This is a genomic window from Rhizobium sp. CCGE 510 (assembly GCF_000292525.1).
Taxonomy (GTDB): Bacteria; Pseudomonadota; Alphaproteobacteria; order Rhizobiales; family Rhizobiaceae; genus Rhizobium.
In genome coordinates this window covers 279,840-335,269 of sequence record NZ_AEYF01000018.1, presented here as the reverse complement: position 1 = coordinate 335,269, position 55,430 = coordinate 279,840, and the positions used below count along the sequence as shown (strand labels likewise).

General features: G+C 61.2%; 56 protein-coding genes and 2 pseudogenes (2 of these 58 cut by a window edge). 35 read left to right on the top strand and 23 right to left on the bottom strand.

The annotated features are described in order from the left end of the window. The 4 genes from RCCGE510_RS10110 to RCCGE510_RS10095 form a co-directional block, all read right to left on the bottom strand. Nucleotides 1-361, bottom strand: partial view of an AAA family ATPase gene (locus RCCGE510_RS10110; protein WP_007629583.1) — the 5' portion only. 179 nt of this gene lie to the left of the window's left edge; only the first 361 of its 540 coding nucleotides appear in the window; it begins with the start codon at nt 359-361; its stop codon lies beyond the left edge, outside the window. Between the two features lie 28 nt (nt 362-389). Continuing rightward, nucleotides 390-1,466: a D-alanine--D-alanine ligase family protein gene (locus tag RCCGE510_RS10105; protein WP_007629582.1), complete on the bottom strand. Its 1,077-nt coding sequence runs from the start codon at nt 1,464-1,466 to the stop codon at nt 390-392. A 33-nt stretch (nt 1,467-1,499) separates the two neighbouring features. Then, complete coding sequence (locus RCCGE510_RS10100; protein WP_037078256.1) at nt 1,500-2,111, bottom strand: hypothetical protein; 612 nt, start codon at nt 2,109-2,111, stop codon at nt 1,500-1,502. A gap of 522 nt (nt 2,112-2,633) precedes the next feature. Further along, nucleotides 2,634-3,677 carry a LacI family transcriptional regulator gene (locus RCCGE510_RS10095; protein WP_007629575.1) on the bottom strand — a complete coding sequence of 348 codons (1,044 nt, stop codon included), beginning with the start codon at nt 3,675-3,677 and terminating at the stop codon, nt 2,634-2,636. A gap of 454 nt (nt 3,678-4,131) precedes the next feature. Between RCCGE510_RS10095 and RCCGE510_RS10090 the strand changes: the two genes are divergently transcribed. The 12 genes from RCCGE510_RS10090 (at nt 4,132) to RCCGE510_RS10035 (ending at nt 18,872) form a co-directional block, all read left to right on the top strand. Further along, on the top strand, nt 4,132-5,367 hold the full coding sequence (locus RCCGE510_RS10090; RefSeq protein ID WP_007629573.1) for an ABC transporter substrate-binding protein: 1,236 nt from the start codon (nt 4,132-4,134) through the stop codon (nt 5,365-5,367). A 168-nt stretch (nt 5,368-5,535) separates the two neighbouring features. Beyond that, nucleotides 5,536-6,441: a sugar ABC transporter permease gene (locus RCCGE510_RS10085; protein WP_007629571.1), complete on the top strand. Its 906-nt coding sequence runs from the start codon at nt 5,536-5,538 to the stop codon at nt 6,439-6,441. Next, on the top strand, nt 6,434-7,378 hold the full coding sequence (locus tag RCCGE510_RS10080; protein ID WP_007629568.1) for a carbohydrate ABC transporter permease: 945 nt from the start codon (nt 6,434-6,436) through the stop codon (nt 7,376-7,378). The genes RCCGE510_RS10085 and RCCGE510_RS10080 overlap by 8 nt, the downstream gene beginning before the upstream one ends. 4 nt (nt 7,379-7,382) lie before the next feature. Then, entirely contained in the window at nt 7,383-8,489 is a 1,107-nt protein-coding gene (locus tag RCCGE510_RS10075; protein ID WP_007629566.1) for an ABC transporter ATP-binding protein, read from the top strand. Nucleotides 8,490-8,766: 277 nt separating this feature from the next. Next, nucleotides 8,767-11,226, top strand: coding sequence for a glycoside hydrolase family 2 protein (locus RCCGE510_RS10070; RefSeq protein ID WP_007629565.1), 2,460 nt, complete (start codon nt 8,767-8,769; stop codon nt 11,224-11,226). 38 nt (nt 11,227-11,264) lie between these two features. Beyond that, entirely contained in the window at nt 11,265-12,026 is a 762-nt protein-coding gene (locus RCCGE510_RS10065) for a sugar phosphate isomerase/epimerase (protein ID WP_007629564.1), read from the top strand. An 8-nt stretch (nt 12,027-12,034) separates the two neighbouring features. After that, nucleotides 12,035-13,168 carry a Gfo/Idh/MocA family oxidoreductase gene (locus RCCGE510_RS10060; RefSeq protein ID WP_007629563.1) on the top strand — a complete coding sequence of 378 codons (1,134 nt, stop codon included), beginning with the start codon at nt 12,035-12,037 and terminating at the stop codon, nt 13,166-13,168. A 127-nt stretch (nt 13,169-13,295) separates the two neighbouring features. Continuing rightward, nucleotides 13,296-14,327 carry an L-glyceraldehyde 3-phosphate reductase gene (gene mgrA / locus RCCGE510_RS10055; protein ID WP_007629562.1) on the top strand — a complete coding sequence of 344 codons (1,032 nt, stop codon included), beginning with the start codon at nt 13,296-13,298 and terminating at the stop codon, nt 14,325-14,327. Between the two features lie 236 nt (nt 14,328-14,563). After that, the gene (locus tag RCCGE510_RS10050; protein ID WP_007629561.1) at nt 14,564-16,177 is read left to right on the top strand and encodes a glycoside hydrolase family 43 protein; all 1,614 of its coding nucleotides are present in this window, start codon (nt 14,564-14,566) and stop codon (nt 16,175-16,177) included. A 507-nt stretch (nt 16,178-16,684) separates the two neighbouring features. After that, nucleotides 16,685-17,611, top strand: coding sequence for an ABC transporter ATP-binding protein (locus RCCGE510_RS10045; protein ID WP_007629560.1), 927 nt, complete (start codon nt 16,685-16,687; stop codon nt 17,609-17,611). Beyond that, nucleotides 17,608-18,369 carry an ABC transporter permease gene (locus tag RCCGE510_RS10040; protein ID WP_007629558.1) on the top strand — a complete coding sequence of 254 codons (762 nt, stop codon included), beginning with the start codon at nt 17,608-17,610 and terminating at the stop codon, nt 18,367-18,369. Before RCCGE510_RS10045 ends, RCCGE510_RS10040 begins: the two co-directional genes overlap by 4 nt. A gap of 77 nt (nt 18,370-18,446) precedes the next feature. Beyond that, a complete protein-coding gene (locus tag RCCGE510_RS10035) occupies nt 18,447-18,872 on the top strand; it encodes a hypothetical protein (RefSeq protein WP_007629556.1) in 426 nt (141 codons plus the stop codon). Nucleotides 18,873-18,879: 7 nt separating this feature from the next. On the opposite strand, the gene RCCGE510_RS10030 is transcribed toward RCCGE510_RS10035, so the two are convergent. From RCCGE510_RS10030 to RCCGE510_RS10020, 4 genes are all read right to left on the bottom strand, one after another. Further along, nucleotides 18,880-19,317, bottom strand: coding sequence for an EamA family transporter (locus RCCGE510_RS10030; RefSeq protein ID WP_007629554.1), 438 nt, complete (start codon nt 19,315-19,317; stop codon nt 18,880-18,882). Between the two features lie 173 nt (nt 19,318-19,490). Beyond that, nucleotides 19,491-20,192 (bottom strand): TIGR02281 family clan AA aspartic protease, encoded by a 702-nt coding sequence (locus RCCGE510_RS10025; RefSeq protein WP_007629553.1) that lies wholly within the window; start codon nt 20,190-20,192, stop codon nt 19,491-19,493. Then, nucleotides 20,189-20,407, bottom strand: coding sequence for a DUF1289 domain-containing protein (locus RCCGE510_RS33270; protein ID WP_007629552.1), 219 nt, complete (start codon nt 20,405-20,407; stop codon nt 20,189-20,191). The genes RCCGE510_RS10025 and RCCGE510_RS33270 overlap by 4 nt, the downstream gene beginning before the upstream one ends. 18 nt (nt 20,408-20,425) lie before the next feature. After that, nucleotides 20,426-21,208, bottom strand: coding sequence for an adenosylcobinamide-GDP ribazoletransferase (locus RCCGE510_RS10020; protein WP_007629551.1), 783 nt, complete (start codon nt 21,206-21,208; stop codon nt 20,426-20,428). Nucleotides 21,209-21,396: 188 nt separating this feature from the next. On the opposite strand from RCCGE510_RS10020, the gene cobT reads away from it, so the two are divergent. Continuing rightward, a complete protein-coding gene (gene cobT / locus RCCGE510_RS10015; protein WP_007629550.1) occupies nt 21,397-22,413 on the top strand; it encodes a nicotinate-nucleotide--dimethylbenzimidazole phosphoribosyltransferase in 1,017 nt (338 codons plus the stop codon). A gap of 127 nt (nt 22,414-22,540) precedes the next feature. Further along, nucleotides 22,541-22,924 carry a diacylglycerol kinase gene (locus tag RCCGE510_RS10010; RefSeq protein WP_007629549.1) on the top strand — a complete coding sequence of 128 codons (384 nt, stop codon included), beginning with the start codon at nt 22,541-22,543 and terminating at the stop codon, nt 22,922-22,924. Between the two features lies 1 nt (nt 22,925). Here RCCGE510_RS10010 and RCCGE510_RS10005 read toward each other — a convergent pair whose 3' ends face one another. Next, entirely contained in the window at nt 22,926-24,461 is a 1,536-nt protein-coding gene (locus RCCGE510_RS10005; RefSeq protein WP_007629548.1) for a HAMP domain-containing sensor histidine kinase, read from the bottom strand. A gap of 106 nt (nt 24,462-24,567) precedes the next feature. Here RCCGE510_RS10005 and RCCGE510_RS10000 point away from each other — a divergent pair, with 106 nt between their 5' ends. From RCCGE510_RS10000 to RCCGE510_RS09980, 5 genes and pseudogenes are all read left to right on the top strand, one after another. Then, nucleotides 24,568-25,125: a thermonuclease family protein gene (locus tag RCCGE510_RS10000; protein ID WP_007629547.1), complete on the top strand. Its 558-nt coding sequence runs from the start codon at nt 24,568-24,570 to the stop codon at nt 25,123-25,125. A gap of 4 nt (nt 25,126-25,129) precedes the next feature. Then, nucleotides 25,130-25,762, top strand: a complete 633-nt coding sequence (locus tag RCCGE510_RS09995; RefSeq protein WP_007629546.1) for a uracil-DNA glycosylase family protein — start codon at nt 25,130-25,132, stop codon at nt 25,760-25,762. A gap of 69 nt (nt 25,763-25,831) precedes the next feature. Then, entirely contained in the window at nt 25,832-26,320 is a 489-nt protein-coding gene (locus tag RCCGE510_RS09990) for an Lrp/AsnC family transcriptional regulator (RefSeq protein WP_007629545.1), read from the top strand. 665 nt (nt 26,321-26,985) lie between these two features. Continuing rightward, nucleotides 26,986-27,993 carry a porin gene (locus RCCGE510_RS09985; protein ID WP_007629539.1) on the top strand — a complete coding sequence of 336 codons (1,008 nt, stop codon included), beginning with the start codon at nt 26,986-26,988 and terminating at the stop codon, nt 27,991-27,993. Nucleotides 27,994-28,433: 440 nt separating this feature from the next. Beyond that, nucleotides 28,434-29,325: pseudogene (locus RCCGE510_RS09980) on the top strand (LysR substrate-binding domain-containing protein). Between the two features lie 64 nt (nt 29,326-29,389). On the opposite strand, the gene RCCGE510_RS09975 reads toward RCCGE510_RS09980, so the two are convergent. Both RCCGE510_RS09975 and RCCGE510_RS09970 read right to left on the bottom strand, forming a co-directional pair. Further along, complete coding sequence (locus tag RCCGE510_RS09975; protein WP_007629535.1) at nt 29,390-30,073, bottom strand: DNA alkylation repair protein; 684 nt, start codon at nt 30,071-30,073, stop codon at nt 29,390-29,392. Then, nucleotides 30,070-30,939 (bottom strand): NAD(P)-dependent oxidoreductase, encoded by an 870-nt coding sequence (locus tag RCCGE510_RS09970; RefSeq protein ID WP_007629533.1) that lies wholly within the window; start codon nt 30,937-30,939, stop codon nt 30,070-30,072. Before RCCGE510_RS09970 ends, RCCGE510_RS09975 begins: the two co-directional genes overlap by 4 nt. A gap of 272 nt (nt 30,940-31,211) precedes the next feature. On the opposite strand from RCCGE510_RS09970, the gene RCCGE510_RS09965 reads away from it, so the two are divergent. The 7 genes and pseudogenes from RCCGE510_RS09965 to RCCGE510_RS09940 all read left to right on the top strand — a co-directional run bounded on the left by RCCGE510_RS09965 (nt 31,212) and on the right by RCCGE510_RS09940 (nt 35,428). Further along, on the top strand, nt 31,212-31,583 hold the full coding sequence (locus RCCGE510_RS09965) for a hypothetical protein (protein ID WP_007629531.1): 372 nt from the start codon (nt 31,212-31,214) through the stop codon (nt 31,581-31,583). A 356-nt stretch (nt 31,584-31,939) separates the two neighbouring features. Then, a complete protein-coding gene (gene ssuD, locus RCCGE510_RS09960) occupies nt 31,940-33,115 on the top strand; it encodes an FMNH2-dependent alkanesulfonate monooxygenase (RefSeq protein ID WP_007629529.1) in 1,176 nt (391 codons plus the stop codon). 370 nt (nt 33,116-33,485) lie between these two features. Next, nucleotides 33,486-33,809: a metalloregulator ArsR/SmtB family transcription factor gene (locus RCCGE510_RS09955; protein WP_007629528.1), complete on the top strand. Its 324-nt coding sequence runs from the start codon at nt 33,486-33,488 to the stop codon at nt 33,807-33,809. Then, nucleotides 33,806-34,216 carry an SRPBCC domain-containing protein gene (locus RCCGE510_RS09950; RefSeq protein WP_007629527.1) on the top strand — a complete coding sequence of 137 codons (411 nt, stop codon included), beginning with the start codon at nt 33,806-33,808 and terminating at the stop codon, nt 34,214-34,216. The genes RCCGE510_RS09955 and RCCGE510_RS09950 overlap by 4 nt, the downstream gene beginning before the upstream one ends. Before the next feature lie 42 nt (nt 34,217-34,258). Further along, nucleotides 34,259-34,447 (top strand): annotated as a pseudogene (locus RCCGE510_RS35515) (hypothetical protein); the annotation flags it as partial. A gap of 25 nt (nt 34,448-34,472) precedes the next feature. Continuing rightward, nucleotides 34,473-34,943 carry a DUF1801 domain-containing protein gene (locus RCCGE510_RS09945; RefSeq protein WP_007629526.1) on the top strand — a complete coding sequence of 157 codons (471 nt, stop codon included), beginning with the start codon at nt 34,473-34,475 and terminating at the stop codon, nt 34,941-34,943. A 29-nt stretch (nt 34,944-34,972) separates the two neighbouring features. After that, a complete protein-coding gene (locus RCCGE510_RS09940; RefSeq protein ID WP_007629525.1) occupies nt 34,973-35,428 on the top strand; it encodes a DUF1801 domain-containing protein in 456 nt (151 codons plus the stop codon). A gap of 5 nt (nt 35,429-35,433) precedes the next feature. On the opposite strand, the gene RCCGE510_RS09935 is transcribed toward RCCGE510_RS09940, so the two are convergent. The 4 genes from RCCGE510_RS09935 to RCCGE510_RS09920 form a co-directional block, all read right to left on the bottom strand. Further along, nucleotides 35,434-35,910, bottom strand: coding sequence for an SRPBCC family protein (locus tag RCCGE510_RS09935; RefSeq protein WP_007629524.1), 477 nt, complete (start codon nt 35,908-35,910; stop codon nt 35,434-35,436). Continuing rightward, nucleotides 35,907-36,248: a metalloregulator ArsR/SmtB family transcription factor gene (locus RCCGE510_RS09930; protein ID WP_007629523.1), complete on the bottom strand. Its 342-nt coding sequence runs from the start codon at nt 36,246-36,248 to the stop codon at nt 35,907-35,909. Before RCCGE510_RS09930 ends, RCCGE510_RS09935 begins: the two co-directional genes overlap by 4 nt. Then, a complete protein-coding gene (locus RCCGE510_RS09925) occupies nt 36,245-36,931 on the bottom strand; it encodes a glutathione S-transferase family protein (RefSeq protein WP_007629521.1) in 687 nt (228 codons plus the stop codon). Before RCCGE510_RS09925 ends, RCCGE510_RS09930 begins: the two co-directional genes overlap by 4 nt. A 101-nt stretch (nt 36,932-37,032) precedes the next feature. Next, nucleotides 37,033-37,851, bottom strand: a complete 819-nt coding sequence (locus RCCGE510_RS09920; protein WP_007629519.1) for a methyltransferase — start codon at nt 37,849-37,851, stop codon at nt 37,033-37,035. A gap of 113 nt (nt 37,852-37,964) precedes the next feature. On the opposite strand from RCCGE510_RS09920, the gene RCCGE510_RS09915 reads away from it, so the two are divergent. Next, the gene (locus tag RCCGE510_RS09915) at nt 37,965-38,690 is read left to right on the top strand and encodes a DUF2270 domain-containing protein (RefSeq protein WP_007629517.1); all 726 of its coding nucleotides are present in this window, start codon (nt 37,965-37,967) and stop codon (nt 38,688-38,690) included. Nucleotides 38,691-38,708: 18 nt separating this feature from the next. On the opposite strand, the gene RCCGE510_RS09910 is transcribed toward RCCGE510_RS09915, so the two are convergent. From RCCGE510_RS09910 to RCCGE510_RS09895, 4 genes are all read right to left on the bottom strand, one after another. Then, a complete protein-coding gene (locus RCCGE510_RS09910) occupies nt 38,709-38,975 on the bottom strand; it encodes an usg protein (protein ID WP_007629515.1) in 267 nt (88 codons plus the stop codon). A gap of 218 nt (nt 38,976-39,193) precedes the next feature. Further along, nucleotides 39,194-40,024, bottom strand: coding sequence for an ABC transporter permease (locus RCCGE510_RS09905; protein WP_007629513.1), 831 nt, complete (start codon nt 40,022-40,024; stop codon nt 39,194-39,196). Then, nucleotides 40,021-40,827: an ABC transporter permease gene (locus RCCGE510_RS09900; RefSeq protein WP_007629512.1), complete on the bottom strand. Its 807-nt coding sequence runs from the start codon at nt 40,825-40,827 to the stop codon at nt 40,021-40,023. Before RCCGE510_RS09900 ends, RCCGE510_RS09905 begins: the two co-directional genes overlap by 4 nt. A gap of 113 nt (nt 40,828-40,940) precedes the next feature. After that, on the bottom strand, nt 40,941-41,714 hold the full coding sequence (locus RCCGE510_RS09895; protein ID WP_007629511.1) for a transporter substrate-binding domain-containing protein: 774 nt from the start codon (nt 41,712-41,714) through the stop codon (nt 40,941-40,943). A 330-nt stretch (nt 41,715-42,044) separates the two neighbouring features. Between RCCGE510_RS09895 and RCCGE510_RS09890 the strand changes: the two genes are divergently transcribed. Further along, nucleotides 42,045-44,273: an OmpA family protein gene (locus tag RCCGE510_RS09890; protein WP_007629510.1), complete on the top strand. Its 2,229-nt coding sequence runs from the start codon at nt 42,045-42,047 to the stop codon at nt 44,271-44,273. A 108-nt stretch (nt 44,274-44,381) separates the two neighbouring features. On the opposite strand, the gene RCCGE510_RS09885 is transcribed toward RCCGE510_RS09890, so the two are convergent. Together RCCGE510_RS09885 and RCCGE510_RS09880 are read right to left on the bottom strand one after the other, a co-directional pair. Next, entirely contained in the window at nt 44,382-45,140 is a 759-nt protein-coding gene (locus RCCGE510_RS09885; protein WP_007629509.1) for an alpha/beta hydrolase, read from the bottom strand. A gap of 55 nt (nt 45,141-45,195) precedes the next feature. After that, nucleotides 45,196-46,968, bottom strand: a complete 1,773-nt coding sequence (locus RCCGE510_RS09880; RefSeq protein ID WP_037078236.1) for a cytochrome c biogenesis protein DipZ — start codon at nt 46,966-46,968, stop codon at nt 45,196-45,198. Between the two features lie 358 nt (nt 46,969-47,326). Here RCCGE510_RS09880 and RCCGE510_RS09875 point away from each other — a divergent pair, with 358 nt between their 5' ends. The 5 genes from RCCGE510_RS09875 (at nt 47,327) to maiA (ending at nt 52,021) form a co-directional block, all read left to right on the top strand. Next, nucleotides 47,327-48,373 (top strand): alpha/beta hydrolase, encoded by a 1,047-nt coding sequence (locus RCCGE510_RS09875; protein WP_007629507.1) that lies wholly within the window; start codon nt 47,327-47,329, stop codon nt 48,371-48,373. A gap of 112 nt (nt 48,374-48,485) precedes the next feature. Beyond that, on the top strand, nt 48,486-49,226 hold the full coding sequence (locus tag RCCGE510_RS09870; RefSeq protein WP_007629505.1) for a response regulator: 741 nt from the start codon (nt 48,486-48,488) through the stop codon (nt 49,224-49,226). Next, the gene (locus RCCGE510_RS09865) at nt 49,223-50,545 is read left to right on the top strand and encodes a HAMP domain-containing sensor histidine kinase (protein WP_007629503.1); all 1,323 of its coding nucleotides are present in this window, start codon (nt 49,223-49,225) and stop codon (nt 50,543-50,545) included. The genes RCCGE510_RS09870 and RCCGE510_RS09865 overlap by 4 nt, the downstream gene beginning before the upstream one ends. 210 nt (nt 50,546-50,755) lie before the next feature. Further along, a complete protein-coding gene (locus tag RCCGE510_RS09860) occupies nt 50,756-51,172 on the top strand; it encodes an organic hydroperoxide resistance protein (protein WP_007629502.1) in 417 nt (138 codons plus the stop codon). Nucleotides 51,173-51,385: 213 nt separating this feature from the next. Next, entirely contained in the window at nt 51,386-52,021 is a 636-nt protein-coding gene (maiA, locus tag RCCGE510_RS09850) for a maleylacetoacetate isomerase (protein ID WP_007629500.1), read from the top strand. 244 nt (nt 52,022-52,265) lie between these two features. On the opposite strand, the gene RCCGE510_RS09845 is transcribed toward maiA, so the two are convergent. Beyond that, entirely contained in the window at nt 52,266-53,255 is a 990-nt protein-coding gene (locus RCCGE510_RS09845) for an aldo/keto reductase (RefSeq protein ID WP_007629499.1), read from the bottom strand. A gap of 14 nt (nt 53,256-53,269) precedes the next feature. Further along, entirely contained in the window at nt 53,270-53,665 is a 396-nt protein-coding gene (locus RCCGE510_RS09840; RefSeq protein WP_007629498.1) for a cupin domain-containing protein, read from the bottom strand. A gap of 139 nt (nt 53,666-53,804) precedes the next feature. Here RCCGE510_RS09840 and RCCGE510_RS09835 point away from each other — a divergent pair, with 139 nt between their 5' ends. Together RCCGE510_RS09835 and RCCGE510_RS09830 are read left to right on the top strand one after the other, a co-directional pair. Next, on the top strand, nt 53,805-54,698 hold the full coding sequence (locus tag RCCGE510_RS09835) for a LysR family transcriptional regulator (RefSeq protein ID WP_007629496.1): 894 nt from the start codon (nt 53,805-53,807) through the stop codon (nt 54,696-54,698). A 160-nt stretch (nt 54,699-54,858) separates the two neighbouring features. After that, on the top strand, nt 54,859-55,430 hold the beginning of the coding sequence (locus RCCGE510_RS09830; RefSeq protein WP_007629495.1) for an ATPase domain-containing protein. Its footprint extends 940 nt past the window's final position; 572 of the gene's 1,512 nt are visible here — the first part of the coding sequence; the start codon lies at nt 54,859-54,861; its stop codon lies off the right edge, out of view.

Here is a 55,430-nt window from a genome sequence, read left to right as displayed (position 1 = left end):
GCCATGGCGGCGTCAGAAAAACTATGTGGTGATAGAGGTTGCCGGCGGTCGATTTTTCCAGGACCGGTTCGCCGGTCAGATACTGAAGCACTGCGGCGGCATCGATCAGCCCACGGTCGAAAAACGTCCAGCTGGCCTGCTCGTTCGCCGCTATATAGTCGGCCATCGCCATCGCGATCGCGCGGCGGGCAAAGGCCACCATATCGATCCAGGGTAGGGCCGCCCCGCCGCCTTCAAGCTCTTGGCTGACGATCCGCCGGCCGGGCTCTTCGACGACGGCATGACCGCGGGCGGCAAGTTCCAGAAGAAGTGTCGATTTTCCTCCGCCGGAACAGCCCGAAATCAAGACCGACCTGTTCATGGTCAAGCTCCAGTCTCAAATTCCTGTGTCAGGCGGCCCGGCCGGCGCGCGCCAATCCGTGATCCACCAGCCTGTCAATGATTTCGGCGTAACTGACGCCGCTTGCCGCCATCGCCTTGGAATACATGCTGATGTCGGTAAAGCCGGGGATGGTGTTGATCTCATTGACGAGGAACCGCATGTCATCCGTCAGGAAAAAGTCGACGCGGGCCATGGCGTCGCAGCCGACGGCCCTGAAGGCTCTTGCGGCCATGTCGCGCATGGCGGCCTCGACCTTCTCAGGCAGTTCGGCCGGGACTTTCAGCGCCGCGCCCTTCTCGTCAATATATTTAGCATCGTAGCTGTAGAAGCCGTGACTTTCCGCCGGCACGATCTCTCCCGGCCGGGAGACGAAGAGTTCTCCTGCCGCATCCTCCAGCACGCTGAATTCGATCTCGCGGCCGGCAACGAATTCCTCGGCAAGCAGGACGCGATCATGGCGGAAGGCTTCCGCAAGGGCGCCTGCGAATTCCTGGCTGGCATGGACCTTGGCGACGCCGACCGATGATCCCTGCCGCGCCGGCTTGATGAAGAGCGGCAGGCCAAGCTCGCTTTCGAGGGCTGCAAGCGATGGAACCGCGTCCTCCCGGATCGTCACCGCGCGCGCCACCGGCAGGCCTGCTGCCTTCAGCAGGCGCTTGGCGATATCCTTGTCGAGTGCTGCGGCTGAGCCGAGGATGCCGCAGCCGGCAAGTGGCACGCGGGCCACCTCTGCCACACCTTGCACTGAGCCGTCTTCGCCATGCGGGCCGTGCAGCACGGGAAACAGGATGTCGATCCTTGGCAATTCATGCGAAGCGCCATGGGCCGGGATTGCCAGCATCCGGCCCTGTCCGCCGGGCACGAGGCAGATTTCGACGCCTGATGAAGGTGTCGCCAGCACGCCCTCCTCGAAATTGCTGAGCAGCCATTGTCCCTCGCGAGTGACGAAAACAGGGACGGCGTCATATTTCTCGGGCTTGAGCGCGCCCATGACATTGGTTGCCGAAAGGATGGAAACCTCATGTTCGGCCGAGCGGCCGCCGAAGAGCACGGCGATGCGCAGCCTGTTTGGGAAAGGGATCATGCAAGCCTCCGAAACGATCTGGTGTTGAAAAGGTCAGGCGTCGACAGATATGCCGCGATTGGCAAAGAAGCGGTCGAAGACGGCGAGCGGCAGCGTCACATCGGCCTGGCTCGCCGCGTCATGGCCGGACGGGTTGTGGAAGCGGATCATCTCGTCGCTGGCCGCCGTCACCAGCACCAGATGGCCGCCCTTCGACGGCGGCTCGTGCTCCGGCCAGCGGATGGCCGAATGCACCGAGGCGATGAAGAAGCGCCGCTTCGACAGAAGCTCTGGAATGGCCGATGTCTCGACGCCTGTCATCGTCTCTGCACCAAGCGCGAATCGGTCGGCGGCGAAGCGGACGAAAGGTGCGTAGATCAGCCCCTTGATCGAGGCATCGATCTCGTTGACGACATAACCGCCATATCTAGTGCAGGCCCGGGCAAGTTCGAGGGTCGGATGGATTTCGCCGCGGGCGGCAAGGATCGACTTCAGGCAGGCCATGCCGCAGACATTGACCGCCCAGCGCGCATATTCCTCGATCGTTGTGGCGCCAGAATGGCGCCAGAGCGGATCACGCAACAGGGCCGGCGATCCCTCGGCAAGCACCGGGAGCGTCATGCTGGGTGTTTCCCATTGGCTGAAATAGGGCACGCTCGGCTGCATTCTGTCGATCTCCCCCGTGGTTCGCCTCATGAGATGGCCGGCAATCTTGGCTTTTTTCGAACCGATGCCCATCTCCGAATCCATAGCCTCTAAGGGTAAGGCGGGCGCGCCGCGGTGGACGCGAAATTAAGGCAAGGAGCGGCGTAGCGGCGTCCATCCGATCATATGGCGCCCGAGTACGCCGGCGAAAGATTTAGGGCATGCGCTAACCTTCCCTCCATCATTCCTGTGCTTGTCACAGGAACCCAGTGCGCCCAAGTCCTTGGGCGCAAGAGACTTTTTCAACGTCGTGTAGAGTCATTCACCGCGCGGACGCGCGGTGGCGGGATTCCTATGACAAGCACAGGAATGACGGAGGAGAGGTTAATGCTCCCGACGAAGCGAAAGGAGGGCGTGTGCGCCGGCGTTTGATGCATCAAAGAGCAGCGTCGTGGCATGTCCTTCGAGGCTTCGCCCTAAGGGCTACGTGCCTCAAGCGCGAGGGATGTTAGCGGATGCCACGCGCTTCATCCTGTGCCCGCCTTACCGTCCGCTCTCCGGCCAGATCGGCTGGCTGATGCTCTGCAGCAGTTCCGGTTCGACGCCGTCGATGCGGGCGATGACGGCTTTGGCCATTTCGCGGCCGGCTTGGCGCACGTCTTCCTGGACAGTGATGATCTCCGGGCGGATCCAGTTTAGGATCGGCACAGACTGCTTCGACACCATGTCGAGATCGCGGCCGAGCGCCTTGCCGGCAGCCTCGATGCCGGCATTGACGGCAATCGCCGCGCTGCCGGCCGAACAGACGATGCCGTCAGGCGCGTTTTCCGAGCGCATCATCACTTCGACGACGTCGCGGATATCGGCAAGCGGCGCATCGCTGTTGATACGCAGCGGCACTTCCTCGGCGCCGTAATCGTGCAGGCCAGTCTGGAAGCCGATGCGGACGTGGGCGTAATAGGTGAGTTTACTCGGCGGCTGCAGCAGGGCGATGCGCCGCCGGCCGCGCTTGACCAGCCGTTCCACCGCCTGGTGGGCGAAGGCTTCGTTGTTGAAATCGTGGAAGGGGTGGGTGAGACCCGCATCAGTGCGCCCATGGGTGGCGAAGGGCATGCCGCGTTCGGTCAGCAGCCGCACGCGCGGATCGTCCGGCTCGATGCGCGAGATGATGACGCCGTCGGCCGAGCCGGTATCGAGGATGTAGCGCACCGGCAGCATCGGATCCTTGCTGTGGGAATGCGGCGTGACGACGATATGATAGGGCGTGCCGGACAGGACCTCCGAGATGCCGAAGACCATCTGGCTCGAAAAGCCCATGATCTCTTCATCGATGCTGAGGACGAGGGCAATGACGTTGGTCTTGCCAGTACGCAAGCGCACGCCGGCTCTGTTCGGCTGGTAACCGAGCTGGCGGGCGACCATGCGCACCCGCTCCTTGGTTTCCGCCCCAATGTCGGGCGCATCCTTCAGCGCGCGCGACACCGTCGTCACGCCGAGACCGGTCATGAAGGCGATCGTCTTCAACGTTGGGCGCTCACGCGCCGCTGGCGCTGTTGCCGCTTGCCCGAAATTTCCTTTGTTTTCCATCCCTGTAGGCCTGCCTTGCGCGAATTGGTGTCGCTTATAGAGGCTTTTCCAAGCGCCGTAAGCCCGCCGCCTGCCAAAATCGCGCCTCCCTAAGGAACTCAATCTGTAACGATACAGTAGAAATGTCGAGGGCTTTTTGTTGAGTGCATTGCAACATTGTACGCACAGGTTGAATTTGCGATTCATGCCGCGTTTTTCTGCACATGCGAAAAGGATAATGCGTCCGAAAAAACCGCCCCCCGGATTTTTCTGTTTTTTTTCATCGACATGATGCGGCTGTGCACCTGCGAAATCCTGTGGCTGAATACCAGTTCAAAGCACGTTACAGTCCAATTGGAAACAGGCAGAAGTAGCAATTCTTGTTCTCGTGGAAAAATTTGCAAGCGAACGGTTGCGTGCTGAAATCGATTGATCTAAGTTTTTCCGGCAACGTTTCAGTGAGGGAGGAAAACTCATGAAAATCCGTATTATGGCAGCCATGCTTGCCGCCTCAGTCGCGCTTCCGTTCGGAGCCGCCAACGCCACCGATCTCGAAGTCACGCATTGGTGGACATCAGGTGGCGAATCTGCCGCCGTCGCCGAGTTGGCAAAGGCATTCGACGCCACCGGCAACCATTGGGTCGACGGCGCAATCGCCGGCTCCGGCGGCACTGCCCGTCCGATCATGATCAGCCGCATTACCGGCGGCGACCCGATGGGCGCCACGCAGTTCAACCATGGCCGCCAGGCTGAGGAACTCGTCCAGGCCGGCCTGATGCGCGACCTGACCGACGTGGCGACCGCAGAGCACTGGAAGGATATCATCCGTCCGGCGAGCCTGCTCGATTCTTGCACCATCGACGGCAAGATCTATTGCGCGCCCGTCAACATCCACTCCTGGCAGTGGCTGTGGCTTTCGAATGCCGCCTTCAAGAAGGCCGGCGTCGAGGTTCCGAAGAACTGGGACGAGTTCGTCGCTTCCGCTCCGGCTCTCGAAAAGGCCGGAATCATTCCGCTCGCCGTCGGCGGTCAGCCGTGGCAGGCGACAGGCGCGTTCGACGTGCTGATGGTTGCGGTCGCTGGCAAAGATACCTTCAACAAGGTCTTCAAGGACAAGGATGCGACAGTTGCTGCCGGTCCTGAAATCGCCAAGGTCTTCAAGGCCGCCGACGATGCGCGGCGCATGGCCAAGGGTAGCAACGTCCAGGATTGGAACCAGGCAACCAACCTCGTCATCACGGGCAAGGCCGGTGGCCAGATCATGGGTGACTGGGCGCAGGGCGAATTTGCACTCGCCGGCCAGAAAGCTGGTACCGACTACACTTGCCTGCCGGGCCTCGGCGTCAACGAGATCATCTCGACCGGCGGCGACGCCTTCTACTTCCCGCTGCTGAAGGACGCCGAAAAGTCCAAGGCGCAGGCTGTGCTTGCCAAGACCCTGCTCGATCCCAAGACCCAGGTTGCCTTCAACCTGAAGAAGGGTTCGCTGCCGGTTCGCGGCGACGTCGATCTCGCCGCCGCCAATGATTGCATGAAGAAGGGTCTCGATATCCTGGCCAAGGGCAACGTGATTCAAGGCACCGACCAGTTGCTCTCGGCAGACAGCCAGAAGCAGAAGGAAGACCTCTTCTCCGAATTCTTCGCCAATCCGTCGATGACGCCTGAGGACGCTCAGAAGCGTTTTGCCGGGATCATCGCTTCGGCCGATTGATCGGGTAGATTCGCCGCTTTGCGATCCGGCTTTTCAAGAGCCGGATCGTGTCCCGAACTGAAGTTCGGCCGGCGGCGTCTTTCCGGCATCCCCGGCAAATCCCGGGGGCGGGGACGGGCCAGGCTCGTTCTGTCACGGGTCGCAGTTGCGATTTGAGGAGAAGTGTTCATGACAGGTCAAGCGCAAGCCGGCCGGCCGATCAAGTTACTGCGCAATCTGAATGCCAAGATTGCGTCCATTCCCATGATCCTGACAGCGCTGGTGATTTTTGTCGGCGGCACGCTCTGGACCGTCTTTTATTCCTTCACCAATTCGAAGCTCCTTCCGCGATTGAGCTTCGTCGGGATCGATCAGTACGAGCGGCTTTGGGCCGCACCGCGCTGGGTAACGGCGATCGAGAATCTGGCTCTGTACGGGGTTCTTTCGCTGATCTTCAGCCTGGTCATCGGTTTCCTGCTTGCTGCGCTGATGGATCAGAAGATCCGTTTCGAAAATACGTTCCGAACCATCTTTCTCTACCCGTTCGCGCTGTCCTTCATCGTGACGGGCCTCGTGTGGCAGTGGATTTTGAACCCCGATTTCGGCATTCAGTCGGTTGTGCGTTCGCTCGGCTGGACGAGCTTCACATTCAATCCGCTCTATACGCCTGAAATCGTCATCTACGGCATTCTGATCGCGGCGCTATGGCAGGGAACGGGTCTGGTGATGTGCCTGATGCTTGCCGGTCTGCGCGGCATCGACGAGGACATCTGGAAAGCGGCGCGCGTCGACGGCATCCCGATGTGGAAGACCTATCTCTTCATTGTCATTCCAATGATGCGGCCGGTCTTCATCACGACGATCGTCATCATCGCTTCCGGTATCGTCAAGGTCTACGATCTCGTCGTCGCTCAGACATCTGGCGGTCCTGGCATCTCATCGGAAGTGCCGGCGAAATATGTCTACGACTACATGTTCCAGGCACAAAACCTGGGGCAGGGCTTTGCCGCCTCGACGATGATGCTGGTGACGGTCGCAATAATTATCGTCCCGTGGGCCTATTTGGAATTCGGAGGAGGGCGCAAACGTGGCTGATACAGGAACTCTCAACACCGTTGCCGCCGGCATCGATCCCGTCGCGCCGAGGCTCGGCGAAGGCCCGAGCGGCGCTAAGCCGCGCCCGGCGCTATCGTCGCGCAACATCATGCTCTACGGCACGCTGACCGTGGCGGCACTTTATTATCTGCTGCCGCTCTACGTGATGGTTGTGACTTCGCTGAAGGGCATGCCGGAAATCCGGCTCGGCAACATTTTCTCGCCGCCGATGGAGATCACTTTCGAACCCTGGGTGAAGGCCTGGGCGGAGGCCTGCACCGGGCTCAATTGCGATGGCCTGTCGCGCGGGTTCTGGAATTCGGTGCGCATCACGGTGCCGTCGGTCATCATTTCGATCGCCATCGCTTCGGTGAACGGTTATGCGCTGGCAAACTGGCGCTTCAAGGGGTCCGAGCTGTTCTTCTCGATCCTCATCGTCGGAGCGTTCATCCCCTATCAGGTGATGATCTATCCGATCGTCATCATCCTTCGCGAAATCGGCCTCTACGGCACGCTGAGCGGCCTCGTCATCGTGCATTCGATTTTCGGCATGCCGATCCTGACGCTGCTGTTTCGCAATTATTTCGTGTCTTTGCCGGAAGAGTTGTTCAAGGCGGCACGCGTCGACGGCGCGGGTTTCTGGCAGATCTTCCTGAAGATCATGGTGCCGATGTCGCTGCCGATCTTCGTCGTCGCCATGATCCTGCAGGTGACCGGCATCTGGAACGACTTCCTGTTCGGCGTCGTCTTTACCCGGCCGGACACCTATCCGATGACCGTGCAGCTCAACAACATCGTCAATTCCGTCCAGGGCGTGAAGGAATACAACGTCAACATGGCCGCGACGATCCTGACGGGTCTCGTGCCGTTGATCGTCTATTTCGTGTCCGGACGGCTTTTCGTCCGTGGCATCGCCGCCGGCGCAGTGAAGGGTTGATCCCATGAACATGAATTCGAATGTCTCCAACTCAAGCGTCTCCATCAAGGATCTGTCGCTGAATTTCGGCTCGGTCAGCGTGCTCAAGGACCTCAACCTCGACATCAACGACGGCGAATTCCTGGTGCTGCTCGGCTCGTCCGGCTGCGGCAAGTCGACCTTGCTGAACTGCATTGCCGGCCTGCTCGACGCATCGGAAGGGCAGATCTTCATCAAGGGCAAAAACGTTACCTGGGAAGAGCCGAAGGACCGCGGCATCGGCATGGTCTTCCAGTCCTATGCGCTTTATCCGCAGATGACCGTTGAAAAGAACCTCTCCTTCGGCCTCCGCGTCGCCAAGGTGCCGCAGGCGGAGATCGACAAGCGCGTGGCGCGTGCCTCCGAGATCCTGCAGATCCAGCCGCTCTTGAAGCGCAAGCCTGCCGAGCTTTCCGGCGGCCAGCGGCAGCGCGTGGCGATCGGCCGGGCACTGGTGCGCGATGTCGACGTCTTCCTGTTCGACGAGCCGCTGTCCAACCTCGACGCCAAGCTGCGTTCGGAACTGCGCGTCGAAATCAAGCGCCTGCACCAGTCGCTGAAGAACACGATGATCTACGTCACACACGACCAGATCGAGGCGCTGACACTCGCCGACCGTATAGCCATCATGAAGAGCGGCATCATCCAGCAGCTCGACGATCCGACGACGATCTACAATAAGCCGCGCAATCTGTTCGTCGCCGGCTTCATCGGCTCGCCGTCGATGAACTTCCTGCATGGCGAGTTGGTCAACTCAGGCGACGGCATTGCCTTTTCTGCCAACGGCGTCATTTTCTCGCTTGCTGCCTACGATGCCAGCGAGACGCTGCAGCCCGGCCGCAAGGTGGTGCTCGGCGTTCGCCCAGAGCACATCAAGGTCAACGAGAATGCTGGCGGCGAAGAACATGACGCCACCGTCGATATCGAGGAGCCGATGGGCGCCGACAATCTTCTGTGGTTGAAACATGCCGGTCACACGATGTCGGTACGCGTCAACGGCGCGCGCCGCTTCAATGTCGGAGCCAAGGTGAAACTCAACTTCGACATGACGGTCGCCTCGGTCTTCGATGCCGAGAGCGAGTTGCGTCTGTAGAAGGTTGTTTGGGCGGGGCCACTAGGCCGGGCAAGTTTGACAAAAAGGCCCACCCCGCTCTCCGTCATCCTCGGGCCTGACCCGAGGATCCATGCCCGCTGCTGCCGGTGGATGCGGTGTAGATCCTCGGATCAAGCCCGAGGATGACGGAGGGCGGGGTGGGCGGATGAGGAGAAAAACCATACGTCTCTGACGAACGACAAGGTGAAGGCCACCGAACAGTGACATTTGCCCTTCCTTCAAGACCACAATCCTTTTCAAAATCGGAAACGATATCGTGACGCAACAATCGACCATCTCCAGCCTCGACCTTTCCGGTTCGTGGCAGCTCACCTCCGTCGACGGCGAAATTCGCACCACGATCATGCTGCCGGGAGACGTGCACACGGCGCTCCACCGCGCAAGCCTGATCCCCGATCCCTATTTCGGACGCAACGAGGAAAAGGTGCAGTGGGTTGCGACGCGCGAATGGGCGGTCGAGCGCAGCTTCACGCTGCAGGAGAGCGACGGCGACTGGTATCTCGATATCGATTATCTCGACACGGTCGCCAGCGTCTACGTCAATGGCTTTCTGGCGCTCGAAGCCGACAACAGCTTCCGCCGCTACCGGCCCGATGTCTCCAGCATGCTGAAATCGGGCGACAACGTCATTCGCATCGTCTTTGCCTCCAATATCGCCGTCGGTGCTGCGCGGCAGAAGAAGCAGCCCTTCTACATTCCCTACAGTACGGGCAATTCGCCGATCCCCGACGGCAACATGCTGCGCAAGCCGCAATGCCATTTCGGCTGGGACTGGAATATCGCCATTGCGCCGTTCGGCCTTTACGGCACGATCGCGCTGAAAAAACTCGAGACCGCGCGCATCGAGCATGTGGTCACCCGCCAAACCCATAATTTCGACGGTTCAGTCGATCTGACGGTGACGGCGACGCTCTATTCCAAGGGGCCGAGCGTTGCCCAGGTCTATTTCGATCTCGACGGCGAGCGGGTCCGGCTCGATGTCGGCGTCCATGGCGAGACCCATGTCAACCATCTCTTCCATATCGATAATCCGCGTCTATGGTGGCCATCGGGCAGCGGCGAGCAGGCGCTCTACAGGCTGTCCGTCGAATTGCCGACGGACGAGGTGGCGAAGCAGATCGGCCTTCGCACCATCGAGCTGATCACCACGCCGGATGCATCAGGCAGCCGCTTCGCCTTCAAGGTCAATGGCCGCGAAATCTTCTGCCGCGGCGCCAACTGGATTCCGGCCGACGCGCTGTTTTCGCTCTCTTCGCCTGGAAAGACCGAGGACCTGCTTCAATCGGCCAAGGCCGCCAACATGAACATGATCCGCGTCTGGGGTGGCGGCTTCTACGAACAGGATCATTTCTACGATCTCTGCGACCGGCTGGGCCTGATGGTCTGGCAGGACTTCATGTTCGCGTGCAACCTCTACCCTTCGACCGAAGACTTCCTCGACAATGTGACGATCGAGGTCGGTTACCAGGTGCGGCGGCTCTCCTCGCATCCCTCGATCGTGCTTTGGTGTGGCGACAACGAACTTGTGGGAGCACTCACCTGGTTCGAAGAGTCCCGCAAGGACCGCGACCGCTACCTCGTCTCCTACGACCGCCTCAACCGGACGATCGAGCAGGCGGTGAAAAAGGCGTTGCCCGGCGCGCTCTGGTGGCCGTCGAGCCCGGCCTCGGGTTATCTCGATTTCGGCGATGCCTGGCATGCGGACGGCTCCGGCGACATGCACTACTGGTCGGTCTGGCACGAGAACAAGTCGTTCGACAATTATCGTTCGGTGCGTCCGCGCTTCTGCTCGGAATTCGGTTTCCAGTCCTATACCTCGCTGCCCGTCATCAAGACCTATGCCGAGGAGAAGGACATGAACGTCGCTTCCCCGGTGATGGAGCTGCATCAGAAGAATGCCGGCGGCAATGAGCGTATCGCCGGCACGATGTTCCGCTATTTCCGTTTCCCCAAGGATTTCCCGAATTTCGTCTACCTCAGCCAAATCCAGCAGGGGCTGGCGATCAAGACGGCGGTGGAATACTGGCGGTCACTCAAACCCCATTGCATGGGCACGATCTATTGGCAGCTGAACGACACCTGGCCGGTCGCCTCGTGGTCGAGCCTCGACTATGGCGGCCGCTGGAAGGCGATGCATTATCTCGTCAAGCGCTTCTTCCAGCCGGTCGCGGTCGCCGCTATTCCTGCCGAGGACGGAAAGACGATCCGCTTCTCACTGGTCAACGACACGCTTGCCGATGTCAGCGTCGATCTTTCAATCTCGATCCTGACGATGAAGGGCGAGCGCCGACACCTCACGGACGTGCAGGCCCTGTGCTCGCCGGATGCGGCGGTGACGGCTGCGACGATCGATGTCTCCGATATTCCCGCGGGAGCGTTGCTGGCCTGGCATTTCACCGCATCGAACGGCACGGGCGGCGAGGGGCATTACGTCAACGGCACCTACAAGGCGCTGGAGCTGGAGCCCGCGGGGCTGACAGTCACCCACGAATATGTCGAGGAGAATGGCGCGGTCGACATCAACGTCACCGCCAGGGGACTTGCGCTCTTCGTGATGATCGAGACGGAGACGGACGGCAAATATTCCGACAACGCCTTTGATCTTGCGGCCGGCGAAAGCCGCCGCATCACCTTTACTCCGGCACGGCCGCTCGATCGCGGCGCGCTTCCGGAGTTCCGGTTCTATGACCTGCATTCCTGCCAGTCGGCGGATTGATCTTTGCAAGAATGGGCACGAGGCCCAAGGAGAACATGATGACGAAACTCAGCTACCAGCTCTATAGCGCCCGCAACTTCCAGCCCTATTCGGCAATCTTCGAAAAGCTCGGCAAGGCAGGCTATGCCGAGGTCGAGGGCTTCGGCGGCATCTATGCCGATCTGGACGATGCCGGCCTGAACAGCCTTCGCGCCGATCTCGACAAGAACGGCCTGGTGATGGCGACCGGCCATTTCAGCCCCGATTTCCTGGAGAAGGACGTGCAGAAGTCGCTGAACATTGCCAAGATCCTCGGAATGGATTCGATCTATGCGCCGCATCTGGCGGCCGACGAACGCCCGTCCGATGCTGCCGGCTGGGTCGCCTTCGGCAAGCGCCTGCAGGAGATGAGCAAGCCCTATAAGGATGCCGGCTACGAATTCGGCTGGCACAATCATGACTTCGAATTTTTCAAGCTGCAGGACGGCTCGCGGCCGATCGAGCGCATCTTCGAAGGCGCGCCCGACATTTCCTGGGAAGCCGACATCGCCTGGGTCATCCGCGGCGGTGCCGATCCTTTCGCCTGGGTCGAAAAGCTCGGACCGCGGATCACCGCCGTGCACGTCAAGGACATCGCGCCGGCTGGAGAAGCGGCGGACGAGAGCGGCTGGGCCGATGTCGGCCACGGCAAGGTCGAGTGGGCGAAGCTGATGACGGCGCTGCGCGCCACCAAGGCCAAGCACTATGTCGTCGAACACGATAACCCCAGCGATATCGACCGCAATATCAGCCGCTCGATTGCATCCTTCCAGACTTATTGAGGCACATCATGACCAGGGAACTTGGCGTCGGCATCATCGGATGCGGCAACATCTCCACCACCTACTTCTCGCTGGCACCGCTCTTCAAGGGGCTGAAGGTGCTGGCCTGCGCCGATATCAACGTCCAGGCGGCCGAGGCGCGCGCCAAGGAATATGGCGTCAAAGCGCAGACGATCGACGCGCTTCTCGCCAATGACGAGATCGACGTCGTCGTCAACCTGACGATCCCCGATGCGCATTTCCGCGTGTCGAAGGCAATCCTCGAGGCCGGAAAACACGTCTATTCCGAAAAGCCGCTGGTGCTTTCGCTCGAAGAGGGCGAGGAGCTTCGCAGCATCGCCAAGGCGAAGAAGCTTGCGGTCGGCTGCGCGCCCGACACCTTCCTCGGCGGCGCCCATCAGCTCGCCCGCAAGTTTATCGACGACGGCGGTATCGGCCGGGTGACGTCGGGCGCCTGCTACGTGATGAGCCCCGGCATGGAGATGTGGCACCCGAACCCGGATTTCTTCTTCCTGCCGGGTGGCGGCCCGATCCTCGATCTCGGCCCCTATTACATCGCCAACCTGATCAACCTGATCGGCCCGGTGAAACGCGTCGGAGCCATGACCTCGATGGCGTCGCCGACCCGCACGATCACCAGCCAGCCGCGCAACGGCGAACTCATCCCGGTCAAGACGCCGACGACGATCCAGGCGCTGCTCGAATTCGTCAACGGCGCCACTGTGACGCTGACGGCGAGCTGGGACGTCTGGTCACATCGCCATGCCAACATGGAGCTCTACGGCACCGACGGCTCGCTCTACGTGCCGGATCCGAACTTCTTCGGCGGTGTCGTCGAGGCGAGCGGCCGCGACAAGGAGATCAAGCCGCTCGAGAACTGGGAGCATCCGTTCGGCAAGATCAACCAGGAAAACCCGAACGGATCGCGCGCCAATTACCGCACCGCCGGTCTTGCTGACATGGCGATGGCGCTGATCGAGGGCCGCGACGCACGTTGCTCGCTCGACCGCACACTGCACGGCGTCGACGTCATGACCTCGATCCTGAAATCGGGCGAGGAAGGCCGTTTCATCGACCTGACCACGACCTGCACCCAGCCGGCCGCGCTCGGTATCGAAGAGGCGCAGGCGCTCTTGAAGTAGGCCTGCGAAACTCTATTGTCGGCGCGGGCGACGAGCCCGCGCCGTTTTGCTTCGATCGTTTGTTACGCGCGATTTCAAGGAAAAAGGCCGCATGCTTTTTAGGAATTGCTTCTAAAGGATTGAGATCATGAGCTGGCAACCAGCCGCAGACCGTTATTCGAAAATGAAATACAACCGCGCGGGCCGTTCCGGCCTGAAGCTGCCGGCCGTCTCGCTTGGCCTCTGGCACAATTTCGGCGGCGACACGTCGCACGACCGCAAGATCGACATGTGCCGCACCGCATTCGATCTCGGCATTACCCATTTCGATCTCGCCAACAATTACGGCCCGCCTCCCGGCAGCGCCGAGACCGCTTTCGGCGAGATCCTGCGGACGGAATTTTCAGGGCTTCGCGACGAGCTGATCATCTCGTCCAAGGCCGGCTACGATATGTGGCCGGGACCCTATGGCGAATGGGGCAGCCGCAAGTATCTGATCGCCTCCTGCGACCAGAGTCTGAAGCGTATGGGTCTCGACTATGTCGACATCTTCTATTCGCATCGCTTCGACCCGGAGACGCCGCTGGAAGAGACCTGCGGCGCGCTCGACCATATCGTCCGTTCCGGCCGGGCGCTCTATGTCGGCATTTCCTCCTATAATTCGCAGCGCTCGCGCGAAGCCGCAAAGATCCTGAAGGAGCTCGGCACGCCGTGTCTGATCCACCAGCCGAGCTATTCGATGCTCAACCGCTGGGTCGAGGACGATGGACTGCTCGATACGCTGGATGAGGTCGGCATGGGCTCGATCGTGTTCTCGCCGCTTGCCCAGGGCATGCTGTCGACGAAATATCTCGGCGGCATTCCGGAAGACAGCCGCGCGGCGCAGAACCATTTTCTGAAGCGCGACTTCATCCGTCCCTCGATCATCGACAATATCCGCAAGCTCAACGGCATTGCCGAAAAGCGCGGCCAGACGCTGGCGCAGATGGCGATCGCTTGGGTGCTGCGCGGCGGCCGCGTGACCTCGGCGCTGATCGGTGCCAGCCGCTCGTCGCAGATCGTCGATTGCGTCAAGGCGCTGGATAATCTCGAATTTACGGCCGAGGAGCTTGCCGAGATCGACGTCTATGCCCGCGAGGCGGATATCAATCTCTGGGCAAAGTCGGCTGAGCGGGAATAGGAAGGTCGAGGCAATTTAAGCTCCGGTTCGGGCAGTCGGTTGCCACATCCTCCCTCATCTCTGTGCTCGTCACAGAGATCCAGCCAGCCCAAGTCCTTGGGCTGAAAAGACTCTTTTGCCGCGCAGACGCGCGGCGCTGGATTCCTGTGACGAGCACAGGAATGAGGGGGGGAGGCGAGGTAATCGCATCTATCTGACGTACGTACCACAACAATAACCTCGGAGGAGGTCACATCATGATCCGCAATCCCATCCTGCCCGGGTTCAACCCCGATCCGTCGATCTGCCGCGTCGGCGCGGATTATTATATCGCCACATCGACCTTCGAATGGTATCCCGGCGTGCAGATCCATCATTCGCGCGACCTGGTGAACTGGACGCTGGTGCGTCGGCCGTTGGAGCGCCGATCGCAGCTCGACATGCGCGGCAATCCAGACAGCTGCGGCATCTGGGCGCCGTGTCTTTCTTATGCCGACGGGCAGTTCTGGCTGGTCTATACCGACGTCAAGCGTTTCGACGGCAGTTTCAAGGATGCGCCGAACTACATCGTCACCGCGCCGTCGATCGAGGCCGAATGGTCCGATCCCGTTTACGTCAATTCCTCGGGCTTCGATCCCTCGCTGTTCCACGACGACGACGGCCGCAAGTGGTTCCTCAACATGCAGTGGAACCACCGCACCGAGAGCTATGGCGGCTCGCCGAAGTCGCCGGCCTTCGACGGCATCCTGCTGCAGGAATGGGACCCGGCGACGAAGGCGCTGAAGGGGGCGATCAAAAATATCTTTGCCGGCAGCCCGCTCGGCCTCGTCGAGGGCCCGCATCTCTTCAAGCGCAACGGCTGGTACTATCTGACCACCGCCGAGGGTGGTACCGGCTACGACCACGCCGTCACCATGGCGCGCTCGCGAGCGATCGACGGACCCTATGAGATGCATCCGAACATGCATCTCATCACCTCCAAGGACCATCCCGGCGCGGTGCTGCAGCGGGCAGGGCATGGCCAATATGTCGAAACACCAGACGGTGAGGCCTATCACACCCATCTTTGCGGCCGGCCGCTGCCGCCGAAGCGGCGCTGTACGCTGGGGCGCGAGACGTCGCTACAGAAATGCGTCTGGCGCGACGACGACTGGCTCTATCTCGAAAACGGTACCTCGGTGCCCGATGTCGATGTGCCGGGCCTCTTCGGCGCCGTGCCAGCGGAAAAGCCGATGCGCAGCGAATACAGCTTTGACGGCGGCACGCTGCCTGCCGATTTCCAGTGGTTGCGCACGCCCGAGCCCGCACGCATCCTCAACCTGACGGACCGTCCCGGCCATCTCAGGCTGATTGGGCGCGAAAGCATCGGCTCCTGGTTCGAGCAGTCGCTGGTCGCCCGGCGACAGGAGCATCACAGCTTCCGCGCCGAGACCGTGATCGAGTTCGCACCCGACACCTATCAGCAGGTAGCCGGGCTGACGCACTACTATAACCGCCATAAATTTCACGCTGTCGCGGTAACGCTGCACGAAACACTCGGCCGTTGCGTGACGATCCTCTCGTGCAACGGCGACTATCCGAACGGTCGCCTGAGCTTCCCCGCCGAAAGCGGTGTGGCGATCGCTGCCGAGGGCCGCGTCCAGCTCGCCATGGAAATCCGCGAGAACGACCTGCAATTCTTCTGGCAGACCGAAGGCAAAGGCGCCTGGCAGCCGATCGGCCCGATCCTCGACGCCGGCATGATTTCCGACGAGGGCGGCCGCGGCGAACACGGCTCCTTCACCGGCGCCTTCACCGGTGTGTTTGCCTTCGATACGTCAGGGCGAGCGAAGGTCGCGGATTTTGATTGGTTCAACTACGACGAATTGTGAGGGGCACTTCCTGCCCCCCACCCGCACTCGTCCTTCGATGCTCCGGCCTTTGGCCTACGCCCCAACACACAAAAAGAAAGCCGGCGCGGGGCCGGCTAAGACGAACGCGGCCGAACAGAGGATGCTGGCCGGTTCCAAGCGTTTCGTGATTGAACAATAACTTTGACTACATGCCGAGGCAGCGAAAAAGGGCGTAACGAGAACACCCGGAGACGGCTCCGCAAAGGGGTGGCGGCGGGGCGGATGCCGGTGCTGGCCTCGGCTTCTTATCGGACATGAAGATAACCGGATGATGACATCCGAAACCGGCTGCTGCGTTTCTTTTCGCCCAAGGGATCAGCGCGTCGTAAAGATCCGATGCCGGCTATGTCGGCGGGCCGCCTGCGTCAACGGCTATGGTGTTAGCAGGGAGCGAATGCTGTGTTCACGTCTCCAAGGATGTCAAAGCGTCATCAAGGGCCTATATAGCGGGCCGAAGTAACAGCTGAGAATTCGCAAGAGTATTGCATGGCCCCCATCATATCGGTTCAGAATCTTACCAAGACCTACGCCAACGGGTTCGAGGCCCTGAAAGGCATCAACCTCGACGTCGAGAAGGGTGAAATCCTGGCCTTGCTCGGGCCGAACGGCGCGGGCAAGACGACGTTGATCTCGATCATCTGCGGCATCGCCAATCCGAGCGGTGGCAAGGTGCTGGTCGCCGGCCACGATGTCGTCAAGGATTTCCGCGCCACCCGCGGAATGATCGGGCTGGTGCCGCAGGAGCTGACCACCGATCAGTTCGAGACGGTGTTCAATACGGTGAGCTTTTCGCGCGGGCTGCACGGCAAGAAAGCCAATCCCGCCCATATCGAGAAGGTGCTGCGCGCACTCTCACTTTGGGACAAGAAGGACAATATGCTTCGCCAGCTCTCCGGCGGCATGAAACGGCGGGTGCTGATCGCCAAGGCGCTTTCGCATGAACCGGATATCCTCTTCCTCGATGAACCCACGGCCGGCGTCGACGTGACGCTGCGCAAGGACATGTGGAATGTCGTCCAGGAGCTTCGCGCCTCAGGCGTCACCATCATCCTGACCACCCATTATATCGAGGAGGCCGAGGAGATCGCCGACCGCGTCGGTGTAATCAATGGCGGGCAATTGCTGCTCGTCGAAGACAAGGCGGCACTGATGGCCAAGCTCGGCCGCAAGCAGCTCATCCTCGATCTCACCGAGCCGCTCAGCCACCTTCCGGATTGTTTCGCCGGCAACGGATTGACGCTGGAAGTCGGCGGCAGCCGGCTGACTTACGATTTCGACGCCGACAACGAGCAGGAGAGCATCGCCACGCTGCTGACCCGGCTCGGTGAAAACAATATCCATTTCAAAGATCTCTCGACGCGGCAGAGCACGCTCGAAGACATCTTCGTGGCGCTGGTAGGAGCAGACAAATGAACGTCGAGGCGATCAAATCGATCTATTTCTTCGAAATGGCCCGCACGCGGCGCACGCTGCTGCAGAGCGTTATCTCACCCGTCATCTCGACCTCGCTTTATTTCATCGTCTTCGGGGCCGCGGTCGGCTCGCGCATCCAGGAAGTGGAGGGCGTATCCTACGGCGCCTTCATCACGCCCGGCCTCATCATGCTGACGCTGCTCGGTCAGTGCATCAGCAACGGCTCCTTCGGCATCTATTTCCCAAAATTCACCGGCACGATCTACGAGGTGCTGTCGGCGCCGGTGGCGATGACGGAGATCCTTCTCGGTTACGTCGGGGCCGCCGCTACCAAAGGGATGCTCATCGGTTTCATCATCCTGCTCACAGCCAATCTTTTCGTCGATGTCCGGATCGAACATCCCTTCATGATGATCCTGTTTTTCCTGCTGACGGCAATCACCTTCAGCCTGTTCGGCTTCATGATCGGCATCTGGGCCGGCAATTTCGAACAGCTGAACCTCATTCCCATGCTGGTCGTGCCGCCGCTAACCTTCCTTGGCGGCAGCTTCTATTCGGTCAATATGCTGCCGCCCTTCTGGCAGGCGGTCAGCCACCTCAATCCGGTGCTCTATCTCGTCAGCGGCTTTCGTTGGAGTTTTTACGGGATCGCCGACGTCAACCCGGCGATCAGTCTGGGAATGATCACGGTATTTTTGGTGGCCTGCCTCGGAACACTCGCCTGGATCTTCAAAACCGGCTACCGGCTACGCAATTGATCCGGCGCTGGAGAAGCGCCGCAATTCCAACATGAAGATTGCCCAGCGATGACGTCATCGATGTTGGGGATAATGGGATGGCCAGCCGCAATGTGCTTGGATGCCTTGCAATCGCGTCTATGCTTTACTCAGTCCCGCAGGAAAGCCTTTCGGGCGAGGAGACTGTCCAGCCCATTCACGTCACCTATGCCGTGATGATGGAGGGAAGTGAGCCCTTCTTTGCCGAGGTGTCATGCCTTCCGGACAGCACCTGTCAGCTCGCCAGGCACAACAACCCCGACATTGAACTCAGTCTTACCGTGCATTCCGGCTCCGCGGCGCATAGTGAGTTACGCGTCTATTGCTCGAGCAACCCTTGCTCCTTTCAGAATTTGCGATCATCGATCGACTTGTCCGACCGGCGGGCTATGGTCGATATCTTCTCTGGCGAGCGTGCTTCTATTGTGATTCCATTGGTTTTCAAGCCGCGGCCGAGGATCGGCGAGGTGCTCATCTCTTACTAATGTCCCCTCAGGCGCTGCTGACGAGCAGAGCGCCCGAGATAATGAGGAGGGTGCCGGCGACGAGCTTTATGATGTTCAACTCTGCGGCTTCGCCGAGAAAGAGGGCGCCGATTGCCAGCGTCGCCAGCACATTGCAGCTCCAGATAGGGGCGAGTTTCGAGACCGAGACACCGTAAGCGAAAAGCGCAAAGCTGATGAGGCCGGTGCCGACGGCGAAGCAGGCGCCCGCGGTGGTGGCAAAGCCGAGACCTTGCGCGGTCCAGGGGGCTGGGCGCCAGATCAGCGCGGCGATCAGGCCGGCAAGGGCGCAGGCAGTGCCGAAGGCGATCAGATAGACGGCGGAGCCGGTGGCTGCCGTGGCGCTCTGTTTCTGGAAGATGGCGGTGACGCCCCAGAAAATGGCGGGCAGAACGCCGCCGACGACGATCGGCCAGAGTGAGTTCATCGCGAAACTCCTGTCGCACCCATGGGTCAAGGCCTCGCCTCGGGCGAGGGTCGGTCGAACATGCGGTGCCACCGAACTAGGAGTTTCTTTTTGCTCTTTGTGGTCTTGTTGTTACGCGTGAAGGTGACAGATCCGAGCGCAACCGTAAAGCGGCATTGCACGACGCCGGGCCCTCAATCCCGCAGGCGCAGTTCGTCGGTCTGCATCTGCAGCGAGCCCAGCGTTTCCAGGAAGCTCATGCCAAGCAGGCTCTGGTCGAGCCGGCCGTCCTCGGCGACGCTGGCTACGACATTGTTGCGGACGATCGGGCCGATTGCCACCTGGTCGAGCGTGACGGGGGCTGCGCGGCCACGGCCATTGGCGGTCATGACGGTCATGGAATAGGTGAGGCGGGAGGGGTCGATGCCGATCCGTTCGGCATCTTCACGCGACAGCGCCACCATGCTGGCGCCGGTATCGACGAGCATCTGGATCGTTTGGCCGTTGACAGCGACATCGGCTTCGAAATGGCCGTTCAGCAGCTTGTGCAGGATGATCTCCTGGCCGCCCTCGCTGGTGGTGACGACGACGGCGCGGCCGGGAACGAGGCCGGCGAGCAGTCTGTTGCCGACGCCGAGTGCCTCCTGGCGATAGAGATAGACGGTGACGAGCGCCAGGATGATCACCAGCCAAATCATCATCTGGCGCATCGTTTCGCCAATGCTGCGCCGGCTCGCCCAGATGCCGGCCGAGAGCATCAGTGCGATGGGCAGCAGATAGACGACGCGGCCGAAGTCATCGCTCTGCAGGCCGAGGATCCGGCTGCTGCCATTGTTGACGATCAGCACGGCAAGGCCGATGCCGATCACGACGAGGAAGATGATCAAACGGATCATAAAGGCCGCTCCGGCCGGCTGGAAAGGCCTGTTTTCCTGTGGTTCGATACCGTAGCGACGCCCGCAAGCCGTGCCGGCAGCAGCGCCATGATCCGTCTTCGCTCGGTGTCGGAGTAGCTCACCCAACTGCCGATTTCCTGAAGAGTCCGGCCGCATCCGGCACAAAATCCGGTGGCGAGGTTCAGGGAGCAGAGGTGAATGCAGGGTGTTTGCATGAGCGATATATCGGAGTTTCAAAGAGCCGTGGCAAGGGCGCAAAGGCTGGCGATCTCGCAAATTTGCTGCGTCGCGCCCAGCGTGTCGCCGGTGTGGCCTGCAAGCTTGCGGCGGATGAAAGCGGTGAAGGCAAACCCCGCGATGCCGGTGGCAAGCAGGCTTGCGACCAGCGGCCGCAGGCCGAAGGCGGGCCAGATCAGCAGTGCGGCGACGAGGCCGGCTGCGGAGAGCGCAAACTGCATCGCCGCCTCGTCCGGCTGGCCGGTCGAGGCGGCCACGCCATCGGCCTTTGCCGGCGCCAGCCGCTGCCAGTGCCAGGCGATAGCGCCGCGGCTAAGCGCCGCGACGGCGGGAATGGCAAGGGCTGATAGGAGCGGCGTTGCGTGGCGGGCGATGGCGGCAAGCGCCGCGGCGCGGATCGCCAAGGAGAGCATCAGCGCTATCGCGCCATAGGTGCCGATCCGGCTGTCCTTCATGATGACGAGGCTGTGCTCGCGGCTCTTGCCGCCGCCAATGCCGTCGGCCGTATCGGCCAGCCCGTCCTCGTGCAGCGCGCCGGTGACGAGAACCTGGATCGAAAGCGCAATCAGCGCCGCCATCAGCGGATCGGCATGCAGCTCCAAAGCCAAGAGGAGGGCAAGCGCGGGGACGAAGCCGATGATGATACCGGCGAAGGGAAAAGCGCGCACCAGCCTGCCGAGCCTGCCGTCATAGCCTTTGAACAGCGATTGCGGCATGGGAATGCGGCTGAGGAAGGCGACGGCGCGGGCGGTATCGACCGCAAGGTCCTTGATCTTCATTCTGTTTCGTTCTGCCGTCGGTTTCGGCTTATGGTCTCGGCTTATGGTCACAGGGGCGCTTTTGGAGTTGTCCGTCTCGTCGGCCCGCTTTAATAGAGTTGCGACCCGCAAAGAAGCTGATTTGCTCGACGCAAACAAGTGGTTTGCGTGAAAACAAGAATATCCGGATTCATAGGAAAGCCGCACAGATGAGCGTTTCAGGCCTGCCGTTCGACGATTTCCGTACCCTGCTTCGTGACCTGCCGGGGCCGGATGCCAGTGCGCTGGTGGCGGCGCGCGAACGCGACGCACAACTGACCAAGCCGCCGGGCGCGCTTGGACGGCTTGAGGAAATCGCCTTCTGGCTTGCCGCCTGGACGGGCCGCACCCCTGCCGTCAACCGGCCGCTGGTGGCGATCTTTGCCGGTAATCACGGCGTCACCAGGCAGGGAATCACGCCGTTTCCGCCGGCAGTGACGCAGCAGATGGTCGAGAACTTTGCGGCCGGAGGGGCTGCGATCAATCAGATCTGTGTCGCCTATGATCTCGGGTTGAAAGTCTTCGATCTGGCGCTGGATTATCCCACCGGCGACATCACCGAAGAGGCAGCGCTTTCCGAGCGCGATTGCGCCGCGACCATGGCCTTCGGCATGGAGGCGATTGCCGGCGGCACCGACCTGCTCTGCATCGGCGAAATGGGCATCGGCAATACGACGATCGCGGCGGCCATCAACTATGCGCTCTACGGCGGTTCGGCGCGAGACTGGGTTGGGCCGGGCACCGGTTCGGCAGGCGAGATGCTGGAGCGCAAGATCGCGGCGGTGGAAAAGGCGGTGGCGTTGCATGGCGACCACCTCGATGATCCGCTCGAGATCATGCGGCGGCTCGGCGGCCGTGAGATCGCGGCGATGGCCGGCGCCATTCTTGCCGCCCGCATGGAACGCATTCCTGTGCTGATCGACGGTTATGTTGCGACCGCGGCGGCGGCGATCCTGAAGGCTGCCAATCCGTCGGCGCTTGATCATTGCCTGATCGGCCATGTCTCCGGCGAGCCTGGACATCTGCGCGCGATCGAGATGCTCGGCAAGACGCCGCTTCTGGCGCTCGGCATGCGGCTCGGCGAAGGCACCGGGGCAGCGCTTGCCGCAGGGATCATCAAGGCTGCTGCCGCCTGCCATTCCGGCATGGCGACCTTCGCCCAGGCGGGTGTCACGAATAAGCATTAATGCGGGTGGTCGGTCGCCGATCCGCGCTCGGGTTCGCTTGCGCCGCTCAAATGGATCGGCTACCTGCGGACCGGTCATCAAAGGGGAAGGCAAAGTCTTTCCCAGTCTGCAAGAGGAGAGAGGCGTCTTGACGAAGCCTGCGGTGACGAAAGAGACCAGATTTCGACATTTCACCGCCGCCGCCGGCTATTCCTGGGCGGGTTTCCTGCGTTTGCTGAAAGAGGCAGCCTTCCGCCAGGAACTCGGTTTCTTCGTCGTTTCGATCGCGACGCTGGCATTGGTGGGGGCAACCGCCGGCGAGATCGTCGTCGCGGTGGTTCTGTTTCTCGGGCTCTTTTCGATGGAGGCGATGAATACCGCCGTCGAGGAGGTGATTGATCGGATTTCGCCGGAGATCTCGATCGTCGGCAAACATGCCAAGGATCTCGGCTCCTTCGCGGTGACCTGCATGATCGCCGCCTGCTGCCTCTATCTCGCCTTCGTTCTCGGCAAGAACCTGCTTTTTGGTTAAATCAGGCAAAACTCTTGCGCTTGCGCGCGACCGCATGCGCTTCTTCCACAGCCGGCAGGCTCTGGAGCACGCGCCTGGCGGGCAGGATGGCGATCACTTCGGTGCCCTCGCGCAGCTTCGATTTCAGCAGGAACTGTCCGTCATGCTTGGCAAGGATCGCCTGGACGATCGGCAGGCCGAGGCCCGTGCCCTGTTCGGCGCTCTTGATGGCGATTGAGCCCTGACCGAAGGCCGAAAGGACGACGGGGATCTCTTCCTCCGGAATGCCGGGGCCGTTATCCTTGATCGAGATGTACTGTCCGCCGCCGGCCGTCCAGCCGACCTTGACGTGGATTTCGCCGCCCTGCGGGGTGAACTTGACGGCGTTGGAGAGAAGGTTGAGCACCACCTGGCGCATCGACTTCTCGTCTGCCCAAATGGCTGGCAGCTGCCGTTCGAATTGATCCGAAATGGCGATGTTCTTGGCGCGGGCGCGTAGCTGGACCATGCCGATGCAATCCTCGGTGATATCCAGAAGCGAGATCGCCTCCTCGCTCAACTCGTATTTGCCGGCCTCGATCCGGGAGAGGTCGAGAATCTCGTTGATGAGATCAAGCAGATGTTGGCCGGAGCGGTGGATATCGCCGGCATATTCCTTGTAGGTCGGATTGGCGAGCGGCCCCATGACTTCGGCCGACATCACCTCGGAAAAACCAAGGATGGCGTTGAGCGGGGTCCTGAGTTCGTGTGACATGGAGGCAAGGAAGCGCGACTTGGCGAGGTTTGCCTCTTCGGCGCGGCGGCGCGCCTCATCCGACATCGATTTCGCCACCTCGAGCTCGGCAATGAGGTCATCCTTCTCCGACTGGTAGGAGAGGATCCTAAGGTTCGACTTGAAGAGCCGGTCGCTGATATAGTTGAAGAAGACGAGGGTGCTGGTGAAGAGCCCCGTCAGGCTGATTTCGAGGAGGTCGCGCGACAGGCCGCTCTTGACGGCCAGCGCCAGGACCGCCGGCGCGAAGGAGACGAGCACGGTCGGCGTCAGCATGAAGTTCGACATCGCCGTGACGGAGAGTGCGATCAGCAGCGTCGCACCCTTATAAAGGATAAAGCTTGACGGCTCGCAGCTATCGCAGCCCTGCAGCGCGAATATGGCCCAGCAGCAGCCGAGCAGGAATTGGCCGAACAACAGCAGGCGGCGCCATTTACGGGCGCTCTCGGGGGTGATTTCCTGCCGGCGCGCACGCCGCGCAAGCAGGATATTGCCGGTGTGACAGCTGAGCGTCAGCAGCGCCCAGAAGAGCAATTGCGTATCTTGGGTGAAATAAACGCCAAGCGCGGTGATGATGACGACGAAGAGCGGCATGATCGTCGCGCCCTGCAGCATCGACGCCACATACATCTTTAGTACGTCACGGTCGAAGGAGGAATTGGACGCATGACCGGACTGAAGACGTTCGCGCGTCTGCCGCACGGCCTTGGAAACGGCCTTGTTGCGGTGGCTGCGCGACCTGTCGACGATAATCTTGTCGGTCGATGTGCTTACGCCGGTACTCATGTGCACGTTGAAACTTCATCCCAGGGTGGATAAGAGCTTAACCGACAATTCTTAAGAAGATGTTTGCCATCTTTGCCAAGGATCTGTTTTTTAAGGAGGCAAAAGCGTGACACTGAGCCTGCGCCTGATTCGCGACGGCGTGACCGCTTTTGCCCTGCTGGCGCTCGTGGCGCTGATCGTCGCCAAGCTCAATGATGCAACAAAGATTGAGCGTTCGGGCGCTTTCCATGCTGCCGATGGTGACAGTCTGACATTAGGAAACGATCGTTTGCGCCTGGAAGGCATCGATGCACCCGAGCTCAACCAGAGCTGCGCACGGGCGGGCAAGGCCTGGGCCTGCGGCCGGGCGGCGCGCGAGGCGCTGCAAGGCATGGTCTTGGCATCGGGAACGCTTTGCCAGGGCAGCCGGCGCGACCGTTATGACAGGCTGCTTGTCATCTGCCGGAGCGGGGCGGGCGGCGACATCAATGCCGCCATGGTGCGCCGGGGCATGGCCATCTCCTATGGCGGTTACGCCAGGGAGGAGGCCGAGGCAAAAGCCGGGAAGGAGGGTCTCTGGGCCGGCACGTTCGAGCGGCCGCGCGATGTGCGCGATCATGCGCGCCACGGTTCCGGTTTCGATGGCCCGCTGCGCTTCATCAGGCGGATCGTCGGATGGGAGTGAAGCCATGACCGACGAAGCCGAGTTGGAGACGTTGCGGCGGGAGATCGCGTCCTGTCGCATCTGCCGTGACACGCCGGCGAAAGGCCTCGAATATCGGCTGCCGCACGAGCCGCGGCCGGTGGTGGTGATCTCGTCGAGCGCGCGAATCCTGATCGCCGGGCAGGCGCCCGGGCTGCGGGTCCATGAGAGCGGCTTGCCGTTTGACGATGCTTCGGGCGATCGGTTGCGTTCATGGCTCGGCGTTGACAGGGCAAGCTTCTACGACCGCGATCGATTCGCCATCGTGCCGATGGGCTTCTGCTTTCCTGGCTATGACGATAAAGGTGCGGATCTGCCGCCGCGTCGCGAATGCGCGCCATTCTGGCGACGAAGGGTGATCTCGGCGATGCCGCAGATCGAACTGGTGCTGGTCATCGGCCAATATGCTCAGGCCTGGCATATGGGAGCGGAAAGGCGGGGCAATATGACTGAGACGGTGCGGACGTGGCGAGACAGTCTTCTGTCCAACCGGTCGCCGGCGGTGCTGCCGCTGCCGCATCCCAGCTGGCGCAACAGCGGCTGGCTGAAGCGCAATCCGTGGTTCGAGAAAGATTTGCTCCCGATCCTGCGAGATCGAACGAAAACGCTGCTTTCCTGAAACAAAATTCTTTTCGTCGCGCGGAATCGGGGTATACAAAGAAAATAATTCGAAAGGACTGTTGTGCGCATGGACCGCCTCGACCGAAAAATACTGCGTCTGCTGCAAGAAGATTCGACGCTTGCCGTGGCCGATCTCGCCAAAAAAGTCGGGCTTTCGACGACCCCCTGCTGGCGGCGCATTCAGAAAATGGAAGAAGATGGCGTCATCAAGCGCCGGGTTGCCATCCTTGATCCGGAGAAGGTCAACACCAAGGTCACCGTCTTCGTGTCGATTCGCACCGCCACCCATTCGATCGAATGGCTGCGGCGCTTTTCCGAAGTGGTCGCCGAATTCCCCGAAGTGGTCGAATTCTACCGGATGAGCGGCGATGTCGACTATCTCTTGCGAGTCGTCGTGCCCGATATTGCAGCCTATGACGCTTTTTATAAGCGGATGATCGCCAAGATCGAGATTCGCGACGTTTCCTCCGCCTTTGCGATGGAGCAGATCAAGTATTCGACGCAGTTGCCGCTCGACTATATGCTTCTGGACAACGCCAAATCCAACGAGGATTGAAACCGCCGTGCGGCCTGCGGCCGCGCGGCCCGTGACGCGGGGATTGGCGCCTGAGGCAATGCGAATAGAGCTGAGCGCGCCCATCCGGCAAGGGCAGAGCCAGGCAGAATGTGGTCGCGGCTGCAGAAAAGCCCTAGAAATAGCGAAAAATCGCTCGAATCGTGCCAAGTTCTGAAAAATACATAGCCTGGTAACCAATGCGAGGTTATGTTGAGTAGAACCTAGTGAGTGCCATGTCATCATTTTGTCTCATTGGTATCGAATTCAGGACACTATGTTCTAACCCGCTGCCTTGTATGTGTTGATTAGCCGGCGGTAGAGTGTGCGCTTCACCAATATGTCCGACGGGGGTCGGGTGGTGGAGAATTTGACAGATGGGGTGTAGAGTTTGCGGCTTGCGATGGAGGATTTCCGTCGCGGGGCCGCTTTGCATGTCTGATATCTAAATATTTGAAATTGTTGTATAAAAATCACGTTCCCGGTGAAAGTTACAGTCGCGGACCCACCTTGCGTGTATCGAGAATTGCTTGATAGGGTCGTGTATGTGATGACGGTTTGGCGGTTCGATCGATCCGCACGCCGAGATGGCTGTTCAAACTGGGCCGGCTTCAAATCGACTACCCGATTGGAAGCCAGCCCCGATCGACAAAGAAATGGATTGGTAAATGAACATCAGAATGGTTTTGCTTGCATCAGCAGCAGCATTTGCTGCATCGACGCCGGTTCTTGCAGCTGACGCTATCGTTGCTGCTGAGCCGGAACCGGTTGAATACGTTCGCGTCTGCGACGCTTACGGCACCGGCTACTTCTACATCCCGGGCACCGAAACCTGCCTCAAGATCGAAGGCTACATCCGTTTCCAGGTCAACGTTGGCGAAGATGTCGGCGGCGATTCTGACTGGGATGCGGTTACCCGCGGTCAGGTTCAGTTCACCGCCAAGAGCGATACCGAGTATGGTCCTCTGACCGGCGTCATCGTCATGCAGTTCAATGCTGACAACGCCACCGATCAGGACGCTATTCTCGACTCTGCTTACCTCGACATCGCCGGCTTCCGCGCCGGTCTGTTCTACAGCTGGTGGGACGATGGCCTCTCCGGCGAAACCGACGATATCGGTTCTCCGGTCACGCTGCACAACTCGCTGCGTTATCAGTATGAAACCGGCGACTTCTATGCTGGCATCAGCGTCGATGAGCTGGAAGACAGCCCGTTCTATGATGGCGAAGAAGCCAACAACGTTGGCGTTGCCGTCGGTCTCGGTGGCAAGGCTGGTGCGTTCAGCTACCAGATCACTGCTGGCTATGACACCGACAACGAAGAAGGCGCCGTCCGCGCCATGGGTACGGTTGAAATCGGTCCCGGCACGCTCGGCCTCGCAGGTGTCTACTCCACCAACCCGAACGCCTACTACAACGCGGCTGAATGGGCGATCGCTGCTGAATACGCTATCAAGGCGACTGACAAGCTGAAGATCACCCCTGGTGTTCAGTACTACAGCAACTACGGCGTCGTTGGTAGCGACTTCGGCGACGGCGATGCTTGGAAGGTTGGTCTGACGGTTGATTACCAGATCGTCGACAACTTCTACGCCAAGGCTTCGGTTCAGTACCTCGATCCGGAAGATGCTGACGACTCCACGACGGGCTACTTCCGTCTGCAGCGTTCGTTCTAATAGACTTAGTGAATACTCCCGGTCTTCGGACCGGGAGCACTTTAAATCAGTTTTTGATCCGAGTGACCTCCGATCAGCTACGGGGACGGGTCCGGTCTTCCCTGCCGGGCCGTCCTTGCAGCGTTTTTGACGCGCAGTCTCCAATGCAGTCTTTCAGGTGAACCGAAGCGGCATATTGCGTATTGCACGCCGGGCTTCCTGCCTGCACCGTTTCTCGAGGCACTCCCTTTTTCAATTTTCAAGTGAGCTGGATTGATCGATAGCATCACCGTCAGGGAGCTGTCGGTCCCTTCTCGTATTCGACGACGGCCGGCTTTGCCGCAACAGGTCGCGAAGAGAAATTCCAATGCCGACAATGTGATTACGGCTTTGTTGGAGAGGCGATACAACCCCTTGCAGGGGGCTGGTATTCATTTCCTTCTCGCGGGCAGCTTGTTCTTATGGACGATCTCAACGACTATTATTATTTCGCCGCTGTCGTCTCCAGCGGCGGCTTCGCCTCTGCAAGTCGCGATCTGAAGATACCGCGTTCGAAGCTGAGCAGGCGGGTCAGCCGCCTTGAGGACGGGCTTGGCACAAGGGCTTATAGAACGCTCGACTCGTCACTTCCGGGTGACAGAGATCGGCCAAGCTTTCTACGAAAGATGCCAGGCAATCCTGCAAGAGGCCGACCATGCCAAGTCGCTCGTCAGCGAGGCTCAATCCGATCCGCAAGGCGTGGTGCGGATGGGCTGCCCGCTCGGTCTCGTCGACATCTCGGTCGGTGGAATCCTGCCTGAACTCCTGGAGCGTTATCCGAAGATCAAGCTGCAGATCATCGGCTCCGACCGGCGCGCCGACCTCATCAACGAACGGATCGACCTCGAGGTGAGGGCGACCAACGAACCGGAGACGCAGACGAGCCTGACGATGCGCAAGCTCGACCGGGCGCGGCGTATTCTCGTCGAAAGTCCCTCGCTGATCGGGCGAACCGGCGGCCTGAATTGTGTGGACGAGCTCGCCGACCATCCGACGCTGGCGATGACGTCATGGACGTCGTTCCACACGTGGGAATTGATCGGTCCAAATGACGCTAGACAGGTGATTCGGCATCAGCCGCGGCTTACCTGCCGGAGCATGACCGCCATCCTCGACGCCGCCCGTGCCGGCCTCGGCTTCGGGCTTTTGCTCGAAAGTGCCTGCGAGGCCGATCTCCAGGCTGGCAAGCTGATGCGAGTGCTGCCAGAATGGCAGGAGAGCCAGTTCTATATCGTTTTCACGACCGCCAAGGGCATGCCGCCGGCAGTGCGGGTGCTGATCGATTTCCTGGTCGAAAAATCCCGGCAGCATTGATGAAGCAGCATTGATGAAGCGGCATTGACGAATAAGGGCTTCAGCCTTGGAGCCCGCATCCGCCTTATCTCAGCCGTGCCAGCAGCTTTTCGCCCGCCAGCTCCCTGACAGCATCCTTGCCGATCCAGCGAGCGGTCCTATCAGAGCTTTCCGCCAAGGCCTTTGCGAGGGCCAGCGCCGGTGGATAACAGGCGAGATTGCGCTTTCCGATACTGCGAAGCGCCCAGTTGACCGCCTTGCGCACAAAGTTTCGGGGGTCACCGGAATGCGCCTCGATCAACGGCAGCCAGGCAAGGATGGTGGCGTCGGGCTCCTGTTTGCGATGGACGGCGGCGCCGGCGATCATGGCGAATGCAGTGCGCCTGACAAATTCGCGCTCGTCGACGGCGAATTCTGAGATGAGTTCGTCCAGCCCGGCCTCGACGAAGAGATCGGCGGCGCAATCGACGATCTCCCAGGAGTCGAAATCATTGGCCCAATTCCGGGCTTCTTCCATCGTCAACCGTTTTGGCTCGGCGGTGTAGAGGGAGAGCAGGCGGGCTTCACGGATATCGCTTCGCCAGAGCTCGATCGCTCTGGCGTGATTCTTCTTCGCCAGTCTGGCAACTACCCTGATATCGGGATTGGAGATGCCGAGGGCGCGTGTGGTAACGATGCCGAAGCGCGCCATGCCGGCGATATTTTCCTCCGAACGCAGCGTTTCGAGATGCGCAATCAGTTCGGCGGCCTCGGAGGAGGGGCAAATCACTTCTCGAGACGGGCGAGCAACGAGGATGTATCCCAGCGATTGCCGCCCATCGCCTGTACGTCGCCGTAAAACTGGTCGACCACGGCAGTGACAGGCAGCTTGGCGCCGTTGCGGCGGGCTTCTGTGAGCACGATGCCGAGATCCTTGCGCATCCAGTCGACCGCGAAGCCGAAATCATATTTGCCTGCGTTCATGGTCTTGTGGCGGTTTTCCATTTGCCAGGAGCCGGCCGCCCCTTTGGAGATCACCTCGACGACCTTTTCGATATCAAGGCCGGCACGCTTGCCGAAATGCAGCCCTTCGGCAAGTCCCTGGACGAGGCCGGCGATGCAGATCTGGTTGACCATCTTGGTCAGTTGGCCTGAGCCTGCCGGTCCCATCAGGCCGACCATGCGGGCATAGGCGTCGATGACGGGCCGGGCGCGTTCGAAGACGGCCTCGTCACCACCGCACATGACGGTGAGGGCGCCGTTTTCAGCGCCGGCCTGGCCGCCGGAGACGGGAGCGTCGATGAAATCGACGCCTTTTTCCTTTGCCGCGGCATAAAGTTCGCGAGCAACTTCGGCGCTGGCGGTGGTGTTGTCGATCAACACCGAGCGGGGCTTCATGCCATGCAGGGCGCCGTTTTCGCCAGATGTCACCGATCGGAGATCTTCGTCATTGCCGACGCAGACGAAGACGAAATCGGCGCCTGCTGCAGCCTCAGCCGGGGTGGGGGCGGATTTGCCGGAGAATTTCTCGGCCCATGCGACGGCCTTTTCGACTGTTCGATTATAGACGGTGACATCGTGGCCGCCCTTCGACTTCAGATGCCCTGCCATGGGAAAGCCCATGACGCCGAGACCGATGAATGCGACTTTAGCCATATGTCCTGTCCTTAATCTGGAATACGAGGCTCCGAGGATTAACCGAAACGGGGGGAGCAGAAAAGCCATGAAGACGGAGTTCCCTCCGACAGACGCGTTGAGGCTGGTCACCGTTCGCGCGAACCCTAGAACAGGATGATTTTAGGCCGGGTGGCCTAAAATCATCCTGTTCTACATTATAGAGTTAGATCATGATGTCATAAGAAAACCGCTCACACTTTTCGGCGTCATGTTCTAGTTTGAGGAGACGTCACCAGCGTGCGAGCGGTGATATGAGCGAAATTCCGACGATCAAACCGCGGCGCAAAGGCCGCAGTGGGATGCAGGCGATGCTGATTCCATCGCAGCAAATGGTGGCAGAGCAGATTAGATCGGCACAGGAAGGTGTTTTCACCGAGGTCGGCGTCCTTCGCCGCCGTCTCGCTACCCAATACGGGGCGGATGCCTGCTGTCCGGTCACCGTGCAGCGGCATCTGCACACGATCGCCGATCTGTCTTTCCTCGCGCTGCAAAAGGGTGAGCCGGTTTCGACGGTCACGCCCTATTGGCGCATGGTCGAACCGGCGAGCCAGCTGGCGAACCGCCTTGCAGGTGGAGCCGGCTTTATCCGCGAGCGGCTGGCCGCCGAACGTCGGGAGGGATAGCGGAAGAAGGCCGCTATCAGCAGGCACCGTGTCGACGAGCGCCCGAACGGGAAAAATTATTCCCCGAAGCGGATGACAATGCGAAATTGATATTGTCGATATAATTTGTGGCTTATGCCAATATCCTGGTCATCGAAGGCGACTATTGACGGCAACCGGCCGGCCGCCGCCGATCGACAGGATATTCAGATGTTCACGCGCAGACAAAGCCACGCCATTCTTCCCGCCGCCACCGTGGTCCTCCCAAGCATCCGGGTGGCGGCGGTGTGCAGACACGTTCCGCATGTCGTTGCCTGCTAAGGGCCAGCTTGACCGCGCGAGCTGATTTTCGAATTTTGCAGCAAAGGACCGTTTCCATGACCGCCACATCCGATCCCATCAATTTCCTCTGGTTCATCCCGACGTCGGGCGACGGCACCTATCTCGGTTCCGCCGATCTCAACCGCGCGCCCGAGATCGGCTATCTCACGCAGATCGCCCAGGCCGTCGACCGGCTCGGCTATTCCGGCGTGCTGCTGCCGACAGGTGTTGCCTGCGAAGAATCCTTCGTGACGGCGGCGGCTCTCGCGGCCAAGACCGAGAAGCTGCAGTTCCTGGTGGCGATCCGCCCCGGCACGGCATCGCCGGCTTATTACGCGCGTCTGGCGACGACGCTCGATCGGATCTCCAACGGCCGCCTGCTGCTCAACATTGTCGTCGGCGGCAGCCCCGCCGAGCTTGCCGGTGACGGCATCCATCTCGAACATGACGAGCGTTATGCCCATGCCGACGAGTTCTTCACGGTCTTCGAGGAATTGCTGGACAAGGGCACGGCGAGCTTCGACGGCAAATACATCAAGGCGACAAATGCGCGCCTCGGTTTTCCCTCAGTGCAGAACCCGCGTCCGCCGCTTTATTTTGGCGGCTCGTCGGATGCCGGCATCGATTTCTCGGTCGGCCGCGTCGACAAGTACCTGACCTGGGGCGAGCCGCCGGCACAGGTGGCCGAGAAGGTCGCCAAGGTGCGCAAGGCGGCCGCGGAGCGTGGCCGCGAAGTGAGCTTCGGCATTCGCCTGCACTTCATCGTGCGCGAGACCGACGAGGAGGCATGGGAGGCGGCGGAGCGGCTGATCCGCCATCTCGACGACGATACCATCCGCGAGGCACAGGAGCGCTTCGTTCACGAGTCCGACTCGGTCGGCCAGAAGCGCATGGCCGCCCTTCACGGCGGCCGGCGCGACAAGCTCGAAGTCTCGCCGAACCTCTGGGCCGGCGTCGGCCTGGTGCGGGCTGGTGCCGGCACCGCGCTTGTGGGGTCGCCGAAGACGGTGGCCGCGCGCCTTGCCGAATATCAGGAGATCGGCATCGATACGGTGATCGGCTCCGGCTATCCGCACCTGGAAGAAGCCTATCGTGTCGCCGAACTGCTCTTCCCCGAGCTCGGTATCACCCGCGCGCAGCAGCGCCTGGCGTTCAACAACGAGTTTGGCGGCAAGCAGATCTTCGCGGGCGGCAGCCATGGCGGCAACCTGAAGGTCGTCTCCGGTTCCTGAGTTTCGACGCGACGCAGAACAGGATATCGCCGGAAGCCGCCCGCGGCTTTCGGCGTTTTGTTGAGTGCGGCCATGCCAGTCCGAAGCGACTGATCGCGTAGTCCTCGGTGTCGATGATTGCCATTGTTGAGACCTCGGCGCCATTCCTGCCGGAATTGTCCCAGGGCGCATAATCCAGGGAAAACGCGTTTTTATATAGCCAATGAGCTATGATGAATTCTCTCACGGTTGTGCCGAACGGCATATCCTCTGGCTGGTCTGCATCTGCATCAGCTCGGCTGGCTAATTTCTTCGCTTTTCGTTTGCCCCTTGACTCACGCATACCTCACTGGCTATGAATCAATTCATAGCTGCAAAGGTATGAATGCTAATGTCCGATACTCAAGACGCACTCTTCAAAACCCTTGCTGATCCGACACGGCGGGCTCTTTTCGAGCGGCTGTGCAGAGAAGGAGAGAAGACGGTCGGGGCTCTGACGGCTCGGGCCGGGGTTTCTCAGCCGGTCGTCTCAAAACATCTTGGCATACTGAAGCAGGCCGGATTGGTGCGCGACCGCCACGAAGGGCGCCAGACGCATTACAGCGCGCAGCTCGGCGCTCTGGCGCCACTGGTCGACTGGACGAGCGAGATGGCCGGGTTCTGGCAAAGCCGCTTCAATGATCTCGAAGATTTGCTGAAAAGGATGGATCAATGACCGACACATCGAATGAAACGCGCTCCGTCGTCATCGAACGGGAAATCCCATTTCCCTCGGAGAAGATCTGGCGGGCGCTCACCCAGCCGCACCTGATCCAGGAATGGTTGATGAAGAGCGACTTCAAGCCGGTCGCGGACCACCGCTTCAAGTTCAGCGCAAATTGGGGTTCCGTCGACTGTAAGGTTCTTGAAGTCGAGCCGAACAAGACCCTGTCCTATAGCTGGGATGCCTATGGTCTCGCAAGCACCGTCACGTGGACGCTCACTCCGACCGGCATGGGCACGCACCTGCGCATGGAACAGTCGGGGTTCCGGCCGGATCAGCGGCAGGCCTACGGGGGCGCCAGGAGCGGCTGGACACAGTTTTTCGCAAATCTGGAGCAGGTGCTGGCGCGGACGGAGTAAGGCCGCTCATTGCCTGGGTTGACTTCAAACGGGGAGATCCCTTTGAAGTGGAACAACAGGTTGCGGCAGATCCACCGCTGGCTTTCCGTTGCCTCTACCATCGCGGTCATCCTCAATATCGTCGCGATGGTCCAAGAGAAATCGGCCGTCTGGGTAGGCCTCTTGGCGCTGCCGCTTGGCCCGCTATTGCAGAACGGTCTTTACCTGTTCATGCTGGCCTATGCCGCCAGATGCGCGGGAGATAGGAGTGAAGGCAATGGCCGGCAGGACCTCCAATACCGTGGCGAAGGTCAGAAAGAAGACAGCCACTCAGCCGGCCGCGGCCGAGCCGAAGCTCCTCTCGGGCGGCAATCCGCAAATCGCCAAGGGTTATGGCGATGCTCCCGTGCAGGCCTATATCGCTGCGATACCGGGCTGGAAAAGCGCCGTCGGACGCCGTCTCGACGCTCTGATCACGCGCACCGTGCCGGGTGTGAACAAGGCGGTCAAATGGAACTCGCCCCTTTATGGCATCGAAGGGCAGGGCTGGTTTCTCAGCGTTCATTGTTTCACCAAATACGTCAAGGTGGCCTTCTTCCGGGGTGCGTCTCTGAACCCTCTGCCGCCCGGCCATTCCAAGCAGAAGGAAGTGCGCTACTTCGATATCCGCGAGGACGACGAAATCGACGAAGCCCAGCTCGCCGCCTGGGTGGAGCAGGCCAGCCGCTTGCCCGGTGAACGGATGTAGCCAAATGGCACTCGATCGACGGGGGAACCATGAAGAAAGTGACAGTAGCGATGAAGAAAAGCGATTCCGCGGAAGCAAGCGAGGGACTGTCGCCCTCTCAGTCGATCGATGCGAGGATCGAGGAGCTGGGGGACTGGCGGGGCGAAAAGCTTGCCCAGGTTCGCGGGCTGATCAAGCAGGCGGAGCCCGAGGTGGTCGAGGAATGGAAGTGGCGAGGGGTTCCGGTATGGGAGCGCGCCGGGATCATCTGCACCGGCGAGACTTACAAGAGCGTGGTGAAACTAACCTTCGCCAAAGGTGCCTCGCTGGACGATCCCACGGGACTGTTCAACTCCAGCCTCGAAGGCAACACCCGGCGCGCCATCGATTTCCATGAAGCCGACAAGATCGATGAGGAGGCGCTGAAGGTGCTCGTTCGTGCCGCCGCAGCGTTGAATACGGCATCAAAGGCCGCCGTCTCGCGGAAGAAATCGAGGGGCACCTGAGTTCTTTAATGGATCGGGTTCGCCTCGCGCTCCAGAAAAAGTTCGAGATTGTCGAGGCCGATCTCGGTGCCCTGGAGGCGGGCGCCGTTATCAGCGTAGCCGTCGAGGAAAACTACCTGCTCGGTAAAGACCATTTTCGTGCCGTCGGGTTCGGCTTTGAAGGTGACGGTGGCGAGCGAGGCGGAGATGCGCCTTTCGCCGAGCCTCATCTCATAGGCATAGATGATACGGGTGTCAGGCACGATATCGATGTAATGCGCGTCAAAAGCGTGCAGAAGCCCGTCCGTATCGACGATATGGTTTCGCTCGGTACCGCCGGGACGGAAATCGAGCCTGTAATCCAGCGGCACCCATTCGCCGTGGCAGGCGAACCATTGACGCTTGGCCTCTGGCGTCGACCAGGCGCGGAAGACACGGCCGACCGGGGCTTTCAGGCGGCGCTCGATGACGAGGGTGGCATGTTCGGCAGATCGTGTCGTCATTCGGAAAAACTCTCCGGTTCTTCGGCGAGAAATTGATCCAGCCTGTCGAAGGTGGTCGTCCAGCGGCTCTTTCGCTGTTCCACCCAGCGCTCGACGGTGGCGAGCGCATCCTGCTGCAGGCGGTAAGTTCGAACCCGGCCGGATTTTTCCGAGAGCACGAGGCCGCTATGCTCCAGCACCTGCAGATGTTTCATTACCGTCGGCAAGGCAACCGCGAGCGGCGCGGCCAGCTCGGTGACCGAAGCCGGGCCGCGGCCCAGGCGATCGATCATGCCGCGGCGGCTGCGGTCGGAAAGCGCGTGGAACATGCGATCGAGATCGGCCTGGCTTTCGATCATCCAGCTGCATCCCGGAATCGGGCAGGTAACCGCTCTTTATAGGGGTAGAACTTGAAGTAGGGGCGGGCCTCTTCCAGCGCCCTTGCAAAGGAGGGGCGCGTCAGCAGCCGATCGTAATAGGTGCGAAGGTTCGGCTGCTCCGATGAAAACGGAACCAGCGTCTCGGCATAAAAGAGCGACGGGGCTGCGGCGCAATCGGCCATGGTGAATCCATCGCCCGCAATCCATTGCTTGTCGGCAAGCTGCTTTTCGATCATCGCATAGGCAGTGGCGAGTGTCGCCTTGGCGGCGGTCACCTCGATTTCATCCGCCGTACCCTCGGGGCGCCGGCCATTGCTGACGAGCGTCTGCATCGGCGCCTGGACATAATGGTCGAAGAAGCGGTCCCAGAGGCGGACCTGCAGCGCCCTATCGATCTCCAGCGGCAGCAGGCGAACGGGGCCGGGATAATACTGCTCGAGATATTCGATGATGATCGACGTCTCGGGAATGGTGCTGTCGCGCGCCTCGTCCCGCAGCAGCGGCATCTTGCCGATCGGCCAGAAGCGGAAGAGATCGGAGCGCGAGTTCTCGTCGGACAGATCGACGAGACGATTTTCGAAGGGCGTGCCGTTTTCGTAAAGCGCGATCAGCACCTTGTGGCAGAAGGAGGCGAGCGGATGCCCATAGAACACGAGCGACATGCGGCGGCCTTTCCTGTTGCGATAAACTTTACCTTTCGACTAAGTATCAGGTCGGCCGGCATCGCGCAACAGATAGTTTGCCAATCGCGCAAGTGTCGCCGTCAGCCGATATATTTTGCGATGACCAGATGGCCGGGTGTCGGCTGGCCGTCTTCCATGCGCACGTTGATATCCGTTATCTCGATCAGTTCGAAACCGGTGGCTGCCAGGCGTTCTTTCACATAGGCGTCGGCATGGGCGAAGCGCTGATGCGGACCGACCATGTAGGCCCGGCCGGCGAGTGTGGCGTCCGGCACGGTTTCCGAGGAGAAGATGAACAGGCCGCCTGGGGTGAGGTTCTCGGCGGCGCCGAAGAACAGCGGTTCGAGCGCGCCGAGATAGGGCAGCACGTCGGTGGCAGTGATGATATCGAAGGCGTCCTCGTCGTTGTCGTCGAGGAAATCCTCGACCTCGGCGACGAAGAGCGTCTCGTAGAGATCCTTCTCATGGGCAATCTCGACCATCTTCTCCGATAGGTCGATGCCGGTCATGTCGGCGCAGAGGTCGCGCAGTGCGCCGCCGGTCAGGCCCGTGCCGCAGCCGAGATCGAGCAGCCGCTTGAACGGTCCGAGCTTCAGTGCCTGCAGGCGCTGGCGGACCAGCATCGGCACGTGATAGCCGAGCTGCTCGACAAGTACGTCCTCGAAAACCTCGGCATGCTGGTCGAACAAGGTCTCGACATAGGCGTCGGGCGCCTTGGCAGGAGTTTCGCCGCGGCCCATGGCGGCGATGCGCACGGCGGCACCGCCGTGATCGTCGGGGTCGATTGCCAGGACTTCCTCATAGGCTGCCACCGCCGCGTCGACATCGCCGGCCTTTTCCAGCGCCAGAGCGCGGTTATAGGCCTCGCCAAGAGCTTCTTCGTCGATCTTCTTTGCCATCGCGGTCCAGCGTCCTTTTGTTTCAGGCATGCGTCTAAGGCGGCTTTCGAAATTTTGCAATGGCGTGGCTGTGGGCGCAGAATGACCGCAAAGAAGACGAGGGGAGGAAAGCCATGAAATCGGAGCAAGAAAGGCCGTCATCGACACTGGAAGGAGAGGCTGCGCGGGCACTGCTGCTGCCTGGTACGCCAGGCGAGATCACCAACACGCTTAGCCATTATTACCGCGGTGAACTCGGGCGGATGACAAGTTGGCGCGACCGCATCGACCGAACGTCCAACTGGGCGATCACCGTGGTTGCGGCGCTGCTCTCGGTGTCGCTGTCGACGCCGACCTCGCATCACGGTGTGCTGCTGTTTGGGATGATGCTGGTGACGTTGCTTCTGATCATCGAAGCGCGGCGCTATCGCTTCTTCGACATCTACCGCGCCCGCATTCGCCAGATCGAGCGCTGCTACTTCGCGCAGATCCTGGCGCCGGAGGCGGGGGCCGGCAGAGAATGGGCCTCCGTGGTCGCGAGCAGCCTGCGCAAGCCGCGTTTCCTGCTCAGCTATTGGGACGCGATGCACCGCCGGCTCAAACGCAACTACGGCTGGATGTATTCTATCCTATTTCTCGCCTGGTGCCTGAAGATCTCGACGCCGAAATTGCAGACGGAGGGCATGCCGGCGCTACAGGCGCAGTCCTGGACCTATGTCATCGATAATGCCGTGCTGGGGCCTATTCCCGGCCTTGCGGTCATCATTATCGTCGTCGTCTTCTACCTCGGCATCCTCTGTTTTGCGCTCCGCCCGCTCCGTGACCAAGGTGAATTCGGCCATGGCGAGGCACATGTCTGATGCTGGGCAGAAGCCGGATCAGTGCAGGATGAACTCTCCCTTCAGTGCCCGCCACTCGGTTGGCGAGATCAGCTTGCGGTGGATGTAGCGCACGGAATGCAGCGGTCCGTCGAGCTTTTCTTCCCAAAATTTCAGGAAGCCGCGCATTTCGGGGAAATCGGGGGCGAGATCATATTCCTGCCAGACATAAGTCTGCAGGATCGCCGGATGATCCGGCAGGTGGTAGAGGATCTGGGCGGTCGTCAGACCATAGCCCTGCAGTTGTTTTTCCATGTCCTTGTGCATCGTGTTCACTTCTTCTCGTTCCCACTCGCGCGCTTATTAGCGCTAAGTGATATGGAAACATGCGAGTGGTTAACGAGAGCTTTACAGATACTTCATAAAAGGACAATTGATTTTTAATATCAATAGATTAGCAGCATATGACGGGGAGTGCTGCCACGTCGGTTCTGATGGATGCACGCTGTTGGCTGAAAACCGCGAGACACTTCGGGCGGCGTGCATCAGCGCTTGAGGTGCCGGGTCAGGCGGCGCTCGATCCAGGCCCAGAGATGGCGCAGCGCCTCGACGATGACGAGGTAGAAGATCGCTGCCCAGAGATAGGTCTGGTAGTCGAAGGTGCGGGAGAAGGCGTAGCGGGTTTCGCCCATCAGGTCGAGCACGGTGATGATGGCGACAACCGCTGAACCCTTGATCAGCAGGATGATTTCGTTGCCGTAAGGGCGAAGTGCGACGATGAGAGCCTGCGGCAGAATGATCTTGCGGAAGGCGATGAACTTGTGGATGCCGAGGGCCGCGGCTGCCTCGTGCTGGCCGTGCGGTACGCTTTCGATGGCGCCGCGCAGGATTTCCGCCTGGTAGGCCGCGGTATTGATGGTCATGGCAAAAAGGCCGCAATACCAGGCTTCCCGGAAGAACCACCAGATTCCGACGGTCTCAAGCTGCGGCCGGAATACGCCGAGGCCGTAATAGACCAGGAACAGTTGGGCGAGCAGCGGCGTGCCGCGGAAAAAATAGATATAGCCGTAGGCGAGCGCATTCAGCACCCGGCTCTTCGACATGCGCGCCGCGGCGAGCGGCAGCGACAGAACTGCGCCGCAGACGACCGAAATGAAAACGAGGCTCAGCGTGACCCCGAGACCGTGGAGATAGCGCGGTCCGTAGCGGCTGAATTTTTCCGGATCCCAGCCATTGACGACGGAGATCACCAGCAGCGCGGCGAATACCGCCCAGACGGCGACGAAAATATAGCCGGCCATACGCGCCGGCGTCATCGGCTTCATCACTTCGCGGGGCGCGGGCTGCGGCGGGATCAGCGTTTCGGCGTAGCTCATCGGCGGATCTCCGAACGTCTGGCCCACCGCTCGACATAGACGAGCAGAAATGAGGAGAGGATGGCGAGTACCAGATAGAGGCAGCAGGCCAGGCCATAGAAGAAGAAGGGTTCTTTGGTCACGCGCACGGCGACACTCGTCTGACGCAGGATATCGGCAAGGCTGATGATCGAGACGTAGGAGGTGTCCTTCAGCAGCACCATCCAGAGGTTCGTCAGGCCCGGCAGCGCGATGCGCACGAGCTGCGGCAGGATGATCAGGCGCAGCGTGCGGCCGCTATGCAGCCCAAGCGCATCGCCTGCCTCATACTGCCCCTTGGGAATGGCGCGAAAGGCTGAGAGCAATACTTCCGAACAGTAGGCGGAGAAGACCACCGAAAGCGCGATGACGCCGGCGAGAAAGGCGTTGATCTCGACCGGCGGCCCGTCATAACCGACGAAGGTCAGCAGAGACTGGATCAGCATCTGCATGCCGTAATAGATGATGAAGAGCGTCAGAAGCTCCGGAAGACCGCGGAAGATCGTCGTGTAGATGCCGGCCGCCAGCCGAAGCGATTTTTCTTCCGACTGCTGGCCGAGCGCCACCAGAAAGCCGATGGCGAGGCCGATCGGCAGGGTAACGATTGCCACCGAAACGGTAATCTGCAGGCCAAGCGCGATCTCGTCGCCCCAGCCGGTATCACCGCAGGCAAGAATCGTCGACGGACCTAGCCAGGTGAAGATGCCAACGGGTCCGCATAGCGGATCGAAAATGTGCACAAGTGAGCTCCAGAAGGAGCCGAGCGCGGAAAATAATCCGCCCATGCGATAATTCCCCTCACGGCTTTTGCCGTTTTGATCTTGCCATCTTTGTCAAACAAAAATGGCGGAAGAGCAAGCCTTCCGCCATTACCTTGGTTAGCCAGATAGCGAATTTCTTATTGGCCGTAAACGTCGAAGTCGAAGTACTTGTCCTGGATCTTCTTGTACTCACCGCTGGCGCGGATCGCAGCGATCGCCGTGTTCAGTTTTTCCTTGATCGGATCGCCCTTACGGATGGCAATGCCTGCGCCGTTGCCGTTGATTTCCTTGTCGACCGGCAGGGTCGTCAAGATCTTGCAGCAGGCGCCGGCGTCGGATTTGACCCATTCGGAGAGAACCACGACGTCGTCGATGACGGCGTCGACACGGCCGCTGGAGACGTCGAGCTTGTATTCGTCAGCTGTCGGGTAGAGCTTCAGTTCGGTGTCGGCCAGATGTTTCTCGGCATAGTTGGCGTGCGTCGTCGAGGTCTGCGCGCCGATCACCTTGCCCTTGAGGCCGGCAACGTCGGTAATCGTCGAATCCTTCGGCACGGCGATGGCCGGCGGGGTGTTGTAGTACTTGTTGGAGAAATCGACGAGCTTCAAACGCTCCGGCGTGATCGACATGGAGGAAACGATCATGTCGAACTTCTTGGCGTTGAGCGCCGGAATGATGCCGTCCCAGTCGGTGCTGACGAAGGAGCATTCGGCCTTCATCTCAGCGCAGAGCGCCTTGGTGATGTCGATGTCGAAGCCTTGGATCGTGCCGCTGGCATCGACGAATTCGAAGGGCGGATAGGTCGAATCGGTGCCGATCACATACTTTTCGCCGTCGGCCATGGCCGAGCCGGCGAAAAGGGACATCGCCGCGATCGAGGCTGCCGCGAAAATACGGGTGGAGATATGCATGAGGATCCTCTCTGTTGGTAGCCGCCGCTGTTTTTCTCGTGGGCTGACGGCCGCAATTCAACGGTACCTAGACCGCCTTGCGGCGATAATCAGACTTTTTTTGATGGAATTGCAACACAAATCCCATCGCAATTGGGCGGTGCAAATAGCAGGCGAGATGAACGCCGGCAGACTGCAACATTCACGCGAGGTTAATCCGCGGCTTCCTAGAACCGGAACAAATCGGCGGCTCGGCGATTGCCATTCCGCCGTTTCGCCTCAATGCAAAGCTAGGGGCGGAACCAGGGCCTATCGGCCTTTATGAAGCTCAAACAGGATCGAGGAAACCCGATGGGCATGAAATCAAGATTATTCGCGAGCGCGGCTTTTCCGTTGCTTTCCCTTTCGCTGGCTTTCCAGCCGGCATCGGCGATGGCTGCCGTGCGCGACGTCGCGACGCAGGCTCCGGCCGTGCGGCAAGTCGAACAAGGCAGCTTCGAGGTAGCGCAGGACGCGCCTTCCGAAGAGGAACTGCTGAAGAAGAAGCGCAAACAGAAGGAGGAAGCTCCGGCCGAACAGGCGCCCGCCGAAAAGCCGAAGGCTGAGCGGAAAGAGGCGCCGGCGCCCGAACCCAAGGCAGAGCCGGAACCGCCGAAGGCCGAAGCCGCGCCGAGGGCAGAGCCCGCGCCGCAGGCCGAAAGCAAGCCAGAGCGAAAGCCCAAGCAGGAAGCCCAGCCCCAGGCAAAACCGGAGGCCGAGCCGCAGCAGGAGCAGCCGGTAACGCAGGAGAAGCCGAAGAAGCCGAAGAAGCAGGCCGAGCCGGAGGCTCAGCCGCAGCCCGAACAGCAGCCGGCTGCAAAGGAAGCGCAGCCGGAGACGGAGCAGGCACAGCCGGAAGCCAAGCCGGAAGGCGGCAAGCGGGATAAGGGGCAGGACAAGGCCCAGGGCAAAGATAAAGGCAAAGGCAAGAGCAAGGCCGAGACGGCTGCGCCCGAGGCTGTGACGCCGGCCGAGGAACAAGCCAAACCCGAAGTCAAGCCGGAGGCAAAGCCCACCGCCGAGGCGCCGGCCGAGAAGAAGCCGACAAAGGGCGAAACGGCTGCGCCCGCAGATAAGTCCAATGCAGATAAGTCCAATGCAGACAAGTCCAATGCAGACAAGGCGAATGCAGATAAGGCGGGCCAAGAGAAAGCCCCCGGTGACAAGCCTGGCGAAGTAAAAGCGCCTGAAGACAAGGCGGCGGCACCGGAGGCCGCACCCGCCGAAAAGCCGAAGGACGGCACCGCAGCCAAGCCGGCCGGGGAACAGCCCGCCGCGCCCGCCACCGGCACTGCCCAGCCGCTGCCGGATGCCAGCGGCGGCCAGCAGGTTGAGCAGGCCATTCCGGCGCCGGAAAAGGCTTCGCCCGAAGAGCTGGAGCGCCGCAAGAAGATCGCCGCAGACCCCGCCAAGAGCAATGAGACGGTCGTGCTGCCGGTCGAAAACGGTGCGGCCGTGCTCGACAGCGACAAGGATGCCGACCGCAGTAAGGGCCGGGAAGGCCGCCGCGATCGCGACAAGCAGCGCGCCGACAGCAAGGACTTCAAGGTGCCGACCTCGGATGCCGAAGCGCAGGCCGCCAGCGGCGCCAAGGGGCCGGCGCCGGTCAAGCTCGAAGCGGTGACCAGCGAGAAGGGCAGGAAGCTCGACGAGCGGCCGCAATTCGTCCGCCCCGATGGTGCGCGCTTCGACGACCGCGGCGGCGACGATAGCCGTGTGATCATCCAGTACGACAACCGGGTGATCGTGCGCGGCGACGACGACAGACGTTTCCGGCGCGACGGCGAACGGCCGACTTACGAAGAGCTGTCGGGCGACCGCTACCGCGAGACGATTGCACGGCCGGAAGGCTATCGCATCGTGACGATCCGCAACCGCTATGGCGACATCATCCAGCGGTCGCGTGTCGATGCCCGGGGGCGCGAGAATGTGCTCTACTACTCACAGGACCTCTATAACGATCCGGACCGCGATTATTTCGAGGATCCGGGCGCCGACCTGCCGCCGATGCGGCTGCGTGTGCCGCTCGACGACTATATTATCGACACCCGCAGCGATCCGAATCGGGATTACTACGAGTTCCTGAGCGAGCCACCGGTCGAGCCGGTCGAGCGTGTCTATTCGCTCGATGAGGTGAAGTATTCGGCGCGTATCCGTGACAAGGTGCGCCGCATCGACCTCGACACGATCACCTTCGCGACCGGCAGTGCTGATGTCCCGATGACCCAGGCGCGGACGTTGCGCAAGGTTGCCGACGCGATCAGCCAGGTGCTCAAGAAGGATCCGAGCGAGACCTTCCTGATCGAAGGTCATACGGATGCGGTCGGCTCCGACCAGAGCAACCTCATCCTCTCCGACCAACGGGCGGAATCGGTCGCCAACGTGCTCTCCGACGTTTACGGCATCGCGCCGGAGAACTTGGCGACACAGGGTTATGGCGAACAATATCTGAAGGTCAACACGACAGACCCGGAACAGGAGAACCGACGCGTCACCATCCGCCGCGTCACGGCGCTGGTTAGGCCGGTCGCTGCCAAGTAAGTCATCATGGGTTGCCCCTCTCCGCGAATGGAGAGGGGCACTCGCTTGTCTGTCTTGTCTCCCCGGCGGACCGGGCGACGGACGCTGACGCCACAGCCCCGCCGGTCCTTACTCGCCGGCTTTCCTCGCTGCCTTCTCGATGGTGTCGGCGACCTTTTCCGGCTGGGAGGCAAAGACGGCGTGGCTGGCCTTGATTTCGGTCACTTCGCTGCCGGCTCTTTTTGCCATGTCGCGCTCTAGTTCGGGGTTGATGGAGCGATCTTGAGTGGCGACAATCGACCAGCTCGGCTTTGTCCGCCATGCTGGCTCTCCAATCTTGGCGGCGAAGGCCTTCTTGGCGGCGAAGACCTGCGACTTGGCCATGAAATCGGCCTCGGCTTGCGGAAGGTCGGCTGCGAAATCCGCGGCGAAGGCGCCGGGATCGAGATAGAGATATTTGCCGTCCTTCGTTTCCCTTATATCCATGCTACCGGCCGGCTTCGAACTGGCGAGGCTCAGCAGGCTTTCGCCCTTGTCGGGCTGGAACGCCGCGACATAGACCAGGCCTGCGACATTGGGATCGTTGCCGGCTTGCGTGATGACCATGCCGCCATAGCTGTGGCCGACGAGCAGGCTCGGTCCGTCCTGGAGGTCGATAACCCGCTTCGTCGCCGCCACATCGTCTTCGAGCGAGGTGATGGGCTGTTGGACGATGGTGACGTTGAAGCCGCGCTTTTCGAGAATCTCGGTCGCTTTGCGCCAGCCTGAGCCATCGGCGAGCGCGCCGTGGACGATGACGATGTTCTTGATCGCGGCGGCTTCCGCCGCGAAGGAGATGCCGGTGGTGGCGAAGGCAAGGGCTGCCGTTAAAATGAGACGTCTGTTCATCGATATCACTCCAGTGGGTTGATGTTGGGGATCGGGATCTTGATGGGTTGTGGGGTCAGCCGAATGTGAAAGCGTAGGCCTGGACGCCGGGGTCGAGGAAGTTGATCTCGAAATTGCGGGCGGCGACCGTGCCGGACTGGCGGACGAGCTGATAAAGCCTGGTCGCGGTCACCGTACCGTTGCCGTCGGCATCGATGTCGGCGCCATGGTCGGGCCCCGGAGCCTTGCCGTCGACCGTCACCTGGAAGTGGATCGGCTTGCCATCGGCGCCGGGCCCGAGAACGAGATGCAGGTCGCGGGCGCTGAAGCGATAGGTGATGCCGCCGCCCGGCTGATCAAGCGTCGCCTGATCCCGGCCGACGACCCAGCTTCCGGACAGGCCCCAGCCGTTAAGGCCGGGTTCGGCGACCGTATAGTTTTGCGCCATGTCGGCCTGCAGCCCTTCCGGAGAGGCGAAATTCGCTGCCTGATCGTAGCCGAGATAGGTCTCGCCGGAGCGGATGTTGCCGAGGTCAGGGCCTGCTTCCACGCCCTTGGCATCCGGTGCGACCGGCGCGCTTGCCGTCATTTGGCTGCCGGCCTCGCGCAGCAGGTCCTGGATGGCCTTTTCCGTGCCGCCATAGTTGCCTTCACCGAAATGATGGTAGCGGATCTGGCCCTTGGCATCGATCAGATAGGCGGCGGGCCAGTAGCTGTTTTCGAAGGCGCGCCAGATTTTGTAGTCATTGTCGATGGCGACGGGATAGCCGATCTTGAAGTCGCCGACCGCTTTCTTGACGTTGTCGGTCTTCTTCTCGAAGGCAAATTCCGGAGCGTGGACGCCGATCACCACGAGGCCCTGGTCGGCATATTTCTCCGCCCAGGCCCTGACATAGGGGATGGTGCGAATGCAGTTGATGCAGGAATAGGTCCAGAAGTCGACGAGCACGACTTTGCCCCGCAGCTGCTCGGTGGTCAGAGGCTCAGAGTTCAGCCATTCGACCGCGCCGCCGAACGAAGGTGCATGACCTTCGACCGGCAGGTCGCTGCGGAAGGGCTTCTTTGCATCGGCAGCAGGGATTACGTCGTTGCTCGCCACTTCGGAGGGTGCGCCACTCAGCGGTTTTGCTTGCAGTCCGTCGAGCACGGCCTGTTCCAGCGATGCGGTGCTGGTATAGGACAGCCGCGCCAGCAGGCTGGTGTCGAGGCCAAGGGCGATGACGGCGACGCCCGCGAGCACCGCAGCGCCGAGCACCTGGCGAATCCGGTCGCCGACGCCGAGGGAACGCTTCATGGCGGTGAAGATCTTTCCGCCGACAAGCAAGGCGACGGCGAGCGAGCTTGCGGCGCCGGCGGCATAGGCGGCCAGCAGGAAGGTCGTCTGCAGATTGGCGCCCTGCAAGGCGGCGCCGGTGAGAACAAGGCCGAGGATCGGGCCGGCGCAAGGCGCCCAGAGCAGACCGGTGGCGACGCCGAGAATGAGCGCGCTCTTGACCGTCGGTGCGGCGTGTCCACTGCCGCTGGCGTTCAGCAGATTGTTGCCGAGGTCGACGATCGGCCGGGCGAGGGTGCTTGCAAAGCGCGGCGACAGCAGGCTTGCGCCGAAGAGCGCCAGCAGGACGATCGCGGCCAGGCGACCATATTCATTGGCGCGGATGGCCCAACTGCCGCCGACGGCCGCCAGCGTGGCGACCAGCGCGAAGGTGGCGGCCATTCCGGCCAGCATCGGCAGCGTGCTCCTGACGAAGGGCTGCCCGGCACGGGCGAAGACGAAGGGGAGGACTGGGAGGATGCATGGGCTGAGGATTGTCAGCGCGCCTCCGAGATAGGCAATGATCAGAAGTGTCATCATCGTTTCCTTTGAAACCGATTGATCGGGCTCTGGACGGCGATGGGCCTGAACCAGCAACGGCTGGGATATGGTCGGGCGGACGTATCGCCGATGTGTCCGGTTTCGCGGGGAAATGTACCGAACTATTGCGGTCGGGGGCCGGCGATACAAAGCGATACAAACTGCCGTCCCGGCCGGGGCGGCGGCGAAAATGATGGCTGTCGATGCGAGGCTTTGCTCGGGCGCGGCGATCGTATCAGAATGTATCCCGGCGGCTGGAAGCTACATCCGCATTCAAAACCGATACCTTGCGACATATGGCGGATACAAGCGCTGCATCATATAAGCACCGTGATCCATTCGACAGGAGAGACCGATGTCAGAGCAAATCAACCACAACCGCCGCCGTTTCTTCGGCATGACCGCAGTCGCGCTTGCGGCAGTCGAATTCGGCGTGGCCGGCACGGCCGCGGCTCAATCCGCGCCCGCCGCGTCCCTGCCTGCGGTGAAGGCCGGAACCAACACGTCCTTCGAAGCGCTGAAGCAGGTGAATGCCGGGGTGCTGGATATCGGTTATGCCGAGGCGGGCAAGGCGGATGGCCCGGTCGTGCTGCTGCTGCATGGCTGGCCATACGACATCTATAGTTTCGTCGACGTCGCGCCGCTGCTTGCCTCTGCGGGCTACCGGGTGATCGTGCCTTATCTGCGCGGTTACGGCACGACGAGGTTTCTGGACCAAGCAACAGCCCGCAACGGCCAGCCGTCGGCGCTGGCTGCCGATATGATCGCGCTGCTCGATGCGCTCGATATCGAGAAGGCGGTGATTGCCGGCTATGACTGGGGCGGGCGGACCGCCAACATTATGGCGGCATTGTGGCCGGAGCGCTGCAAGGCGATGGTGTCGGTGAGCGGCTACCTGATCGGCAGCCAGGAGGCCAACAAGAAGCCGTTGCCGCCGAAGGCGGAACTGGCTTGGTGGTACCAGTTTTATTTTGCAACCGAACGTGGTCGTGAGGGTTACGCGAGCAATACCCATGATTTCGCAAAGCTCATCTGGCAGACCGCGTCGCCAAAGTGGAATTTCGACGATGCGACCTTCGACAAATCGGCCGCAGCCTTCGACAATCCTGACCATGTCGAAATTGTCATTCACAATTACCGCTGGCGCCTCGGACTTGTTGAAGGCGAGGCCAAGTATGACGACTACGAGACGAGGCTTGCCGCACTGCCGATGATTTCGGTGCCGACGATCACCATGGAGGGGGATGCCAACGGCGCGCCGCATCCGCAGCCTTCTGCCTATGCCGGAAAATTTTCCGGCAAATACGAGCATCGCACGATTAACGGCGGCATCGGCCACAATCTGCCGCAGGAAGCGCCGCAGGCCTTCGCCCAGGCGGTCATCGACGTCGACCGCTTTTGATCGACGCCGCTGGCGCGTTGCTCCGGCCGGCGGAATATGCGTAGGTCGCGTCAGCCGCCTCGATCATCGGGGCGGAGGGCGCGGCCGCTGGTATCGGTAAGGGTAGGGAAAAATGGATCATGTCGATCACATCCTGGTCGTCGACGACGATCGTGAAATCCGCGAGCTGGTATCGGGCTATCTGCAGAAGAACGGCCTGAGGACAAGTGTGGCGGCAGACGGGCGGCAGATGCGCAGCTTTCTCGAAGGCAATGCCGTCGACCTGATCGTGCTCGACGTGATGATGCCCGGCGACGACGGGCTGGTGCTCTGCCGCGAACTGCGGGCAGGGCGGCATAAGGCGATCCCGGTCCTGATGCTGACGGCGCGGACCGACGAGATGGACAGGGTTCTCGGGCTGGAGATGGGCGCCGACGACTATCTTGCCAAGCCCTTTGCCGCACGCGAGCTTCTTGCCCGCATCAAGGCGGTGCTGCGGCGGACGCGAATGCTGCCGCCCAACCTGCAGATCAGCGAGGCAGGACAGTTGTTGACTTTCGGCGACTGGCGGCTCGATACGGTCGGCCGGCATCTTCTCGACAGGGAGGGAACGGCGATTGCGCTCAGCGGCGCCGAATACCGTCTGCTTCGCGTCTTCATCGACCATCCGCAGCGGGTGCTCAACCGCGACCAGCTGCTCAGCCTGACGCAGGGCCGCGACGCCGATCTCTTCGATCGTTCGATCGATCTGCTGGTCAGCCGCCTGCGGCAGCGGCTCGGCGACGATGCTCGCGAACCGATCTACATCAAGACGGTGCGCAGCGAAGGTTATGTGTTTTCGGTTCCGGTGGAAATCTCGGAGCCGCGTCAATGAGGGCGGCGATCGCTTTGCTTTCGGGCTCGATGTGGCCGAGCACGTTGCGATCGCGGATCTTCCTCATCCTGCTGATCGGCCTGGCGCTGGCCTACGGGCTGTCGTTCAGCGTGCTCTATATGGAGCGCACCATGTCGGCCAAGGCGGTGATGCTCGGCACGCTGGAGAACGATGTTGCGACGTCGATTGCCGTTCTCGACCGGCTTCCGCCGGGCGAACGCGGTGATCTGCTGGATCGGCTCGGCCGCGGCAACTACCGCTTCGTGCTCGGACCTGGGCTTTCGGGCGTGCCGGACACATCGAGCAAGGGGGGCGAGATCGCAGGCAAGATCGAGGAGGCGATCGGGCATCGCTTTCCGATCCGGATCGAACGGATTCCGGGCGAGGTGAACCGGTTGCAGGCGCATCTGACGCTGAGCGACGGAAGCCCGCTGACGATCGACGTCACACCGAAGGGCGTCATGCCGATCGCCGCATGGCTGCCCTATGTCTTCGCCGTCCAGATGGCGCTGCTCATCCTCTGTACCTGGTATGCCGTCCGCCAGGCGATCCGGCCGCTCGGCGCGCTTGCCGCGGCCGCCGATGCCCTGGATCCCAACAAGGATGGCTCGGCCTTGAGCGAAACGGGGCCGAGCGAGGTTGCGCATGCGGCACGCGCCTTCAACGCGATGCGGGACAGGATTGCCCATTACCTCGAAGAGCGGGTGCAGATATTGGCGGCCATCTCGCATGACCTGCAGACGCCGATTACTCGCATGCGGCTGCGCGCCGACATGGCGGAAGACTCGCCTGAGAAGGACAAGCTGGTGCACGATCTCGGCGAGATCCAGCGCCTCGTCCAGGACGGCATAGCTTATGCCCGCAGCGCCCACGGCAATGGCGAGAAGAGCGCCCGCATCGATCTCGCCTCGTTCATCGACAGCATAGCCTACGACTACCAGGATACCGGCAAGGCCGTCGCCGTTGTCGGCCTGGTTCAGGGCGCCGCCCTCACCAAGCCGCACGCCCTTCGCCGCATCCTGTCGAACTTCATCGACAATGCGTTGAAGTTTGCCGGTGCTGCCGAAATCAGCGTTGGGCACAGCACGGAAAACGATATCGTCATCACCGTGATGGATCGCGGTCCGGGCATTCCCGACGATATGCTCGACGCTGCCATGCAGCCCTTCTTCCGGCTGGAGCAATCCCGCAACCGGGAGACCGGCGGCACCGGTCTCGGGCTTGCGATCGCCCAGCAGCTGACGGCGAAGATCGGCGGATCGCTTCGGCTGTACAATCGTGTCGGCGGTGGGCTGGCAGCCGAAGTCACCCTCCGGTGATAATTGCAGCCGCCGGAAGTTTTCCGACGGTTTTGTACGGAAAGATGTCGTGGATAGCGGATGCTACGTTTTGTGACATTTCTACCGATTTCTGAAACATGGCGGATGTACCAGCCAGTCAAACCACACTCCGTTCAACCCGATCGCCCGAGGTGATCCGGTCGCGAGTAGCGACCACTCGCGCAAAGCGACGCAAACAGGAGTGTTTCCATGACCAAGATCGACAAGGTTCTCTATACCGGCAAGACCCGCACCACCGGTGGGCGTGACGGCGCGTCGCAGAGCGACGACGGCCAGCTCGATATCAAGCTCTCGCCGCCCGGCAGCGCCCGGCCCGGCACCAATCCCGAACAGCTTTTCGCAGCCGGCTGGTCGGCCTGCTTCATCGGCGCGATCGGCATTGCCGCGGGCAAACTGAAGGTCAGGCTTCCGGCAGAGACAGCCGTGAATGCCGAGGTCGATCTCGGGGCGAGCGACGGCGATTATTTCCTGCAGGCCCGCCTCAAGGTCAGCCTGCCTGGTATCGAAGCCGACGTCGCGAAGGCATTGGTGGATGAGGCCCACCGGACTTGCCCCTATTCGAAGGCGACGCGCGGCAATATCCATGTCGAATTGACCATTGCCTGACGGATCGATTGCCCGTTGAAGGCAAACAGGGCGAGGCCAATCGGGCCTTGCCGATGGAGGATTTGATGAAATTGATGATCATCTGCATTCTGGGAGCGGTGGTCTTCGCCGCTCCGTGCATCTACGACATAAGCTCTCAGGAGCCTTCGCCGCTTGTGGGCTTGCTAACGGTGGCGTCCGCCGCTCCGTTCTAAATCACCAAGGAGAAAGACAGTGAAGCTCTATCAGAACGAGATTTCCTCGGCGACATCGAGGGTCCGGATCGCGCTCGCCCTGAAGGGACTGACGGCGGAAGCGCTGCCGGTGACCATTCTCGGTGAGGAGGCCGAGAGCCGGCAGGCCGGATATCGCAGCGTCAACCCGCAGGGGCTGGTGCCGGCCTTGCTGACGGATAGCGGTGTCCTCATCACCCAATCGCTGGCGATCATCGAATATCTCGACGAGCTTCAGCCGGAACCGCCGCTGCTGCCGGACACGGCGGAGGGCAGGGCGCTGGCGCGGTCGATCGCGCTTGCGATCGCCGCCGAGATCCATGCGCTGCTGCCGCCGCGGATCGGCCTGCATTTGCGCGCGGCCTTTCAGGCCGATGCCGATGCTATTGCCGCCTGGAGCCGCCATTGGGTCGGCGAGGGAATGGCGGCTGTGGAGACGATGATTGCCGGCCGCAGAGAGGGAATCTTCGCGGTCGGAGATCGACCGGGTATTGCCGACATCTTCCTCTTCCCGCAGGCAATCAGCGCCGGGCGCATGGGCTTCGATCTCGCCCGGTGGCCGAATATCGCGGAGATCGTCGCGAGGCTTGAGGTGATACCGGCTTTCCAGGAGAATGCACCGGTGCCGAGACGATGACGCAATTGGTGATCGACCTCGTTCGTTACTGGGCGTCATCCTCCACAACTGTGCGGTTCGCGCCGATGGGCTGCCCCTCACCCTAACCCTCTCCCCGTAAAACGGGGCGAGGGGACGTGCCCCGCGAGAGCGAGGTGGGAACCGAGAGGGTGCGGCAGGTCCCTTCGCCCCGCCTGCGGGGAGAAGGTGGCGGCAGCCGGATAAGGGGCTGGCCTCGGTGATCTCTTGGGGATGACATCGCTTCTCAGCGGTTGACCCTTGCCTGCAAATGGGCGGGATAACGATCGCCTTCCACCTTGATGGTGGCGAGCGCGCTTTCGATGCTGGCGAGATCTTCCGCGGTCAGTTCGACCCCGGCTGCCTGGATGTTTTCCTCGAGGCGGTGCAGCTTGGTGGTGCCGGGGATCGGCACGATCCAGGGTTTTTGCACCAGCAGCCAGGCGAGAGCCACTTGGGCTGGTGTGGCCTTCTTGCGGGCAGCGATTTCGGCGAGACGATCGACGAGCGCCTGGTTGGCTTTGCGCGCCTCTTGAGAAAAACGCGGCACGACGTTGCGGAAATCCTTGCTGTCGAAGGTTGTGGTCTCGCTGATAGCGCCGGTGAGGAAGCCCTTGCCGAGCGGGCTGAACGGCACGAAACCGATGCCGAGTTCTTCGAGCGTCGGCAGGATTTCCTGCTCCGGCTCGCGCCACCACAGCGAATATTCGCTCTGCAGTGCCGTCACCGGCTGGACAGCGTGGGCGCGGCGGATCGTCTGGGCGCCGGCTTCAGAGAGACCGAAATGCCGGACCTTGCCTTCTGAAATCAGCGCCTTGACGGTGCCGGCGACCTCCTCGATCGGGACGTCGGGATCGACGCGATGCTGATAAAACAGATCGATAACATCGGTCTTCAAACGCTTCAGCGCCTGGTCGGCCACCGCGCGGATCTGCTCCGGGCGGCTGTTCATGCCGCTCTGGCCGCCATTGGCATCGAAGTTGAAACCAAATTTCGTGGCGATCACGACCTCGCTGCGGAAGGGGGCGAGCGCCTCTCCCAGAAGCTCCTCGTTCTTGTAGGGGCCATAGGCCTCGGCGGTGTCGAAGAAGGTCACGCCGCGTTCGAAGGCCCGCCGGATCAGCGCGGTCGCCTCCTGGATATCCGTCGCCGGGCCATAACCATAGCTCAACCCCATGCAGCCGAGACCGATGGCCGAGACTTGAAGTCCGCTCTTTCCGAGTTCACGCTTCTGCATAGCCGTTTCCTTTTCTAATCTTGATATTGCGCGTCGGTGACGTGCTCCATCCAATCGACCACCTTGCCGTCGAGCTGTTCCTGGATGGCGATATGGGTCACCGCGGTCGTCGGCGAGGCGCCGTGCCAATGGCGTTCGCCGGGTGAGAAGCAGGCGACGTCGCCGGCGCGGATCTCTTCGATGGGGCCGCCTTCACGCTGCACGCGGCCGCAGCCCGATGTGACGATCAGCGTCTGGCCGAGAGGGTGGGTGTGCCAAGCCGTGCGGGCGCCGGGCTCGAAGGTGACGCTGGCGCCAGCCGCACGTGCGGGGCTGGTTACCGCAAACAGCGGGTCGACGCGGACACTGCCGGTAAACCAGTCGGCTGGTCCCTTGGCCGAAGGCTGCGAACCGCTTCGTTTGATGTCCATCTTATCTTCCTTTCAACATCGGGGGTGGACAGGCCGGTGGGCGGGCCGGGCGTCCGCCTGGGATGCAAGCTATTTAGCGCGTGGGCCTGGCAGCGATTAGATGGTATAAACGGCAAGAACTCATGAGAAAGTTTCATAAATGTCACGTCCTGCTGTCAACGACCTCATCGCCTTCCTTGCCGTTGCGCGCGCGCAGAGCTTCACCAAGGCGGCGGGTAAGTTGGGGGTTTCGCAATCGGCGCTCAGCCACACCATCCGCGGGCTCGAGGAACGGCTTGGACTGCGATTGCTGACACGGACGACGCGCAGCGTCTCGCCGACGGAGGCTGGCGAACGCCTGCTCGTCACCATCGGGCCACGGCTCGACGAGATCGAGACCGAGCTTGCTGCCTTGAGCGCATTCCGCGAGAAGCCGGCAGGTACTATCCGCATCAATGCCGGGGAGCATGCAGCCGACACCGTCCTCTGGCCTGCCTTGGAGAGGCTCCTGCCTGATTATCCCGATATCCATGTCGAGATCATCGTCGACTATGGTCTGACCGACATTGTCGCGGAGCGCTACGATGCAGGGGTGCGGCTTGGAGAGCAGGTGGCGAAGGATATGATCGCTGTGCGCATCGGCCCAGACATGTGCATGGCCGTGGTCGCCGCTCCCGCCTATTTCGACACCAAGCCGAAGCCGCTGATGCCGCAGGAGCTGACCGATCACAATTGCATCAATCTGCGCCTGCCGACCTATGGCAGCGTTTATGCCTGGGAGTTCGAGAAGGGCGGGCGCGAGCTCAGGGTTCGCGTCGAGGGGCAGTTAGTCTTCAACAACATAGCGCTGCGGCTGAACGCGGTGCTGGCAGGGTTGGGGCTGGCATATCTGCCGGAGGATGCCGTGCAGGCGCATCTTGCCGATGGGCGGCTGATGCGTGTGCTGGAGGACTGGTGCCCGCCGTTTCCCGGCTACCATCTCTACTATCCGAGCCGTCGGCATGCGTCGCCGGCATTTGCCCTCGTCGTCGATGCGCTTCGCTATCGAGGGTAGAGGCCGTTATCTCCGGTCGCTAATAACGAGCAGCTATCCGTGCTAATCCCTATTGCAACGCTCGACAGGCTCTCTACCGGGGGCGAAAGCATACTGCGCCGGCGATTTGACATTCTACCACTCGCCACTAATTCACTTTTGAAACCGAAGGAAACAATGAATGAATACTGCTGCATCTGCCACGAAGGCCCGGACCGGCGTGTCCGGTTTGGACACAATTCTGGCGGGGGGCCTTTCCATCGGCCACGTGTTTCTCCTGGAGGGAAATCCGGGAGCGGGCAAGACGACGATCGCGCTGCAGTTCCTGATCGAAGGGGCTCGGCTCGGCGAGAAGGGACTCTACATAACCCTGTCGGAAACCGACAGCGAGCTCCGTGCGGGTGCCGCATCGCATGGCATGGTGATCGACGACAATATCGAGGTCTTCGAACTCGTGCCTCCGGAAAGCCTGCTCGATGCCGACCAGCAACAAAGCCTGCTTTATTCTTCGGATCTTGAACTCGGCGAGTCGACGCGAGAAATCTTCGCAGCTTTCGAGCGGGTCAAGCCGAGCCGGGTGGTTCTCGACAGCCTTTCCGAAATAAGGCTGCTCGCGCAAAGCTCGCTGCGCTACCGCAGGCAGATCCTGGCGCTGAAACATTACTTCGCCCGACAAGGGGCGACCGTGCTTCTCCTCGACGATCTGACCTCCGACACGCTCGACAAGACGGTCCACAGCGTGGTGCATGGGGT

Excerpts from the sequence above, each read along its gene's own strand:
- RCCGE510_RS09945 (WP_007629526.1), top strand. The coding sequence starts at position 34,473 with ATGGCCGGCAGGACCTCCAATACCGTGGCGAAGGTCAGAAAGAAGACA.
- RCCGE510_RS10030 (WP_007629554.1), bottom strand. The coding sequence starts at position 19,317 with ATGAACTCACTCTGGCCGATCGTCGTCGGCGGCGTTCTGCCCGCCATT.
- RCCGE510_RS09845 (WP_007629499.1), bottom strand. The coding sequence starts at position 53,255 with ATGCAGAAGCGTGAACTCGGAAAGAGCGGACTTCAAGTCTCGGCCATC.
- RCCGE510_RS10065 (WP_007629564.1), top strand. The coding sequence starts at position 11,265 with ATGACGAAACTCAGCTACCAGCTCTATAGCGCCCGCAACTTCCAGCCC.
- RCCGE510_RS10095 (WP_007629575.1), bottom strand. The coding sequence starts at position 3,677 with ATGGAAAACAAAGGAAATTTCGGGCAAGCGGCAACAGCGCCAGCGGCG.
- RCCGE510_RS10105 (WP_007629582.1), bottom strand. The coding sequence starts at position 1,466 with ATGATCCCTTTCCCAAACAGGCTGCGCATCGCCGTGCTCTTCGGCGGC.
- RCCGE510_RS10090 (WP_007629573.1), top strand. The coding sequence starts at position 4,132 with ATGAAAATCCGTATTATGGCAGCCATGCTTGCCGCCTCAGTCGCGCTT.
- RCCGE510_RS09965 (WP_007629531.1), top strand. The coding sequence starts at position 31,212 with ATGAGCGAAATTCCGACGATCAAACCGCGGCGCAAAGGCCGCAGTGGG.
- RCCGE510_RS09880 (WP_037078236.1), bottom strand. The coding sequence starts at position 46,968 with ATGACACTTCTGATCATTGCCTATCTCGGAGGCGCGCTGACAATCCTC.
- RCCGE510_RS10085 (WP_007629571.1), top strand. The coding sequence starts at position 5,536 with ATGACAGGTCAAGCGCAAGCCGGCCGGCCGATCAAGTTACTGCGCAAT.
- RCCGE510_RS10100 (WP_037078256.1), bottom strand. The coding sequence starts at position 2,111 with ATGCAGCCGAGCGTGCCCTATTTCAGCCAATGGGAAACACCCAGCATG.
- RCCGE510_RS09995 (WP_007629546.1), top strand. The coding sequence starts at position 25,130 with ATGACCGACGAAGCCGAGTTGGAGACGTTGCGGCGGGAGATCGCGTCC.
- RCCGE510_RS10025 (WP_007629553.1), bottom strand. The coding sequence starts at position 20,192 with ATGATCCGTTTGATCATCTTCCTCGTCGTGATCGGCATCGGCCTTGCC.
- RCCGE510_RS10060 (WP_007629563.1), top strand. The coding sequence starts at position 12,035 with ATGACCAGGGAACTTGGCGTCGGCATCATCGGATGCGGCAACATCTCC.
- RCCGE510_RS09910 (WP_007629515.1), bottom strand. The coding sequence starts at position 38,975 with ATGCACAAGGACATGGAAAAACAACTGCAGGGCTATGGTCTGACGACC.
- RCCGE510_RS33270 (WP_007629552.1), bottom strand. The coding sequence starts at position 20,407 with ATGCAAACACCCTGCATTCACCTCTGCTCCCTGAACCTCGCCACCGGA.
- mgrA (WP_007629562.1), top strand. The coding sequence starts at position 13,296 with ATGAGCTGGCAACCAGCCGCAGACCGTTATTCGAAAATGAAATACAAC.
- RCCGE510_RS10035 (WP_007629556.1), top strand. The coding sequence starts at position 18,447 with ATGGCCAGCCGCAATGTGCTTGGATGCCTTGCAATCGCGTCTATGCTT.
- RCCGE510_RS09915 (WP_007629517.1), top strand. The coding sequence starts at position 37,965 with ATGAAATCGGAGCAAGAAAGGCCGTCATCGACACTGGAAGGAGAGGCT.
- RCCGE510_RS10020 (WP_007629551.1), bottom strand. The coding sequence starts at position 21,208 with ATGAAGATCAAGGACCTTGCGGTCGATACCGCCCGCGCCGTCGCCTTC.
- RCCGE510_RS10075 (WP_007629566.1), top strand. The coding sequence starts at position 7,383 with ATGAACATGAATTCGAATGTCTCCAACTCAAGCGTCTCCATCAAGGAT.
- RCCGE510_RS09900 (WP_007629512.1), bottom strand. The coding sequence starts at position 40,827 with ATGGGCGGATTATTTTCCGCGCTCGGCTCCTTCTGGAGCTCACTTGTG.
- RCCGE510_RS09940 (WP_007629525.1), top strand. The coding sequence starts at position 34,973 with ATGAAGAAAGTGACAGTAGCGATGAAGAAAAGCGATTCCGCGGAAGCA.
- RCCGE510_RS09930 (WP_007629523.1), bottom strand. The coding sequence starts at position 36,248 with ATGATCGAAAGCCAGGCCGATCTCGATCGCATGTTCCACGCGCTTTCC.
- cobT (WP_007629550.1), top strand. The coding sequence starts at position 21,397 with ATGAGCGTTTCAGGCCTGCCGTTCGACGATTTCCGTACCCTGCTTCGT.
- RCCGE510_RS10050 (WP_007629561.1), top strand. The coding sequence starts at position 14,564 with ATGATCCGCAATCCCATCCTGCCCGGGTTCAACCCCGATCCGTCGATC.
- RCCGE510_RS09870 (WP_007629505.1), top strand. The coding sequence starts at position 48,486 with ATGGATCATGTCGATCACATCCTGGTCGTCGACGACGATCGTGAAATC.
- RCCGE510_RS09865 (WP_007629503.1), top strand. The coding sequence starts at position 49,223 with ATGAGGGCGGCGATCGCTTTGCTTTCGGGCTCGATGTGGCCGAGCACG.
- RCCGE510_RS09950 (WP_007629527.1), top strand. The coding sequence starts at position 33,806 with ATGACCGACACATCGAATGAAACGCGCTCCGTCGTCATCGAACGGGAA.
- RCCGE510_RS09860 (WP_007629502.1), top strand. The coding sequence starts at position 50,756 with ATGACCAAGATCGACAAGGTTCTCTATACCGGCAAGACCCGCACCACC.
- RCCGE510_RS09970 (WP_007629533.1), bottom strand. The coding sequence starts at position 30,939 with ATGGCTAAAGTCGCATTCATCGGTCTCGGCGTCATGGGCTTTCCCATG.
- RCCGE510_RS10040 (WP_007629558.1), top strand. The coding sequence starts at position 17,608 with ATGAACGTCGAGGCGATCAAATCGATCTATTTCTTCGAAATGGCCCGC.
- RCCGE510_RS09985 (WP_007629539.1), top strand. The coding sequence starts at position 26,986 with ATGAACATCAGAATGGTTTTGCTTGCATCAGCAGCAGCATTTGCTGCA.
- RCCGE510_RS09905 (WP_007629513.1), bottom strand. The coding sequence starts at position 40,024 with ATGAGCTACGCCGAAACGCTGATCCCGCCGCAGCCCGCGCCCCGCGAA.
- ssuD (WP_007629529.1), top strand. The coding sequence starts at position 31,940 with ATGACCGCCACATCCGATCCCATCAATTTCCTCTGGTTCATCCCGACG.
- RCCGE510_RS09990 (WP_007629545.1), top strand. The coding sequence starts at position 25,832 with ATGGACCGCCTCGACCGAAAAATACTGCGTCTGCTGCAAGAAGATTCG.
- RCCGE510_RS09925 (WP_007629521.1), bottom strand. The coding sequence starts at position 36,931 with ATGTCGCTCGTGTTCTATGGGCATCCGCTCGCCTCCTTCTGCCACAAG.
- RCCGE510_RS09895 (WP_007629511.1), bottom strand. The coding sequence starts at position 41,714 with ATGCATATCTCCACCCGTATTTTCGCGGCAGCCTCGATCGCGGCGATG.
- RCCGE510_RS09920 (WP_007629519.1), bottom strand. The coding sequence starts at position 37,851 with ATGGCAAAGAAGATCGACGAAGAAGCTCTTGGCGAGGCCTATAACCGC.
- RCCGE510_RS09835 (WP_007629496.1), top strand. The coding sequence starts at position 53,805 with ATGTCACGTCCTGCTGTCAACGACCTCATCGCCTTCCTTGCCGTTGCG.
- RCCGE510_RS09955 (WP_007629528.1), top strand. The coding sequence starts at position 33,486 with ATGTCCGATACTCAAGACGCACTCTTCAAAACCCTTGCTGATCCGACA.
- RCCGE510_RS09935 (WP_007629524.1), bottom strand. The coding sequence starts at position 35,910 with ATGACGACACGATCTGCCGAACATGCCACCCTCGTCATCGAGCGCCGC.
- RCCGE510_RS09875 (WP_007629507.1), top strand. The coding sequence starts at position 47,327 with ATGTCAGAGCAAATCAACCACAACCGCCGCCGTTTCTTCGGCATGACC.
- RCCGE510_RS09840 (WP_007629498.1), bottom strand. The coding sequence starts at position 53,665 with ATGGACATCAAACGAAGCGGTTCGCAGCCTTCGGCCAAGGGACCAGCC.
- RCCGE510_RS09885 (WP_007629509.1), bottom strand. The coding sequence starts at position 45,140 with ATGAACAGACGTCTCATTTTAACGGCAGCCCTTGCCTTCGCCACCACC.
- RCCGE510_RS10005 (WP_007629548.1), bottom strand. The coding sequence starts at position 24,461 with ATGAGTACCGGCGTAAGCACATCGACCGACAAGATTATCGTCGACAGG.
- RCCGE510_RS09890 (WP_007629510.1), top strand. The coding sequence starts at position 42,045 with ATGGGCATGAAATCAAGATTATTCGCGAGCGCGGCTTTTCCGTTGCTT.
- RCCGE510_RS10045 (WP_007629560.1), top strand. The coding sequence starts at position 16,685 with ATGGCCCCCATCATATCGGTTCAGAATCTTACCAAGACCTACGCCAAC.